General features: G+C 59.4%; 56 protein-coding genes and 3 pseudogenes (1 of these 59 only partly in view). 39 read left to right on the top strand and 20 right to left on the bottom strand.

Annotation, left to right across the window (positions count from 1 at the left end):
* A protein-coding gene (locus U5A82_RS21570; RefSeq protein WP_326293081.1) for a chloride channel protein crosses the window boundary here: on the top strand, positions 1-116 show its final stretch. 1249 nt of this gene lie to the left of the window's left edge; only the last 116 of its 1365 coding nucleotides appear in the window; its start codon lies beyond the left edge, outside the window; its stop codon occupies positions 114-116.
* Entirely contained in the window at positions 113-1903 is a 1791-nt protein-coding gene (locus U5A82_RS21565) for an SLC13 family permease (RefSeq protein ID WP_326293071.1), read from the top strand. Before U5A82_RS21570 ends, U5A82_RS21565 begins: the two co-directional genes overlap by 4 nt.
* A 108-nt stretch (positions 1904-2011) precedes the next feature.
* On the opposite strand, the gene U5A82_RS21560 is transcribed toward U5A82_RS21565, so the two are convergent.
* The 4 genes from U5A82_RS21560 to U5A82_RS21545 form a co-directional block, all read right to left on the bottom strand.
* Positions 2012-3115, bottom strand: a complete 1104-nt coding sequence (locus tag U5A82_RS21560) for a relaxase/mobilization nuclease domain-containing protein (protein WP_326293070.1) — start codon at positions 3113-3115, stop codon at positions 2012-2014.
* On the bottom strand, positions 3115-3720 hold the full coding sequence (locus U5A82_RS21555; protein ID WP_326293069.1) for a hypothetical protein: 606 nt from the start codon (positions 3718-3720) through the stop codon (positions 3115-3117). The genes U5A82_RS21560 and U5A82_RS21555 overlap by 1 nt, the downstream gene beginning before the upstream one ends.
* Before the next feature lie 146 nt (positions 3721-3866).
* Entirely contained in the window at positions 3867-4865 is a 999-nt protein-coding gene (locus U5A82_RS21550) for a ParB/RepB/Spo0J family partition protein (protein ID WP_326293068.1), read from the bottom strand.
* Positions 4865-5605, bottom strand: coding sequence for a ParA family protein (locus U5A82_RS21545; RefSeq protein ID WP_326293067.1), 741 nt, complete (start codon positions 5603-5605; stop codon positions 4865-4867). The genes U5A82_RS21550 and U5A82_RS21545 overlap by 1 nt, the downstream gene beginning before the upstream one ends.
* 296 nt (positions 5606-5901) lie before the next feature.
* Here U5A82_RS21545 and U5A82_RS21540 point away from each other — a divergent pair, with 296 nt between their 5' ends.
* Positions 5902-6102: a YlcI/YnfO family protein gene (locus U5A82_RS21540; RefSeq protein ID WP_326293066.1), complete on the top strand. Its 201-nt coding sequence runs from the start codon at positions 5902-5904 to the stop codon at positions 6100-6102.
* Here the strand turns inward: U5A82_RS21540 and U5A82_RS21535 are convergent.
* From U5A82_RS21535 to U5A82_RS21525, 3 genes are all read right to left on the bottom strand, one after another.
* A complete protein-coding gene (locus U5A82_RS21535; protein ID WP_326293065.1) occupies positions 6099-6419 on the bottom strand; it encodes a single-stranded DNA-binding protein in 321 nt (106 codons plus the stop codon). The two genes, U5A82_RS21540 and U5A82_RS21535, sit on opposite strands and share 4 nt — an antisense overlap.
* Positions 6420-6890: 471 nt before the next feature.
* The gene (locus tag U5A82_RS21530) at positions 6891-7721 is read right to left on the bottom strand and encodes a helix-turn-helix domain-containing protein (RefSeq protein WP_326293064.1); all 831 of its coding nucleotides are present in this window, start codon (positions 7719-7721) and stop codon (positions 6891-6893) included.
* Positions 7722-8170: 449 nt separating this feature from the next.
* Positions 8171-9031 carry a replication initiator protein A gene (locus U5A82_RS21525; RefSeq protein ID WP_326293063.1) on the bottom strand — a complete coding sequence of 287 codons (861 nt, stop codon included), beginning with the start codon at positions 9029-9031 and terminating at the stop codon, positions 8171-8173.
* 311 nt (positions 9032-9342) lie between these two features.
* On the opposite strand from U5A82_RS21525, the gene U5A82_RS21520 reads away from it, so the two are divergent.
* The 12 genes from U5A82_RS21520 to U5A82_RS21465 all read left to right on the top strand — a co-directional run bounded on the left by U5A82_RS21520 (position 9343) and on the right by U5A82_RS21465 (position 24459).
* A complete protein-coding gene (locus tag U5A82_RS21520; RefSeq protein ID WP_326293062.1) occupies positions 9343-9924 on the top strand; it encodes a recombinase family protein in 582 nt (193 codons plus the stop codon).
* A 265-nt stretch (positions 9925-10189) separates the two neighbouring features.
* Positions 10190-10882 (top strand): hypothetical protein, encoded by a 693-nt coding sequence (locus U5A82_RS21515; protein WP_326293061.1) that lies wholly within the window; start codon positions 10190-10192, stop codon positions 10880-10882.
* 1 nt (position 10883) lies between these two features.
* Complete coding sequence (locus U5A82_RS21510) at positions 10884-13208, top strand: ParB N-terminal domain-containing protein (protein ID WP_326293060.1); 2325 nt, start codon at positions 10884-10886, stop codon at positions 13206-13208.
* Between the two features lie 8 nt (positions 13209-13216).
* On the top strand, positions 13217-14356 hold the full coding sequence (locus U5A82_RS21505; protein ID WP_326293059.1) for a cysteine desulfurase family protein: 1140 nt from the start codon (positions 13217-13219) through the stop codon (positions 14354-14356).
* A 44-nt stretch (positions 14357-14400) separates the two neighbouring features.
* On the top strand, positions 14401-15324 hold the full coding sequence (locus tag U5A82_RS21500; RefSeq protein WP_326293058.1) for a DUF4007 family protein: 924 nt from the start codon (positions 14401-14403) through the stop codon (positions 15322-15324).
* Positions 15321-18626: a hypothetical protein gene (locus tag U5A82_RS21495; protein ID WP_326293057.1), complete on the top strand. Its 3306-nt coding sequence runs from the start codon at positions 15321-15323 to the stop codon at positions 18624-18626. The genes U5A82_RS21500 and U5A82_RS21495 overlap by 4 nt, the downstream gene beginning before the upstream one ends.
* Entirely contained in the window at positions 18623-19462 is an 840-nt protein-coding gene (locus U5A82_RS21490) for a phosphoadenosine phosphosulfate reductase family protein (protein ID WP_326293056.1), read from the top strand. The genes U5A82_RS21495 and U5A82_RS21490 overlap by 4 nt, the downstream gene beginning before the upstream one ends.
* A 111-nt stretch (positions 19463-19573) precedes the next feature.
* Complete coding sequence (locus U5A82_RS21485; protein WP_326293080.1) at positions 19574-21826, top strand: DUF262 domain-containing protein; 2253 nt, start codon at positions 19574-19576, stop codon at positions 21824-21826.
* Positions 21827-22079: 253 nt separating this feature from the next.
* Positions 22080-22511 carry a LexA family protein gene (locus tag U5A82_RS21480; protein WP_326293055.1) on the top strand — a complete coding sequence of 144 codons (432 nt, stop codon included), beginning with the start codon at positions 22080-22082 and terminating at the stop codon, positions 22509-22511.
* 4 nt (positions 22512-22515) lie between these two features.
* Positions 22516-23778 (top strand): Y-family DNA polymerase, encoded by a 1263-nt coding sequence (locus tag U5A82_RS21475; protein ID WP_326293054.1) that lies wholly within the window; start codon positions 22516-22518, stop codon positions 23776-23778.
* A gap of 63 nt (positions 23779-23841) precedes the next feature.
* Positions 23842-24180 carry a hypothetical protein gene (locus tag U5A82_RS21470; protein ID WP_326293053.1) on the top strand — a complete coding sequence of 113 codons (339 nt, stop codon included), beginning with the start codon at positions 23842-23844 and terminating at the stop codon, positions 24178-24180.
* 36 nt (positions 24181-24216) lie between these two features.
* Entirely contained in the window at positions 24217-24459 is a 243-nt protein-coding gene (locus U5A82_RS21465) for a hypothetical protein (protein ID WP_326293052.1), read from the top strand.
* 660 nt (positions 24460-25119) lie between these two features.
* Here the strand turns inward: U5A82_RS21465 and U5A82_RS21460 are convergent.
* From U5A82_RS21460 to U5A82_RS21440, 5 genes are all read right to left on the bottom strand, one after another.
* On the bottom strand, positions 25120-25332 hold the full coding sequence (locus U5A82_RS21460; protein WP_326293051.1) for a hypothetical protein: 213 nt from the start codon (positions 25330-25332) through the stop codon (positions 25120-25122).
* A gap of 20 nt (positions 25333-25352) precedes the next feature.
* Entirely contained in the window at positions 25353-26399 is a 1047-nt protein-coding gene (locus U5A82_RS21455; RefSeq protein ID WP_326293050.1) for a Fic/DOC family protein, read from the bottom strand.
* A 2-nt stretch (positions 26400-26401) separates the two neighbouring features.
* Positions 26402-26659, bottom strand: a complete 258-nt coding sequence (locus U5A82_RS21450) for a hypothetical protein (RefSeq protein WP_326293049.1) — start codon at positions 26657-26659, stop codon at positions 26402-26404.
* Positions 26660-26786: 127 nt separating this feature from the next.
* The gene (locus tag U5A82_RS21445; RefSeq protein WP_326293048.1) at positions 26787-27173 is read right to left on the bottom strand and encodes a DUF3768 domain-containing protein; all 387 of its coding nucleotides are present in this window, start codon (positions 27171-27173) and stop codon (positions 26787-26789) included.
* Positions 27174-27425: 252 nt separating this feature from the next.
* Complete coding sequence (locus U5A82_RS21440) at positions 27426-28268, bottom strand: hypothetical protein (protein ID WP_326293047.1); 843 nt, start codon at positions 28266-28268, stop codon at positions 27426-27428.
* A 238-nt stretch (positions 28269-28506) separates the two neighbouring features.
* Between U5A82_RS21440 and U5A82_RS21435 the strand changes: the two genes are divergently transcribed.
* The 3 genes and pseudogenes from U5A82_RS21435 to U5A82_RS21425 all read left to right on the top strand — a co-directional run.
* Positions 28507-28836, top strand: a complete 330-nt coding sequence (locus U5A82_RS21435; RefSeq protein WP_037521976.1) for an ArsR/SmtB family transcription factor — start codon at positions 28507-28509, stop codon at positions 28834-28836.
* Positions 28837-28846: 10 nt separating this feature from the next.
* A complete protein-coding gene (locus U5A82_RS21430; RefSeq protein ID WP_326293046.1) occupies positions 28847-29368 on the top strand; it encodes an arsenate reductase ArsC in 522 nt (173 codons plus the stop codon).
* A pseudogene (locus tag U5A82_RS21425) lies at positions 29365-29580 on the top strand (ArsC/Spx/MgsR family protein); the annotation flags it as partial. The gene U5A82_RS21430 and the pseudogene U5A82_RS21425, both read left to right, overlap by 4 nt.
* Before the next feature lie 69 nt (positions 29581-29649).
* Here U5A82_RS21425 and U5A82_RS21795 read toward each other — a convergent pair.
* The 3 genes and pseudogenes from U5A82_RS21795 to U5A82_RS21410 form a co-directional block, all read right to left on the bottom strand.
* Positions 29650-30129: pseudogene (locus U5A82_RS21795) on the bottom strand (ParB/RepB/Spo0J family partition protein); the annotation flags it as partial.
* A gap of 41 nt (positions 30130-30170) precedes the next feature.
* Positions 30171-30362, bottom strand: coding sequence for a hypothetical protein (locus U5A82_RS21415; RefSeq protein WP_008830625.1), 192 nt, complete (start codon positions 30360-30362; stop codon positions 30171-30173).
* Between the two features lie 469 nt (positions 30363-30831).
* Positions 30832-31236 (bottom strand): MerR family transcriptional regulator, encoded by a 405-nt coding sequence (locus U5A82_RS21410; RefSeq protein ID WP_326293045.1) that lies wholly within the window; start codon positions 31234-31236, stop codon positions 30832-30834.
* 70 nt (positions 31237-31306) lie between these two features.
* Between U5A82_RS21410 and U5A82_RS21405 the strand changes: the two genes are divergently transcribed.
* The 6 genes from U5A82_RS21405 (at position 31307) to U5A82_RS21380 (ending at position 39072) form a co-directional block, all read left to right on the top strand.
* Positions 31307-31948 (top strand): cation diffusion facilitator family transporter, encoded by a 642-nt coding sequence (locus U5A82_RS21405; RefSeq protein ID WP_326293044.1) that lies wholly within the window; start codon positions 31307-31309, stop codon positions 31946-31948.
* Between the two features lie 40 nt (positions 31949-31988).
* The gene (locus U5A82_RS21400; protein ID WP_326293043.1) at positions 31989-32321 is read left to right on the top strand and encodes a hypothetical protein; all 333 of its coding nucleotides are present in this window, start codon (positions 31989-31991) and stop codon (positions 32319-32321) included.
* A 55-nt stretch (positions 32322-32376) separates the two neighbouring features.
* Positions 32377-33666 carry a TolC family protein gene (locus tag U5A82_RS21395; protein ID WP_326293042.1) on the top strand — a complete coding sequence of 430 codons (1290 nt, stop codon included), beginning with the start codon at positions 32377-32379 and terminating at the stop codon, positions 33664-33666.
* Positions 33663-34841, top strand: coding sequence for an efflux RND transporter periplasmic adaptor subunit (locus U5A82_RS21390; protein ID WP_326293041.1), 1179 nt, complete (start codon positions 33663-33665; stop codon positions 34839-34841). The genes U5A82_RS21395 and U5A82_RS21390 overlap by 4 nt, the downstream gene beginning before the upstream one ends.
* Positions 34842-34845: 4 nt before the next feature.
* Positions 34846-38067 carry an efflux RND transporter permease subunit gene (locus U5A82_RS21385; RefSeq protein ID WP_326293079.1) on the top strand — a complete coding sequence of 1074 codons (3222 nt, stop codon included), beginning with the start codon at positions 34846-34848 and terminating at the stop codon, positions 38065-38067.
* 81 nt (positions 38068-38148) lie between these two features.
* The gene (locus tag U5A82_RS21380; RefSeq protein WP_326293040.1) at positions 38149-39072 is read left to right on the top strand and encodes a cation diffusion facilitator family transporter; all 924 of its coding nucleotides are present in this window, start codon (positions 38149-38151) and stop codon (positions 39070-39072) included.
* Between the two features lie 150 nt (positions 39073-39222).
* Here U5A82_RS21380 and U5A82_RS21375 read toward each other — a convergent pair whose 3' ends face one another.
* Positions 39223-40158, bottom strand: a complete 936-nt coding sequence (locus U5A82_RS21375; RefSeq protein ID WP_326293039.1) for an ArdC family protein — start codon at positions 40156-40158, stop codon at positions 39223-39225.
* Positions 40159-40863: 705 nt separating this feature from the next.
* On the opposite strand from U5A82_RS21375, the gene U5A82_RS21370 reads away from it, so the two are divergent.
* Positions 40864-41343, top strand: a complete 480-nt coding sequence (locus U5A82_RS21370) for a helix-turn-helix domain-containing protein (protein ID WP_326293038.1) — start codon at positions 40864-40866, stop codon at positions 41341-41343.
* 1 nt (position 41344) lies between these two features.
* The gene (locus U5A82_RS21365; protein WP_326293037.1) at positions 41345-41761 is read left to right on the top strand and encodes a type II toxin-antitoxin system PemK/MazF family toxin; all 417 of its coding nucleotides are present in this window, start codon (positions 41345-41347) and stop codon (positions 41759-41761) included.
* 358 nt (positions 41762-42119) lie between these two features.
* On the opposite strand, the gene U5A82_RS21360 is transcribed toward U5A82_RS21365, so the two are convergent.
* The 4 genes from U5A82_RS21360 to U5A82_RS21345 form a co-directional block, all read right to left on the bottom strand.
* A complete protein-coding gene (locus tag U5A82_RS21360) occupies positions 42120-42392 on the bottom strand; it encodes a type II toxin-antitoxin system RelB/DinJ family antitoxin (RefSeq protein WP_326293036.1) in 273 nt (90 codons plus the stop codon).
* Positions 42393-42450: 58 nt separating this feature from the next.
* On the bottom strand, positions 42451-42708 hold the full coding sequence (locus U5A82_RS21355; protein WP_326293035.1) for a hypothetical protein: 258 nt from the start codon (positions 42706-42708) through the stop codon (positions 42451-42453).
* Between the two features lie 61 nt (positions 42709-42769).
* Positions 42770-43405 carry a thermonuclease family protein gene (locus U5A82_RS21350; protein WP_326293034.1) on the bottom strand — a complete coding sequence of 212 codons (636 nt, stop codon included), beginning with the start codon at positions 43403-43405 and terminating at the stop codon, positions 42770-42772.
* On the bottom strand, positions 43402-44283 hold the full coding sequence (locus U5A82_RS21345; RefSeq protein WP_326293033.1) for a DUF7146 domain-containing protein: 882 nt from the start codon (positions 44281-44283) through the stop codon (positions 43402-43404). The genes U5A82_RS21350 and U5A82_RS21345 overlap by 4 nt, the downstream gene beginning before the upstream one ends.
* A 91-nt stretch (positions 44284-44374) precedes the next feature.
* Here U5A82_RS21345 and U5A82_RS21340 point away from each other — a divergent pair, with 91 nt between their 5' ends.
* The 13 genes and pseudogenes from U5A82_RS21340 to U5A82_RS21280 form a co-directional block, all read left to right on the top strand.
* A complete protein-coding gene (locus U5A82_RS21340; protein WP_326293032.1) occupies positions 44375-44662 on the top strand; it encodes a hypothetical protein in 288 nt (95 codons plus the stop codon).
* A gap of 112 nt (positions 44663-44774) precedes the next feature.
* Positions 44775-45290, top strand: a pseudogene (locus U5A82_RS21335) (lytic transglycosylase domain-containing protein); the annotation flags it as partial.
* A 304-nt stretch (positions 45291-45594) separates the two neighbouring features.
* On the top strand, positions 45595-45963 hold the full coding sequence (locus tag U5A82_RS21330) for a TrbC/VirB2 family protein (protein ID WP_326293031.1): 369 nt from the start codon (positions 45595-45597) through the stop codon (positions 45961-45963).
* Positions 45964-46023: 60 nt separating this feature from the next.
* Positions 46024-46368, top strand: a complete 345-nt coding sequence (locus tag U5A82_RS21325) for a VirB3 family type IV secretion system protein (protein ID WP_442802228.1) — start codon at positions 46024-46026, stop codon at positions 46366-46368.
* Positions 46361-48751, top strand: coding sequence for a VirB4 family type IV secretion/conjugal transfer ATPase (locus U5A82_RS21320; protein ID WP_326293029.1), 2391 nt, complete (start codon positions 46361-46363; stop codon positions 48749-48751). Before U5A82_RS21325 ends, U5A82_RS21320 begins: the two co-directional genes overlap by 8 nt.
* A gap of 12 nt (positions 48752-48763) precedes the next feature.
* A complete protein-coding gene (locus tag U5A82_RS21315) occupies positions 48764-49480 on the top strand; it encodes a type IV secretion system protein (protein ID WP_326293028.1) in 717 nt (238 codons plus the stop codon).
* The gene (locus U5A82_RS21310) at positions 49480-49797 is read left to right on the top strand and encodes a hypothetical protein (protein ID WP_326293027.1); all 318 of its coding nucleotides are present in this window, start codon (positions 49480-49482) and stop codon (positions 49795-49797) included. Before U5A82_RS21315 ends, U5A82_RS21310 begins: the two co-directional genes overlap by 1 nt.
* Before the next feature lie 39 nt (positions 49798-49836).
* Complete coding sequence (locus U5A82_RS21305) at positions 49837-50844, top strand: type IV secretion system protein (protein ID WP_326293026.1); 1008 nt, start codon at positions 49837-49839, stop codon at positions 50842-50844.
* Positions 50845-51246: 402 nt separating this feature from the next.
* Entirely contained in the window at positions 51247-51939 is a 693-nt protein-coding gene (locus U5A82_RS21300; RefSeq protein ID WP_326293025.1) for a VirB8 family type IV secretion system protein, read from the top strand.
* The gene (locus U5A82_RS21295; RefSeq protein ID WP_326293024.1) at positions 51936-52778 is read left to right on the top strand and encodes a TrbG/VirB9 family P-type conjugative transfer protein; all 843 of its coding nucleotides are present in this window, start codon (positions 51936-51938) and stop codon (positions 52776-52778) included. Before U5A82_RS21300 ends, U5A82_RS21295 begins: the two co-directional genes overlap by 4 nt.
* Before the next feature lies 1 nt (position 52779).
* Entirely contained in the window at positions 52780-53979 is a 1200-nt protein-coding gene (gene virB10, locus U5A82_RS21290) for a type IV secretion system protein VirB10 (protein WP_326293023.1), read from the top strand.
* Positions 53976-54989: a P-type DNA transfer ATPase VirB11 gene (gene virB11, locus U5A82_RS21285; RefSeq protein ID WP_326293022.1), complete on the top strand. Its 1014-nt coding sequence runs from the start codon at positions 53976-53978 to the stop codon at positions 54987-54989. The genes virB10 and virB11 overlap by 4 nt, the downstream gene beginning before the upstream one ends.
* The coding region (locus tag U5A82_RS21280) for a type IV secretory system conjugative DNA transfer family protein (RefSeq protein ID WP_442802227.1) at positions 54961-56490 on the top strand (1530 nt) is incomplete at its 3' end. The genes virB11 and U5A82_RS21280, both read left to right, overlap by 29 nt.

The raw sequence follows: 56490 nt of genomic DNA, 5'->3' as shown, positions 1-56490 counted from the left end.
ACCACGCTCTGTCGCTCTCGTTCCTGCCGCCGCAGGCCGAGACAGATCAAGCCGCCGGATCTTCCCAAACAGCGAAAGATACCAACACGCCCTGGTCGGATCATCCGAACCAATGATCAGCGCCCCACAGCCACATGCCATCGGCGCGATGCTGCTAACGGTCGCAATGTTCTATGGCTTCGTATCCGGACGCGCACGGGTCGAGATTATCTCGCTGTTGACGATCAGCGCGATAGCCTTGGGCCTCTACTGGTTTCCCCTTCCCGGACAGTCCCCGACCGACGGGCTCAAGCTGGCATTTGAAGGCTTCGGCCACTACGCGCTCATCACTATTTGCGCGTTGATGGTGCTGGGGCGGGGTCTGGTAACCACCGGCGCACTCGAACCAGCGTCGCGGCTGCTGACGCGGGTCTGGCGCTACAATCGCCAGGTCGGGCTTCTCGTCACGCTGTTGCTCGCATTCGGCATGAGCATGATGGTCAATGATACGCCGGTACTCGTCCTGATGCTGCCGGTCATGACGGCGATTGCGGCGAACGGCGGCATGCCCGCTTCGCGAACGTTGATCCCGGTCAACAGCGCGGTGCTGATTGGCGGCATGTCGACCACGATCGGCACCTCGACCAATCTCTTAGTCGTGTCGATCGCCAGCGACCTCGGCATGCCGCCGATATCCGTCTTCCATTTCACGCCGATCGTCCTCTTGGCCGCTTTGGTGGCGCTGCCGTTCATCTGGCTCGTCATGCCACGCCTTCTGCCCGACAATTCCGTTGCAGCGGGACACGAGGCGCGCCGGTTCACCGCCATGTTGCGGCTTGGCGATAACTCCTTTGCCCACGGTTTGTCGCGCGATCTGATCGCGGCGAGGCTGCCGGCAGATGTCGAACTGCTCGGCGAGGCGCATGGAGGTGCCCGGATGCTCGTGCGCGCAACGCATGCAGCCCTGGAAGAGACGATGCGCATCCTTGGGGCTACCGCCGCGCCGGCATGGCTGATGGACCGGCTGCGCGGCGGCTACGCACAAACCGGCGAGGATCTTACCGTCGCGGAACTGGCCGTGACCAAAGATTCCGGCGTCGTTGGCAAGGGTGTGGCTACCGCCAACGTTGCAGAACTGTATAATGTCGCGATTCTCGGCCTTCATCGCGCGCAGCGGCCTCGGCTCGCGCAGCCGCTGGTCGACCTCACGACCGACAGCCCATTTGGCGAAGGCGATATCCTACTGGTGGCCGGCGCTTTGGGCAGCATCGAGCGCATGTCACTGGCCGAGAACATGTTGGTTCTCGAAGGTGCCAAGGAACTGCCCCGCACATCCAAGGCGCCGCTCGCTTTGGCGATCATGGCGAGCGCGGTGGTGCCGGCGAGCATCGGGTTAGTGCCGATCGCGATCTCCGCGCTCGGTGGCGCAATCGCGATGCTGGTCACCGGCTGTGTGCGCTTTGATCGGATCGGCCGCGCGCTCTCGGCGAAGGTGGTGGTTTTGGTCGCGGCCAGCATCGCGATCGGCCGCATCGTTCTCGAAAGCGGGGCCGCAGCTTGGCTGAGCGAGCTGATCGCGCTGGGATTGCAGTTCTTGCCGGCGGCGGGAGTGCTCGCAGCTGTGATGCTGTTCGTGACGGTGCTCACCAACTTCGCATCCAACACGACTGCGGCCGCCGTCGGAACGCCTATCGCCTTCAGCTTGGGGCAACAGCTGGGCATACCGGTCGAGCCTCTGGTGCTCGCCGTCCTGTTCGGCTGCAACCTGTGCTACGCCACGCCGGTCGCATACCAGACCAACATGCTGATCATGTCGGCAGGCGATTATCGGTTTGCGGACTACACGCGCACCGGGTTGCCACTCGTAGCGATCATGGTGGTAACCCTCTCGGGATTGCTCGTTCTGCGATACGGCCTCTACTAGTATAGCGCGACGGCGATACGGGCAGGCTGCAATGTCAGCTGTCGCCGGAAGCTGCCGCTCGGTTACTCGATTTTGAACGGCGGCAAAGTCCCAGCTGCCGCTGTAACCTTATCGTTGCCTCGACCGCGGCGGCTCTGTGCCACGTGGCACACCCGGATCAGGGCTGGTCTGCCCCCTCCCGCGCTCTTGTTCAGCCCGGACACGGCGCTCCGCATGCCGCAAAACCTTGTCCGGCACCGTCTCTATTTCCGCGCGGTCGCGAAGGAACTGCCGCACCTCGCGAGCGAGCACGCGATCCTCGTCCTTCCCGCTCTGGTCTAGCCTATCCGCTGCGGCGCTATAGCGAGATTTAATGGTTTCCCACCGCGCGCGCGACTTACCAACAAACGCAGGCTGCTCCGCTTTGCCAAGCGCGATCAACATCGCTTCTCGGGCTTGCCGCATATCCGATTCGGTTGGCTGCCGGGAGACTCCGTTGCGAATGCGATCCCGGAGCTGGGTGAGTGCCATGCTGGTGCCCGCCCTTCCCTGCCCGCGCGTATAGCGGGGCGTTGCTTCCGCCTCGACACCACGGCTGCGCAACGCCTCGGCAAACCCCTCCCGGAAACGAAACAGGTCTTCCCGGCGAGGATCGAACCGCTTGCGGTTAAGACCTTCTGCCTGAACCGTCAGATGGACATGGGGACGCGGCGTATCAGTATGCAATGCCATGAGATAATCATGATTGTCGCCAATGAGCCGTTCCGCAGTTTCGCGCACGGCTTGCTTGACCGTCTCCGGGTCAGTCCCTGCGGGCATCGAAAAGACCATCGATACGGCCGACACGGTTGCACCGCGACGCCAAGCCAATGCCTCCGACCATTCTTCAGCGATCTGTTTCGCTTCTCCCTTGCTCGAAATCATTTCGCCATCGCGTGTTTCGAGCGGGATTTCCCCTTTACGACCGATATAGTCGAGGTGAGCCGCAAGGTGCTCGGCGGCCTTCTTACGGCCCGTGACCTTGACCAGCACTTCCGGCGTGCGGCGCACGACGCGCGCAAGTGTAGCCCTTGCCGAACGGTCGATCGCGCGCAGTGCGGCGGGGATGGCGGCAACGCCGGTTCCCCTGACTAAATTCCGCGCATAACGGGCATTCGGGTCACTTACGAGACGAGGGCGGAAGCGGGGCTTCATCGCCTCCCAAAGTTCTTCCTCATGCTCACCGAAGGGCATCAGTCTGCGACCTTCCAGAAACTGAGGTCGCCGCGCAGGGCATCGCCTAGCAACGCCACCTGGTCATTGATGTCCTCGCGCATGTCAGAAATCCGGCGCAGCTCGCGGTCGATCTGAAGTCCGCTGTCCGCCATCATGGCAGCATTGCCCGCCTTCATGGCCTGGTTGAGATTGCGCCCAATGCGCTGAAGCTGCATTCGAACCGGGGCGACTGCATCACGCAGACCGTCATCGACCGCACCTTTCAATCCCACATGGCGGCGAACCAGCGCCTTGATCCAACCAGCGCGATCTACCCCCCTCTCCGCCGCGCGCTGATCCACAACCGCAGCCTCAGCATCGGTAAGTGTTATCGACACGCGGTTGCCGGCGCTTTGCGCACGCGGCGAAATCTGGGGAGCATCGGCGAGCTGCTTCATCGCCTGCTGCATCAGATTACGCAGGAGAGCACTGCGCCCTCCCCTGCCCTCGGCGACGGCATCGAACGCTGCCAGCAACTCACGATCAATTCGCATCGTGAGCATCGCAGTATCCTTGGTGGGGGATGAATGCTGCGGCATCGAGGACATGACACGGAGGGTAATGTAATACGTTGAACGCAGCAAGACCTATCCTGCCATTAAACATCTCCCACCTAAAACAGCCTTCACGTGTGCCACGTGGCACACCATCAAGCTTCAAAATCGGAATTTCGCGGAAAGGAAAAAATGAGCTTCGGTCAGGCGCGAAAGCCCGCCAAAAGCGGTAGCGCTTACCGCCAGCTCACAATACGGGGGGCGTCTTCACCGTCGAAATGCAGCAACGCCTCAACGACGATCGCGCGATGTCCCTCGATCTCGATGGTAGGGCGCTCCACTCGCTGCTTTGCTGGCTTCGACTTGCCGGAACGTATCGGAGCCGCGGAGGGGGCAGGGGCTTCTACTGTCAGGGGAGGCGCGCTCTCGATCGCGCGCTCGACTTCGGCGGTACGGATCTCGTCCGTCGAAAGAGGGTGTTCGCCCTTCGAAACGTCGGCGGTACCGCGCTCGGTCTCAGCGGGTTCCAACTCGACATTGCCCAAATCAGGTTCGACCAGCTCGGTTGCAGGAGCAGCCGTCTTCTTCGCGCCAATATCGCGCGCAAATCGCTCGCACGCCAGCACGGTCATATCTTCGACCGCCGTGTTCGCGACGAAGGCACGAGCCGCCGTATCATCCTTCTTCGCGGCTTGGGCCAGAGCGACCGCACTCCGCATCGAGATGTCCGAGAACAGCGCGCTGATATAATCCGGCGCTTTCGCCAGACCCTGATACCGCGTCAGCAGGGTGCGGTTTCGTCCGGTCAGTCGCGCGAGTTCCGACAGGTTCCGACCTTCGGCGACCTGACCTGTCACAAACGCGATCATGTCGGCGGTCGATAGATCCTCGCGCTGGTCGTTTTCGATGAACTGGTCGATGCGAACCTGCGATAGATCGTCGCTCTTGCTGACGATCGCGCGCACCTTGATTCCCAGCTTCTGGCAAGCTCGCCAGCGGCGCTCACCAAACAGAATGCGATACCGACCTTCTTCGTCCTTGGGGGCGAGGGTGATCGGCTGAAGCTGACCGCGTTCGCTGATCGTCAAGGCCATCTCGTCGATGGTGGTCTGATCGATCTCGCGACGCACATTGTTGGGATCGGGATAAATTTGATCCGGCTCGATCAGCAGGACGCGATCAGCATCCGCGACCGCAGCTTTTTCCCCAAAGACGTCGAAATTGTCGAAATCCATTATCCCTCGCTCCCGATCCGGGTCATGGCTTCTTCAAGGAAAGCACGCATAGGCGGCAACGAACTGCGCACATCCTTGCCGAACCGCCATACCGGAACATGCTCCTGAATAGCCTGGCTGTAATGCGCGCGCTCGGGCAGATAGTTGGTGAAGAGGTTCTTCCCGACTTTGCTCTTGAGCGCTTCAAGCATCTTCATTTGATGGCTGTCATTCGGCCGCACCCGGTTCGGAACCAGGCCAGCAACATGAATGGGCTTGGTGCGCCGCTGGTTCACTGTTGCGATCGAATCCGACACCTGCTTCGTCGCCGCAGGGCCGAAAGGTCCAAGTTCGACCGGAACAATCAGATGGTCGCAGATCAGCAGCGCGGCGAAGTTGATCCATGACCACGACGGCGGCGTGTCGATGATGCAGAAATCAAAGTGCGGATTGAGTACCGGAAAATTCTTCCGCACGTTGCCAAGTGCCGTCGGATAGGAGGCATCATATTCGCCCCCCATCCGATTGGAGTAAATCGCGAGCCGAGGCAGCTCGACAGGAGCGGCATAGTCCGCTTCAAACAGCGGCTTGCACGAACCCAAGCTTTCGAAATCGCTGAGCGCATCGGTGGCATTGCACTGGCGATCGAGGTCGAGCACAAGAACGCGATGTCCGGCGTCAGCCAGAAGCCAAGCCAGATGGCAGGCGATCGTGGTTTTACCGGCGCCGCCCTTCTCTACGTTAATAGCAATGGTCCGCACGCGTTAGAGGCCCCGATCCGAACGGTTATTATTCCAATGGTCATAGCCACGATAATTGGAATCCGTGCGCGTATTGCGTCGGCCCTCCTCATCGGGGGTGTCACCGCTCCAGGTACGAGCGCCGCGATATTTGCTATCGCTGGAGAGGATAGCCCACGCAATCAGGACAAATAGCCCGATCGTCAGTAGATTGTCCCACATCACTCGTCTCCGTCACACCTTGATAAAAGGCAATCGCTCTAATATACGATACCGCTAATACGGTCAATATGCGGTATCGGTAATTAGGGCATTGGATGACGTCTAGCAAGATCCGATCTGTCGGTCGCCCTCCAATGGAGGATAAGACGATCGCGCGTTTTCCCAAGGGCACACTTGATCGTATCAAGACCATACTGCGCGAGGGTGAAAGCCAGGCCGACTTCATGCGTGAGGCGGTCGAACTGGAGCTGCGCCGTAGGGAAGGGCCGCCAGTAGGCGGCCCTGATCGCACTTAACTTCTCTCGTCGGAACATTTTGCCAGGACTGCGAAACCGTCGGCGATAACCTCCACCGTGTAGCGCCGGCCCTCCGGCGTCTCATAGGAGTTCTGGCGAAGGCGACCGGCGATATGCACCAAGTCGCCTTTTTGTGCTTTGGTGCCGCGCTCGATCATCTTGCCGAATAGCGAAACCTCATTCCAGTGCGTGTCCGTCACCCACTCGCCATTTTCCTGCCGATTGTAGTTGGAGGCGATGCTGATCTTCGTCACCTTGTCATATTCGGTGATCTTGCCAACCCGCCCGATGATCCGAAACTCCGCGATGTTCTGCATGGTCTTGTCCTTCCAATCGATCAGGCTCGTTCCTGATGGGAATTGAAAGGGCGCGCAGCCGCCGCGATCCAGTGAAAAAACGGAGGCTCCGCGTGGCGGAAACCGTAGCGCAGCGGTTATTCACTTGATCGTATGAGGCGGTCAGCGCCCATATGCCCATCAGCTCAGGAACAGCCGAGCGAACCTGGGACCAGAGTGCCATTTCTCGCGGACGATGTAAGTCTAGCGGGTAGGCCCGATGCCATGGGTCGATAGATCGAGGAATGCAGCAATGCACTATTCGTCAAAACAGGCGCTGTGGCTCGACTGAGCACCGATTTTGACGTTTCGCCAAGCACAGCATCGCCGTTCTGGCGCTGCCCAAGCCGCCTGCTCCCGCTGGGAGCATTCGCGACGGCGTAGCTGGCGCGTCCTGAACGTGCGTTACGTGGGACGTTATCGGTGGGGTGTGACCTTTCGGCATGGTCGCCGTCAGGCGTTAGAGCGTTGGCCGACTAGGCCAACTCTTTTGAGCCTATTTAAATATGAATCAGTTAGCGGTTCAGGATCAATTTGAGACTCACGCTCTCGACTATCTATGGCTGCTCCCAGCTTCGCCAGGATCTTGCGCAACGGGCCATCAACGACCGTTTCCGCGAGATCGCGGCACGACAATGATTTAAGCATGAGCTGGGTATCTTCCTGATGGTCAATTCGGCGTTGGATTTCATCCTCTGGCACAGGTGCCGGGCGCAACCAGCGTGGAAGATATGCGAGCACCTTTTCTGGCAACAGCGGCCGATAGGCGTTAGATGTCTGCTCATAACGCGGCCCAGCCCCTTCATTCGCTACGCGATTGAAACGACGCTGCCTGACAACAAAGCCGATTGTCTCTAGGATCGTCAGTGCTCTCGCGACGGTCGCGCGTCCAAGGCCCGTCGCGGCCGATAGATGATCGTAGCTGGGATAGACCCGCCCCTTATTGAGCCGCGCCAACGTTAGGATTTCCTCATAGACACGTACAGCGCTTGCTGTGAGGCGGGATATGAGGCGTTCTGCTGCGGTCAGCTCTCTGGCTCCGCTGCGCGCATCGCGGCGCAAGCGGCGTCCTGCATCCAGCGTTTTGCGGGCCACATGAAGGAGGCGATCTGTCTCCCCCTTTGCGGGAACAGCAAAGAATGTCTCTTCAAACGTGCCCGCTTCGGCGCTGTCACGCCGAACGGGCGCGCCGGTTCGATGCTGCGCGCCCGACCGTGCGGGCTTGTGCGTCGACACCATGCCGCCCAACGCTGACAAGGCAGCGTCGCCTAGTGATAGAGCCATATTCCACCTCCAAATGGAGGCTGGACCAGGCAAAACTCATCCGTGGCGCGAAGCACGCTCCCTTGAACCAAAGCTCAGGAACAGGTATGAGAAGGATGTCTTACGTCCCGATCGATGCCTGCAAGCATCGCTCATCACGTTCCAGGGTGCCCGGCCTTCGTGCCGGGCATTCGTTTTAGGTGGTCACAGCCGATCCCCGCTTCGCCGACGCACAGTGCAATCAGCGCAGCAATATTTGTGGCCGAATAGGGAGCGCGGTTAAACCGTTAGGATTCGTGCTTTCAGTGACCAATCGGCACTAAAATTCGTGCTTTCGATGACCGTTTGCGTCGCCATTCGTGTTTTCGACGACCAGCATTCGTGCTTTCGATGACCATGCTTCGTGCTTTCGGCGACCATTCCGGCGCAGAATTTGAGTCATGATTCGCGGGAGGCAGAAAGGGGCTGGGTTAGGCGCTCTGAAGCAGTAGCTTCGGCGTAATCTTTACGCTGGCCGCCCCAGCGTTCTTACGCGAGCGAGTAGCGCCAGCAGTTTCGGCGCGATCCACCAAGTCGAATAGAAACCCGGGAATGCTGCTCTCGTCAGCTATGCGCTTCAGCTCATAGCGGAAATGCTTGAGCGAGCTTTGATAGCCGGTCTGCAACCGAAGTTCTTCCAGTTCCACTTCGATCGGCCCATGTCCACAAGCGGAGCGAGCCACTTCATATAGGCGTCGTTCGATCGGGCCGAGCTGGAAATAGGTCGGATCATAATCGAGCACGCGCCGATCGCGCAGGATTGCCCGATACAACCAATCGCAGAGGCGGACCTTGATGGCCTTGAGCCGTTTGTCGCCTTTCGAGGTTTTGGTATAGTGAAGCTGGGCATCCGATAGCCACGAGAAGAACCCCGCCTGGCCTTCGCCGCCCGCCTCGATGTTCGTCTTGATCTGAGTACCTTGCAGACGTTCCAACGCATCTGAAAGGCGCGTGTAAGAGCGCGAAGATCCGCTGACGCCCGTTACCCTGAAAAGATCGTGCGCGGTGAAGTAGAAATCTTGGGATACTTGCTCACCAGCATCCAGCTTCGCGACCATGAGGCTCGCGATATATAGCAGAACTTCTTTGTCGTAGATCGTGGCGACGCCCTTGGGCGTGCAGACGATCTCGATCGACACCGCTTCTGTTTTGTATTCGAGCGGCTTCGTCCATTTTGTCTTGCTGAGCGCAAAGAACGGAAACGCCATAAGCGAACGCTCACCGCGCACCTCGGTCAGCAGCGGGCTATCAAAAGCGAACAGGTCGCCTTGAATGGAGGCCTCCTGGCTCATGCGATCGGTTCCAGCACCGATCGGTCGCCAAAAACACGAAGAATAGGGGGGATGGCTTCCGTCTTGCGGCAATCACGGCCCCGTTCGGGGTCAAACTTCGTGCTTTCGATGACCGTTTGCCACATTCCGTCGACAGCGTTCGTGTTTTCGGCGACCGTAGCCCGGAACGACCCATCGGCCTGTCTCGCAAACGATCGTTTTTGAAGCGCCATCATGTGAGAACGTGTAGCAGCCGATAAGCGCGTCTCAAAACACTTTCGCAAAATAAGAGTCTCGTGCTAGGCGTCGCAGATGAGTTTTGAGAGCGAACCATGCTGATTGGCTATGCCCGGGTTTCTACTCCAGAGCAGGATCTCGCACCGCAGCTCGCCGCGTTGTCTGAAGCCGGGTGTGAAAAGGTCTTTTCCGACAAGGCCAGTGGCGCAAAGGCGAACCGGGAGGGTTTGACAGATGCACTTTCCCACGCGCGCATGGGGGACGTCCTTGTCGTATGGAAACTTGATCGTCTTGGCCGGACGATGAAAGGACTCGTCGATCTTGCCGCCGACCTGGCCGAACGCAAAATCGGCCTGCGATCCCTCACGGATGGGATCGATACTGCCGGTACAGCCGGCAAGCTGGTCTTTCATATCATGGCGGCCATGGCCGAAATGGAGCGCGATCTAGTGCGTGAGCGCACGACGGCCGCGCTCATAGTGGCGAAGCGCGAGGGCAGGGTAGGGGGGCGTAAAACGGTGATGACACCAAAGCGCATCGACGCCGCGCGCAAACTACTAGCTTCTGGCATGACGGCACGCGAGATTGCCCCCACCATCGGTGTGTCGGTAGCGACTTTATATAGGCATCTACCTGCGCCAGAGCAGGATGCAATCAACGCAGGGGATGCCAAATGATCAAAATTCTAAAGATAGAATTCGATATATCACCCATACATTCCGCGGTCAGGTGGCTTGCCTACCGCGCGATACCTGCCAGCCCGATCTTAGGCATTAGTCTTTGAAGTGCGCTGATAAATCTGAACAACAAAGCTGGAGCTATCTTGGCCGCTCAACTCGACCTCGCTATGCTGCACAACGATCACTCCTGCGGCTTTCGTCATTGCCAAAGCGAGCGAGGGAAAGGGCCCGGGGGACGGTTACTGCTGATGGTTGGAATACAATGGCACTCGTTCCCTCAAATGGCATTGCCGTGCCCCGCGACATGACAGATCCTATCAAGAAGCATGTTTGGGCTGACATCGTGAATGCGCCCGCACTGCCTGGGGTGTACGCTTGGTACTATAGCCCCGAAATTACGGACTACGACCTTGAGCAAACGATCGTTCGCCTCAAGGAATGTCGTGAGCTCGACCGCTCAGCCGCCGAAGCCCTTGTCAGGGAAACGCTCGATAACCGAGTGTTCCGACATTTCCGGGAAGATCCATATCACGCAGTGATAGAGGGCCCCCTCAAGCCAACATATACCGGAACGCTGGAACATAACTTTCGTGTTTCAGGCGGGCTAGTGCAGCGCATCGTTGATGATCCCGATCGCTTGCGGACGATCAGAAACGTTTTAGACATGTCCGCGCCTATGTTTGCCAGTCCTCTCTATATGGGCATGGCGACCCAACTCCGGACCCGCCTAGCTACCCACAAGTCGCTTATCGAAAGGTATCGACGCCTACATCGACAGGAGGCTGAGCCGGCCCGAAACACTGATGCCGGCTTTGCTTGGCAAATTGCGAAACGGAAAATTCCCCCTGACCGATTAATTGTATTCACATGCACGACTGCCGCTGATGACAAGACAGCAGTTGACATTGAGAACATTCTTAACCGGATATATTACCCCATCTTAGGAAGAAATTGAAATGGCCCTGGGTCTAAGCGTTACATCCGCTCTTAATCTTACGCTTGAAGGGTCAGTCGGTAGCTTCAGCGTCGGCGCCGGTAGCGACACGCAGAAGTCGGTGGAAGTGAAATACTTTCTCACTCATGTTGGACTCGATTTCGAGAATGGCTCAAATGAAGAGGTTCTGAAACACCTCGCCCCCGTTCGAGAAATCTTCCCGACTGTGGATCTCGAATTTGATGAAATCATGCAGCGCGACATCGACGATGCACGCGTTTCATCTGAACTGGTTCCGTATTTGCTCGACCATAAGTCGCGCGATCTCGTGAAGCTCTTTCCGCCGATCATTGTCGTAGTTCTTCCAGTCAAAGCATACGAAAACAAGCCTGCCGATCTCTACCCGACTGTCTCCACCGAGGTAGAAATGATGCCGGAGGGGCATGAAGCCCAAATCATCCGCTCCGGCGCGAAGGGACAGGAGGTTTTCGAGTTTGTGCAACCCCTTCAGAACGGCAAGTTGTACGAGCATGATCTGGTTCGCTTGCGACTGAACACCAACAAGTCTCGCCTTGTAATCGTAGATGGTCAGCATCGGGCCATGGCCCTGCTGGCAGTCTATCGGAACCTAAAGCAAGATTGGAATGACGCCATGAAGGCGCCATATAAAGACTACTATGAGGAGTGGACTACAAATTATATCAGGAAGTTTGAACTGAAAAATATCAGTCTTCCTGTGATGTTTTGTACTTTCCCGCAACTCGATGAGAGTTTCAATGGCGAATACAACGTCAAGATGGCTGCGCGATCAATCTTCTTGACCCTAAATAAAACTGCAAGGCAAGTTTCAGCCTCACGCAATCGGCTGCTCGACGATAATGATCTAATCGCGCTTTTCCTCCGGGACACACTCTCCACGATCAAAAAGGGAGACCTTCATTCGGGTTCAACGCTGGAAATCAGCAATATCGAACTCGATCAAGCTCACGATCGTGTAAAGATCGAAAGTCCAATCGCGATTTCTGGCGTCAACCATATCTACTACCTCATTGAGCACATTGTTCTGAACAAGCTTGAGGATGTGAACGGCGCTAAGCCCCGCGCGGGTAATTATTATCTGCGTACCGATCTGGAGCCTGCGGCCTTTCGTCGTCTAAATGGACGAAACCTCCTTGGTGCAGATCTTGCGGATGCCACTTCGCGTCAGTTCTACACGTCGGCAGCAGGCGACATCCTTACGAAAGAGTTCCGTGAGCGGTTCGGAAACTACGTCGTGTCAGCCTTCCAACAATTTGCGCCATACGCGGCGCATTCGGGTGCGGTGTATTGGCTTAGCGAGCAATTGCGATCTCAGGCTAACACCCGCGTCCGTCCTATCCTTTTCGAAGGGCAGGGGATTGGCCGCACCTTCGCAGCTCACACGGCAAACCTAGCAGCAAAAATTGATTCCCAAGAATTTGGCGCCGATGCGCCAAAGCTCCGGGAAATTCTCGATCGTTTGAACGGCACGCAAAAGCTAGTTGATGAATTGATAAGCAAACTCAAATTTGAGCGAGCTGAACGCTTTTTATCTAAAGTATCGGACAAGAAAGTACTTAAGACCGAAGAGGGCATTATTCACCCTCGCGTTGTCGATTTCGTGAACAAGCTTTATGATAATATTCTGACCACAGTGGCTTTTCAGACGGCTATGATTGCTGGGTTCTTCAGCGAACTTGAACGCGCCAATCTGGAGCGATCCAAGCAGGGCCTTGATGGCGTCGATACGCAAACCGCGTTCGACGGTTTCATCGCAGACATCAACGGGTTTTTCTCTCCCAGCAGCTCGCGCGAGTTCAAGCGCCTAGTCGAGGTGTTCCAAGACGCGCTGGAAGGTGAAATCCGCGAGTGGAAAATCACACCGTCCAATTCAACATTCCGACGTGTTGTCTACCGGGGCGAAATGCAGCCTGCGCAATGGCCGAAATATAAATATCTCATCCTCGAAATCTGGCGTGCTACTGGTACTGAGCTCGAAAGCTCACTGACTGCAGAACGGGAAAAAAGCCGTCGTCAAATATTTGCATCACTTGAACATGAGTATCAAAAAGATTTCTTGACGCGCAATCTTAAGCGCGAAGAGAATTTAACTTCGTCTGATCGAAGTGAAATCACGAACGCCGCCTATGAGGCGTTCAAAAAGTTCCTTCGCAACGTGGGATGGTTGGCTGCCGACGTTCCTAGCAAACGCGCATTGGAAGAAGCACCCGTGGTTGAAGATGCCGCCGAAGCCCCCGTGGTGGAGGACGAAAACGAAACCTGGGAGGCTTCCGAAGAAGCTGACTTTGAACCGGACGAGGGCAAGTAGGGTAAGACGTGGACGAGCCGGCCTATTTTGACGGTTTTGCAACCACCCCCCTCGCCCCAGAGGCACGGGATGCGATGGTGCTTGCTTCATCGCGTCCTGGTAACGCCGGCTCGCCGCATCTGTCTGGCGCCAGAGCCAGTGCCGTCCTCGAAAAGGCAAGGCAGGAGGTGGCATCTCTAATCGGAGCAGATGCAAGTGAACTCGTCTTCACCTCGGGCGCGACGGAATTGGACAACCTTGCCATTCGAGGCGTAGCCTTTAGGGCACTGCAATCTGGCAACCCCCGCCGCAAGATTGTTGTGTCTTCAATCGAGCATAAGGCGGTGCTGGAGGCAGCGGATAGCTTAAGCAACCTTGGCTTCAATATCGTGCGTGCCCCTGTCACATCCGACGGGGTCATCGACCTTGAGGCGGCTCAAAGGGTGATCAATTCTGATACCCTGCTAGTCTCAGCTATGCTGGCAAACAATGAAACAGGCGCAATCCAACCTGTGGCGCGGATTGCCGCGATGGCCAGGGTGCAGGGTGCCTTGATGCATTGCGATGCCGCCCAAGCGGTGGGAAAGATCCCTGTGGACGTGGACGCGCTCGACGTGAATTACATGTCTTTGTCATCACATAAGATGTACGGTCCCATGGGAGTGGGAGCCCTCTATGTCGCGAACGGTGCGCCAAAGCCAAGCCCTGTCCAATTTGGCGGTGGCCAAGAACGGGCGATGCGGCCAGGCACCGAACCAGTATACCTAATTGCTGGTTTTGGCGCTGCCGCAACGCTAGCTTGGCAGCGCCTAGAGAATGACATGGCGCACGGCCACACACTGGCCACCGTTTTCAAATCGGAGCTTAGCGCCCAAGGTATAGGTTTTCGCATAGGTACTGGTAATGCACAAACCCTGCCGGGATCTCTAAGTATTTCAATATCAGGCTGCGCAGCGGATGAAATAGTCTCACGGCTCGCGCCTTATGCGAGTGTATCAACAGGTTCCGCATGTACCTCCGGGCAGGTTATGCCCTCGCATGTTTTGCTGGCAATGGGTAATACGCCCCGCGACGCTGGATCAGTTATCAGGATTTTCTTTGGTAGATATAATACTCCGTATGAAATAGAGAAATTTTTACCCCACTTCATTGCTGCTGTGACTCATTAGCCCGCCCACTGGACGAACTCGCCAGTAGGATGTAATCGGATGGAATGAAGCATGCGCTGTCCGATTCAGACGTCCGTGGCCAATTCGCCGGCCACGAGACATTTCCCCTTCGCCTTCTGTGGCTTAAGAAGGCGTATGATGCCGTTCGGCAGGGTGCACCCTCTGGAACATTCCAGGAACAATCAGCTATCGCACGCTTTGGCGTTGGTCGCAACATGGCTGTGTCCATGCGCTATTGGGGTTTGGCCACTGCATTTTTAGCGGAAGAAGATCGCATTATCCGCCCCAGTAGGCTTGGTGATGCCGTTCTGGCCGACGACGGGTTTGACCCCTATCTTGAAAGGCCCGCAACAGTCTGGCTAGCTCATTGGAACGTGGCGAGTAATCCGGAGTGGACCACTACCGCTTATTTTGCATTCAATGTCCTGTCAGCGATTGAATTTGACACCGGCAACCTGATTGATGAGCTGCTGGCTCTTGTTAAAGCCAGAGGCTGGAGGGCTACTGCCAACACGCTCAAGCGGGACGTTGAGGTTTTCCTGCGCAGTTATGTGCGCCGCGGTGGCGTCGCTGGTGATGATGCTGCTGAACCCCTACTGGCTGAGTTGGGTCTGATCCGCGAGGCTCGGGTCGGGGGCTGGCACGAGTTCGTGCGTGGACCGAAACCGACGTTGCCCGATGGCATATTTGCCTATGCGCTTGCAGAATTCTGGGAAGCTAAAGGCGGCTCGACCGCGATCACCGCTGAGCAGGTTTGTTATGCGCCGGGATCGCCGGGCCGCGTTTTCAAACTCGACGAAGATAGCGTCATCACACGGCTTATGGGAATCGATGACGTGACGGGAGGCGCTTGGCGCTGGACGGATACCGCCGGTCTTCGCCAAATCCAGCGGCTTGATGATGTCGAACCTATGAACCTTATCGCCCATGCTTATGGGTACATGTCTAATGAGCAGATTGCCGCATGAAGCTCCTTTCCCAAACGGTAGAAATCAATCGGCGGTTCGCCAGATCCGCACGCCTAGATGCAGATTTGCAGGGCACGCCGCCATTGGTGGGCTATGTCATGCAAGCGAGTGTCACAAAGGCCCTCGAAACACTGACGGCAAGCCAAATTGACAGTCAGCAAGGGGCTTTCACATGGACGGGGCCATACGGCGGAGGAAAATCAAGCGCTGCGTTGCTTGTCGCCAATCTTGTTGCTGGGCATCCCGAAAACAGGGCAATCGCTAGGGACATTGCCGGCCCCGATCTAACTGCAGAATTTGCCAAGGCGTTTCCCGAAGCGAATGGGCCTTGGGCTATCGTCGCAGTTACCGGCAGCCGCATGGGCTTGCGGCAGACCATTGCGGATGCGGCCTCAGCCGCTCTTCGATGGAGCAAGGCTGTCTATAGCCGAGCTGTATCGAGCGATGCCGCTCTGATTGAAGCCCTAATGACGGCAGCAAGCGCAAAGCGCAGCGGCATTTTCCTAATCCTCGACGAGCTCGGAAAGCTGCTCGAACATGAGGCGTCTGCCGGAGGAGACATCCACCTTCTGCAAGACTTGGCAGAGCTGAGTGCGCGTTCCCAAGGCAGGCTCGTCGTCATTGGAATTCTACACCAAGCCTTCGACCAATATGTCGCGCGGGCAAGCCGCGACGCCCGCCAGGAATGGGCGAAGGTGCAAGGCAGATATCAGGATATTCCCTTTCTGGCCGGCGCTGACGAAACCGTGACGCTGCTGGGCAATGCGATCACCAGCACCCATCGACCGAAATCCGCTAATGAGCAGGCAAATCTTGTTGCCACAGCGATCGCACACCGGAAGCCGACTGACGTAGCGATATTGTCGGCGGCTCTTGCAGCGACGTGGCCCCTAAACCCAGTGACATCACTGCTTTTAGGGCCGGTTTCCCGACAACGCTTCGCGCAGAATGAGCGCAGCGTCTTTGGTTTTCTTAGCTCCGCTGAGCCCCACGGATTTCAAAACTTCTTAGAAACGACGAGCAGCCTCGACGAAACCTATGATCCAGATAGTCTATGGGACTATCTCGCCTCTAATTTCGGGATGGCTCTATCGAATGGAAGTGACGGCAATCGCTTTAGCCTAGCGTTTGAAGCAATAGAGCGAGCTGCCGCTAAAGGTAATTCTCTTCACGTTCGCCTTACAAAAGCGGCGGCAGTTATTGAGTTTTTCCGTAACGGATCAGGTCTCGCGCTTGCCGACGACGTTTTTTCAGCGGCCATACCAAACATAAGTGCAGCTGAACGCGCTGAGGCAATCAGCGATCTAGTTGAATGGGCCGTCTTGATTAGGCAGCCCCGGCTTGGCGGCTATGCTCTGTTTGCGGGCAGCGACTTCGATCTCGAAGACGCTATCGCCCGCGCAACTGCCCCGCTGGATTCAGAGGAGCTTGCGTTGATCCCTGAGCGGGTCGGACTTGGCTTCGCAACAGCGAAGCGGCACTATTTCAAAACTGGTGCCCTCAGAACATTTGAGGTTGTCGTCTATCTTCTCGGCCGCGAACATGCGGCTGTTGACCTGGCGGCACGTTTGACAGCTCGCCGGAGCCGAGGGAGCGGAATGCTCATTCTCGCCCTTAATGACGGCTCGCTGGAGGCTTCCGATGTTGATAGTCGCTGCAAAGCGATCGCGAAGCAGCTTCACAAAGCTGGTGTTGTCGCGGCAATCGCCGGGGCAGCGAATAGCCACACCCTTCGATCGAGCGCATCGGACCTGTTCGCCGTTGAGCGGGTGTTTAGGGACCATCCCCAGCTTGAAGGGGACAGGATTGCCCGGCGTGAAATCGCGGCTCGACGGGCGGGCAGCGTTGACGTTCTGCACCGTGAGTTGGAAGCAGCCTTAAACCGGGCTCGGTGGTGGCTTGCATCTGCTCCCCCGAAATCGCTGCGAGAGCCAGTTTCCATCATTGCTACCGCTCTGGCTGATACGGCGTACTCCCAAGCTCCCGTACTCCATAGTGAGCTTCTTCAGCGCGACCGTCCGTCCTCAAGTGCGATGGCGGCGTTGCGGGAACTTGGCTACGCAATGGTTCGGAACCCTCATGAGCCAAACCTTGGCTTTGAGGGCTTCCCAGCAGAGATGGGCCTGTACCTGACTGTGCTGAAGCCCTTCGGCATCCATTGCGCTGACAAGAAGGGTCACTTTGACTTCCGTGAGCCACAGGCGGATTCGGACGGACCAACGCTCAAGGCAGCCTGGTCCATCCTAGCGGATGCTTCAGAAATCTCTCTGGCTGAAGCCTATGCGGTGTGGGCGCGCCCTCCTTTCGGAATGAAAGCTGGGATCATGCCGGTTCTGGCTCTAGCGATTTTGCTGGCCAACCGAGATCATCTCGCCGTCTATCTGGATGGCGTATTTCAGACCGAATTCGATGACGTTTTTGTAGATAAGCTGCTTCAGAAGCCTGCTGAGATCCGCATAAAGCGGGTTGATCGGTCCACCAAAGAGGCGGCATTCCTGAGCGATTTAGCACGTCACTTTGGCCTTGAAGGAGGCAGCTCGTCCCTCCCCGTGGCACAGGCACTCTTTCAAAGGTTCAAAGGGCTTACCGTCTACGCTCAGCGAACTGACACGGTATCTGCCGACGCAAAGAAGGTGCGTAGCGTGGTGCTGAAAGCCCGTGATCCGGAAGCTCTATTGTTTGAGGCGCTGCCCCAAGCTCTAGGAGAACGCCTCACGTCTCAACTAGTGATAGATGCCCTTGAAGAGGCGGCTCAGGCTTATCCAACGCTCCTAGCACATCTACGGACCACCTTAGCAAAAGCTCTGGCCGTCGATCCTGTCACCTTCCTCGGAGCACAAGAACGGGCCGCGTCGATCAAAGACCTCACAAATGATTATGCATTTGAAGGGTTTGCGATGCGGGCAGCAGCGTTCGAAGGCGGGGAGGGTGACATTGAAGGGGTGGCAAGCGTGCTCGTCCACAAGCCTGCCCACGGGTGGTCTGACCGCGATCGAGAGCAGGCATTGCTGCAGATGGCCCGTTTCGGTCGCCAGTTCCGGGAGTTGGAGGCCCTAGCCGTGGTTCGGGATCGGCGTTCCAATACCGAAGCGCTCGCTTTGGTTGTGGGGGTAGATCCTCGCACGCCCCCCCTTCTTCAGTCTTTCGTTTTGACCGAAGCGGAGAAGGCAGATGCCGCGCTTCTGGCAGAGATCGTTCTGAAGACGCTGCGCAAAAAGGATGGTCTTGATCGGGTACGAATGGCCGCGCTGGCCCGCGCCGTCGCTACGTTGGCGGCCGATCAGGATATGGAGGCTGCATGACGCAAGAACGCCATATCTTGGGTATCTCTGGCGGGCGAGATAGCGCCGCCCTGGCAGTCTACATGCGTCAGCATCGCCCTGATTTGCCCATTGAGTATTTCTTCACGGACACGGGAAAGGAGCTGCCCGAGGTATATTCCTTCCTTGATCGGCTTGAAGGCTTCTTGGGTAAGCCGATCAAGCGGCTCAACCCAGACCGTGACTTTGATTTCTGGCTTGATGAATATGGAAACTTTCTGCCTTCGCCGCGTACAAGGTGGTGCACAAGGCAGCTAAAACTGCGCCCATTGGAGCACTGGATCAGGCCGGCACTGGAGGCCGGGACGACGATTCACTCCTATGTAGCAATCCGTGCAGATGAGCCGTCCCGCGAAGGCTATCAGGCGACACATGAGAACATGCTTGTGCATCTACCACTTCGCGATGCCGGGATTGACCGCGCTGGCGTGATTGAGCTGCTCGAGAACGCTGACGTAGGGGAACCGGAATATTATAGCTGGCGGTCCCGATCGGGATGCACTTTTTGCTTCTTTCAGCAGAAAATTGAATGGGTTAGGCTAGCTAAGCATCATCCAGGCGAGTTTCAAAAAGCTGTTGCTTATGAAAAGACGGCGCTTGAAGGTGGGTCGCCGTTTACTTGGAGCCAGGGCGAAAGTCTTACTGAGCTGATCGAACCGAAAAGGGTCGATGCGATAGAAAAAGATTACGAAAAGCGCCTCGAACGGTTGCGGAAACGGCGTCCGATCAACCCGTTAGCGGGTCCAATGAGTGACACGATTGACGATGTCTATGGGGTCGATGAGGCAGCAAGTGGCTGCGTAATCTGCCACAAGTAGTTGCGGTAGGGGTCAGCCTATAGGCTGGCGCTGATTGATGCCCATCGTTAAGCTCACGGCCTAGGGAGACCAAGGCCGCGTTCTCCCGTGCCAGGAGAGCCTGCGTTGCCGATGAACATCACTCAAATTTTCAACGCAGAATCTCAGAGTGTGTACGATTTTCTGACCATTGAGGGACAAGGATGTTTTGTCCCATCTTATCAACGTGGATATGCCTGGGACAGCGGACATGTCGGCCGACTGCTTGAGGATGCAACACTTGGGCTTGAGCGCCTCGTCGAGGACGCCAGCTCAATCAGGTTCCTCGGTTCAATTATCATTGTTGAAGGCAACACGCTGGTCGCGGCACCTCCACCCTTGGACCGCGAACTACCACGACGTGTAGTCACAATCATCGACGGGCAGCAGCGCCTCTGTACGGTCATCATTCTTAACATCATCTTTCATGAGCGTTTAAGCCAACTCGTCGCCGAAATGGACGGTTCTGACGATCCTGCGGTTCTCGCGATCAAGGACGATGCAGCTGATTTTCTCGATGATCTTGCAAAAACGTTCCAGTTCGAAGGGCGCCGATCCAACGAGCTTAACCGCCTCTACCCCCGCATGGTCCGCGCTATTGAAGACCGATGGTCCAGATATGCCCATAATGCAAAATACAGCTCGCCTATCGCTCAGCTAATCTGGACTTACATACAACACGACCAAAACGCCCAACGTGCAGACGAGGAATACGAGGGCTTTGTCTACGACGGTACCGACGCAGACGGATCAGCAATTGACGGACACGAAGCACTGGTCAACGCGATGACAAATCTGGCCGAGCAGGTCGAGCAGCTCGCCTCCGCTGATCACCCGACACTGTCCGTGCCTACTATCACGCAAATAGTAGACGGCCCACAAACGGTCTTTGCAGAATTGTGGCCCCATCTCCCCGCGCCTCTTGTGAGCGCTTTTTTACTGTATGACGAAGAAAAAGAGTACTATAGTGAGGCCGCAAGCACTATTCGTCTACTTGCTTTGGCAAGATATGTGAATTTTCGTATGGCGGCCACAGTTATCGATGCTAGTAATGAAGATTACGCATTTGATATGTTCGAGTCATTGAACACTACAGGCCAACCATTGACAGCATTTGAAACCTTTAAACCAAAGGTCGTTGAGTTTGAGACATCAGCGAGGTATCTTACTTCTGCATCGAGATCTTCTATTGATAAAGTTCATATTTTTCTTGATCAATTCAAAAACGCCGAACAGCGTTTGGCAGCAACAAGTTCGCTGCTTATACCCTTTGCTTTAGCTGAAAATGGCCATCGTTTAGAAAAGCATTTGAGCCATCAGCGCCGATACCTCAGAGATCAATATGCTGCAGCGCGTACTCGCCCAGCAAAGCTAGCCTTCGTCAAGCATCTCGCTGCCACGGCTGATTTCATCGGTGCCGCGTGGAGGCCCCGACCGCGTCGAAATCCGCAACTACTGTCAGACCCAGCTCGCCGAGACCCGGTAGCCGAGTTTTGCTTTGAAGCGTTACGCACAATCCGACACGATATTGTCCTCGCGCCTCTGTCTCGCTTCCACGCGGCCTTTGAGACTGCTGGCGCAGCTCAAAAGGACGCAGCTGCCAGCGACTTTTTCGCCGCGATTAAGGCAGTTGCCGCCTTCTCCATGCTCTGGCGTGCCGCCAAAGGAGGCACGGCAAACATCGATAGCGTCTATCGTGAACTGATGTCTCGCGGGATTGGTGGGGGCGCCGCATTAGGTCGACAAACAGGGGGGGCCGTTTCGATCCTAAATCTTCGAATGGCGTTGCAAGCTAAGCTGGATGCCGAAGGACTGGACCGTGATACTTGGGTTCGAGACACCAGTGTTACAGCCATTTACAAGACTGGCCAATCGGTAACGCGATTTCTTCTGTTCGCTGCCTCGCATGACGCGGCGCCGGATGATGATGCTCCAGGGTTGATCGCGAAGGCACGCCGCGGGACCAATAATTTACTGACGCGGGATCAATGGGATGACGACGATACTCTGACCGTTGAGCATGTGGCTCCAGACTCGGCTAACAGCCCGGGATGGCCTGTTGATGTTTACGCAGAGCGCCGTACCGTTCAGCGCCTTGGAAATTTTGTCCTGATTCCCTCGGTCGAAAACGACATCTTGGCCAATCGCGGATGGGATCAGAAACGCATTCTCTATCGTATGTTTGGTGCCAATACGGCTGCCAAAGCTAGACGGGCGATCTCCGACGGTCAGGCAATTGGTTTTAATCCCGGGAAAAGAGCGGCCGAGTTGGTAGAAAATCCTCATATCTGCCTATGTGCCAATCAATCAGCGGTTTTACAGGCCCGTGGGATGAAGCGTTCATAGCCACTCGCTCGATACGGCTAGCGGAATTGGCTTGGGACACCATCCACCCGTGGCTAGTTCCCCACGAGCACCAGCTCGTCGCCGCAGGGGATAGGGAGCCAATTAAGTCAGGGGAGGGCAAACTTCCCACCCTCCAGCCCTTGGATTACTGGCTCCGAGCAGACTTCTCATCAGGATAATGGGTCCGCCCGAAATCAAACATTTTCACCTTTTGTTCCATTTCGCGCTATAATAGACGCGAAGGGAATCATACATGCTGCCGACGATGCAGCCGGTCCCGCTTGCCGCTGTGCCGAAGGGAACCGTCCTTCGCATTGTTGGAGCGGCAGGAGCCGGCTTTCCAAGCCCCGCCCAAGACTGGGAGGATGACGCGATAAGCCTGATCGAGCTGCTTCGGCTCGATCGGGCCGCGAGTTTCGTGTTCCGTATCAGCGGCAGCAGCATGATCGACGCCGGCATCAACGATAATGATGTCGTGGTCGTCGATCGGGACACTCGCCCCGTTGAGGGGCATATCGTGATCGCGATCGTCGATGGTGGATTTGTCTGCCGCCAGCTTACTTCCCGCCGCGGCACCATGCTCCTTGAAGCCCGCAATAGCCTGCAATGCTATGAGCCGACGCCAGCAGATGGTGTTGAAATATGGGGTGTCGTGCGAACCGGCGTCCGCGACTACCGGCGATAGGCGCATGTCTTGGGCCATCGTCGATATATCCAACTTCTACGTGAGCGCGGAGCGGCTGTTCGATCCGACGCTACGCGGCGTGCCAGTCATCGTCCTGTCGAACAATGACGGATGTGCCATCGCGCGTAGCGAGGAGGCCAAGGCGCTTCACGTCCGCATGGGCGATCCAGTCTTCAAAATGCGCGACCGGATCAAGCGCCACGGCATCCAGATCCGGTCGAGCAATTACGAACTATATGCAGATCTGAATCGGCGCTTCAACGCAGTGATCGCCGACCATGCTGACGTGATGGAAATCTATTCAATCGACGAAAGCTTTTTCCGCTTGCCTGCACTGCCGAACGGCTTGGGGAACGTGAAGATGGCACACCTGGTTCGTGACGACATCGCCCGTTCCGTAGGCCTCCCAACCCGGATCGGCCTCGGCCCGACGCGCACGCTCTCGAAGGTCGCCAACGCACTCGCGAAGGCTAGCGAAAAAATATGGGGCGGGGTTGTAGACCTTCATGATGTCGAACTACGCAGACGCCTGTTCGAGAACTGGCCAGTCGGGGAAGTATGGGGCGTCGGAGGGGCACTGGAAGCGCGTTTGCGCACGCTGGGTGTTAGAACGACCGCTGACCTGGCCGCGTTGCCACCGGCTGTTGCTCGCGATGTCGGTACGGTGGTGCTGGAACGTCTCGTCCGCGAGCTGGGCGGCGTCGAGTGCGACGATTTCAAGATCGCGCCAGAGCCACTGAAGGCAACGGCCGTCACACGCCAATTCGGCGAACCCATCACCGATCCGGCAGAACTGCGTGAGGCGATGGCGCGCCGCGCCGCCCGCGCCGCCGAAAAGATACGAGCGCAGGGTCTGGCTGCGGGGCGCTTGATCGCCTTTGCGCATGGTTCACGCTATCGGCCTAACCCGCCGTCGGCCTCGCGAACAACTCGCCTCTCACCGCCGACTAACGATCCGCGCGTGATCGTCGGGATCGCGGGGAAGATGATGGATGCGATGTTTCAGCCTGGAGGGGTCTATAACAAGTGCGGCGTGTTGCTTGAGGATCTGACGCCGGAAGGAAAGGGACAGACAGACCTTTTCGCCGTGCCCGACCCCAAGGCTCCCGGACTGTTGGCCGCGATGGATGGGATCAACGCGCGTTTCGGCCGCAACACCATAGTCCTGGCGGCTCAGGGAAGTGGTGCCCGTTCCTTCGATACTAAACGCTCGCAGAAAAGTCCGGCTTGGACGACGAAAATCAAGGAAATCCCGGTCGCTCGATAGCAGGCGAGAAATCAAATCGCTGACATGTCTTGCATCTCAAAACGGACGAACAGAAGAAGAGGTGTGAAGAAAAATCTCAACTCGCCCCAAATCGCTGCATGTCTCGCCGCAGGCGCTGTCGGCGGTGTCTTCGTGCCGATGCTGCTGCCCATAACTGCGATATGGGGTCGGCTTGCCACTATCACTGCCGGCGAATGGCTTCAGGCCGGCGCTGCTGTCATCGGCGTCGCATTGACGGTGTGGGCAACGCTGTGGCTAGAGGACCAAAAACGCAAGCGTGAACAGCAAGAGGAGCAGCGCCTAATTAGAGAAGCCCTGGCACTGCTGAAGAGTGTTTTGCCAGGCGCATCCCAAGCCGTGAACGCCGAATGGGACCTATCCAAGCGTATCCTCATGACTTAAGCCCATTACGAAATGGTGCGTACAGGACTGGAATCTGTGTCTTACGCACGACAAAGCTACCGCATCCGCAGCTATAATCTGTGGAACGCGCTGACTGCGATCGACATCGTACATGCTCCTGCGCGCGCGCGGCTCATCAGCGAGGAAAACATCGTCCGTGGAAATCATGTAACCGACGCTGTTTTGGCAATATGCCGGGAAAAGATAGAGGAGTTCGCAACAGAGCTGACCGCCCCCGTCAATGCTGCTGTGGAGGCACTGGCTCAAGAGCGCGTCTGACGGCGCTTCACCACGCATGGCTCGCACCGACTACCCTACCTCACAGAAAGATACCCCGATGTACTTTGGCGCCAAACCGATGACGACGTTCGCCAGTATATGTATGATCGTACTTCGAGAATTTAGAATTGCTAGCGGTTGCAGCCTTGAATCTCTGTCAGACCGATTGAATATCAAGCCTGAAGATTGGTCTAGCATGGAGACGGGCGGACGCGCCTTACAGTTTGAAGCTTTTGTTAGAGCCTGTCATCAGCTCAACACCAAGCCTGCCCAAGTTATTTATCTCAGCGAACGCTACGCCGGAATATTAGAGGCTCTAGGCTGGGATATTCTTTACAATCGGATCGCAAAACCGGGGAACGACAACCTGTTGGAGAGCGCCAAAAGCTATTGGGCGAGCGCTGGGGGAGAGGCTTCTTACGAGACGTGCCGATATGGCAAGAACCAACGCTCGATTTCAACGGGACTTGGCTGGTTGCCCCCGTTTTCCGCTATGCTTTGTATCCTTGGTACAAAGATTCACAGGACAATCCGCCACCTTTGCACCTTAATCTCACGCCTCTCAGGCTGCCTGACGACCAAACCGATACAGATGCGAACAGCGCAGATTGATCGGACTGCAATGCCGCGCGAAATGCGCTCTCGACGTAATCGCACGAGTCAGCGGCTGCGATCCTTGGTGGTTAGGGCTGGCGAGTGTGCCTCGCCAAGCAGTGTATCCATTGCGCTGCCCGTTCTGATCCGGTCGGCAACGAGCTGGCGGGTGGATTCCCCGATGGAAACGACCATACGTGCGCTTTCTCCGCGCTCGCGGGCAGTCTGCATGGCAGCATCGACGATGCCTTGTGCCGCTGCCAACCGGCTGTCGGCCATATTGCTTTCGGGTGAATTCTTCAGGAACGCGGCGGCAAGCCGTTCCTGCCCGGGCGCGTGGCCGGGGGCAGGATCGGTCGCTCCAGGGCGCGAACCGCACGCTGAAGCTGCACCGGCTGCTGGCCGTTGATCTGTACGCCCAAGGCCGCCCCGATCTCCCGCACGCGCTCCAACGGTGTTTGCTCGGCCGAAATGACCGCATCGACCTGTCGCACCCCCAGATAGGTCAGGAGATGGGATTGATAGACCGGCCCCTTGGCATGCCGGACATAGGCCAGTTCGGTGCGCGCGGCGGCAATCTTCTCTGACGGCGCATCCTGGTCGATTAGCGTTCTCAGACGCTCACCAGCCTGCTGGCGAGCGGGCGGAAGATACCGCTCCAATTCCTCGCGCACCTTGTTCATGGTGATGCGGTAACGCTGGGCTGTCGGGGGCGCGCGCTGGGGGAGCAAGGCGATCCCATGCGCGCCGATGCGCGCTTCCGGCGCGGCGTCGCGCTGAACCGCAGCGGCAGCGAGCACAGACGCCATCGCGCGATGATCTCCCGTCAGAAAGCCATGCCGCGACGCATCCATCCAGAGTGTTTTGTCGATCGAGGCGATACGGATGGGATGGCCTGCCTCACGCGCGACATGGGCGGCATGGTGGCGCATGGTGCGCCCATTGCCTTCGCGGAAAGGGTGAATGGCGTTGAGTTCGTTGATGTGGTTGCCAAGCCGGTCGAAAAACTCGTCGCGCGCGATGCCGCGAAAGCCATTTTTCGCCGCCATGTCGGCGAACAGCTTTTCGAGTTCGCGAGCGATATAGAGGGGGGCGGCAAAGCTCGATCCACCCTTCGCGATGTTGACGCTGCGATCCTCGCCTGCCCAATCATAGAGGTCTTGGAACAGGTGCTTGTGCAGCGTTCGATAGCCATCGGCCGAACTGAGGAACGTCTGGCGGGCGGCCTGTGCGCCGCGCGCCATCGTCAGCCGCCGCTCGGCTTCATTGAGCGTGGCATCGTCGGTAAGTCCAAGCCGGTTCCGCAGGATGTCGGTGCCGGGATAGGTGTAGGGATCGTCGGCCAATGTCAGCCTGCAACAGAGTGCATTCCCGGCTCGTAGAGGCCGAGAATGATCGAGGCCATCAGCGAGGGCGGGACGCCCTCGTCGAGCATTATGGCGAACAAGGCATCATCGTCATCGCTGGGCGTCATGTCTTCGATGACCAGATTGGCGCGCGCATCGGCAACGTCTTCTCGCCAGAATGCGACCTGCTCGGGCGTGCCGCGCTCGAAGTCCATGCCTCGAACGCGCTCGCGAAATGCCTCAAGATCCATCTGCGCCATCCCCAATCATCCTTCCCCGTTAACCCTACTCTGCCTATCGTGATTCCTCAACAAATCACTTGGTTGAGCGGTTGCGCAGCCGGGAAGAAATGTCAGTCCCCCGGCTGCCGATCTGGACGGATAAGTTTCAGTATTCATTCGATAACATGATCGTCAGCACGCGCTTGGTGCGCTGCTCGTCCCACGGTGCATCACTGCCAAAGTCCAGATTTGGCGCATAATAGTCGATCTTCCAAAATACGGTCATCGCAATCGCCTCGTCATCATCGGGCCGATCCTGCGTCCACGCACCCGATGCGAGGCGAAAAATCGCCCCGAAATCATGCTCACCATAAGGGTCATTGTTGTCGTCGAATTTCGAGAACCGCGCGATCAACGCCAATGCGGCGGAACGGTCGGGATCGGAGAGAGTTTGAAACCCGATCGTGACATTGGCGATGGACGTAATGCCGGGATTAGCGCGCGCCGCATCGTTCAAGCGGCGGATGGCATCGGTTTGCTCGGGGGTTTGCATCACTCGTTCCTTTCATCTGGCATGGGCTGCAAGGCCACGGGCCGGGCAACCCTGCCGTTCCGGCGAGGAACGGGATGGGGAGGGAGGGCGAGAATCTGCCGCTGGCGCGGGCGGGCCGTCATAGCGCGGCCGAAATCCCGCAGGGCTTCGGGTGCCGCGCTTGGCGGATTACACGGGCGGCCGATTGTCGTTCGGGAACGAAAGGGCAGCGCCCTTGGCGTTCCCCGCGACACGCCGATATGGGCGTGTCGCCTAGCGCATATCCTCGTAGCGCAGGCGCTTCCTCACCAACGGGATGTCCTGCAAATTCTTGACCACCCGATTGTTGCCGCCCAGCGCACGCCATTTCTTCTCGCGGGCGCGCGCAGCGACCAGCGAAAACTCCATGATATGGGCCACGGCCATCGCCGACTTGCCCATATCGAACAGCCGGTAACAGATTTCGACGCCGCGCGGGGTCAGGCAGCCGCTATGGTGGCGGTTGTCTGGCCAACGCGGGTCGAACATGCCGACCAGTTCGCTGTCCTCAAGCGATAGTTCGGAATTAACCGCTGCAATCGCATCGATCCGCTTGCGAACGAGTTTGCGGATACGGCGGTCGAGGCGCTTCAGATCGTCGCGCAGCGCGCGCTCGGTTGCCTCAAACAACAAGCCACGCATGCTTATCACGCCGACATAATGTTTGGCGATCTTCCGCTGCTCCAGCAGCAGCCGCATGGCCTTGAGGCGGTCCAGCGCCTCATAGTCGTATTGCTGCCGATCCGGCATGAAGGCGAGATGATCGCGAACCCAGGAATCCGGATTGAGATCGGCCGTCACCTGATCCAGATGGTGAGCGATGCTGTTTCGCCGGCCGATCAGTTTGACCATTTCGCGGCGTTCATCGGCCGTCAGCACGCCTTCCTTGACCAGGTAGTCGAAGGCCCGCTGCACTTTCTTGCGCTCGGGTACTTCCGGCGCAGGTTCGGTCGCCTCGTCATCATTGCGCGAGAGCTTCCAGCGCTTTTGCGTATCAACGGTTTCAACGACGCTGCGCTTCAATTCCTCGGCGTGATAGATGACCAAGATCATTTCCAAAGCGCGGTGGCGGATCATGCAGCGCTCCAGTTCCGGCAACCGACCGCGATATGGGTCGGTGAAATGGCGCTTCCGGCCCTCCCATTGCGGTGTTTCAGTATTCTTCATGGTTCAACCATGCGGCAAAACTGGATGTGCGGCGAGCGCGGCCATTCCGATAAAACTACAAACGTATCTCGCCATTGCGGGCGCAGGAATCCATCGGCAATTTGCGATACGTATTGACCACTTAAAACCCATCGGTTATTTGCGTTGTATGGAAACCGACTCTTCTCTCGCGATATTGGCAGCCCTGGGGCACCCCACTCGTCTCGATGCCTTTCGTCTGCTCGTTCGACATGAACCTGACGGGCTATCGACGGGCCAGCTCGTGGAAGCGTCGGGGCTGACACAAAGCACGTTCTCGACACATCTCGCTGTGCTTGTGAAAGCCGGTCTGGTCCTGCCTGAGAAACGCGGGCGCCAACAAATCCAGCGCGCGAACATCAAGGCCCTGAAGGATCTCATGCTGTTTCTGGCGAAGGACTGCTGCCAGGGCCGTCCCGAGCTTTGCGAACCGCTGGTTGCCGAACTCACCTGCTGCTGAAGGATTTACCGTGACTGATAAGGTCTACAATGTGCTGTTCCTGTGCACCGGGAACAGCGCCCGCTCGATCCTGGGCGAAGCCCTCATGAACAAGCTCGGAGAAGGGCGTTTCCAGGCCTACAGCGCCGGGAGCCAGCCCAGGGGCGATGTGCATCCCATGGCGCTGTCGGTGCTGACCGGCCTCGGCTTCGACACTGCGGGGATGCGGTCGAAAAGTTGGGACGAATTTTCCGCACCCGACGCCCCGAAATTCGATTTCATCTTTACCGTGTGCGACAACGCCACCGGTGAAACTTGCCCGGTCTGGATCGGGCATCCGCTTACCGCGCATTGGGGCATCGAAGACCCGGCCGCCGTAGAGGGCGAAGGCCAGCGCGAGGCATTCCTACAGGCGCTGCGCTTCCTTCAGAACCGGATTTCGCTGTTTCTCGCCCTGCCGATCGCCAGCCTCGACGAGATCGCGATGCGCAGCCAACTCAAGGAAATCGGGCAGGCCGAAGGGGCCAGCGCCAAAGCGGGAGCCATCAAGTGACCACCGACATCATCATCTATCACAACCCCGAATGCGGCACGTCGCGCAATGCGCTCGCCATGATCCGCAACGCTGGCACCGAACCGCACGTGATCGAATACCTCAAGACGCCGCCAACACGCGCTTTGCTGGTCGAACTGATCGACCGCGCCGGCATGGCACCGCGCGATCTCTTGCGCGAGAAGGGCACCCCCTATGCAGAGCTGGGCCTGACCGTTTGCGGCCTTGCACACCTTCACTTGGAAGTCGTGATCGTCGGTGAGGGTGAGCGCGCGGGCCGCTTCAAGGGTCAACTGGTCCTTGGCGATCAGGTCGATGAGCACCGGGGCCAACGCGGAAAGGCGCAGCATCTTATAGACGAAGCTGACAGCCTGACCGAACCGGGCCGCGATTTCCTCGGCGTCCATGCCGGTATCGCGCAGGGCTGCGAAGGCGCGGATGCTGTCCGCAGGGTGCATGTCCTCGCGCTGGAAGTTCTCTGCCAGCGACAGTTCGATAGCCTCTTCCTTGCTGCGCACCTCGACGGGGAAAAGATCGCTGTTCCTGACCTTCTTGCGCTTCACCAGTTCCTTGAGGCCGCGATAGCGCCGCCCGCCCGCGAACACCCACAACAGCCCGTCTTCCTCATAGGCGACAAGGTTCTGCAACAGGCCGTGCGCCTGAATGTCGTCGGCCATGGACTCCATTGCCGATGGCTTGACGCGGCGCTGGTTGAGCGGGGAGAGACGAAGCTGCGACAGCTTGGCGGTGATGATAGCCATGATGATTGCTCCTGATCTGTGATGTTGATGATGGGGGGAGGTCAGCCTTCGAGGGCTGCGAGTTCGTCAAATTCGGCGGAAGCGCGCGCAGCGGCATCGCCTGCGTAGGTCGCCCCGGTGCGCGGATAGAAGAACACGCGCTCGCCCTTGCGGTAGGGGCTGCCGTCCGCGCTGGTCCCGTCCACCTTGGCCCGCTTCCAGTAGGGATCGCCCTTGTATCGTGTGTAAGCCATTGTCCTTGTTCTCCTTCCTTCGGGGCTGAAAGCCGCTTGCTCTGCGGCATGCGGCTCTGCCTCTCCGGCGAGGAGCGGGATGGGGAGGGAGGAGGAAAATCGATGGCCTGGCGCGGGCAGGCCGCCCTAGCGCGGCCGACGCCCATCGGGGCGTCGGGTGCCGCGCTTGGCGGACCACACGGGGCTGTCGATTTTGCTTCGGGAACGAAAGGGCAGCAGCCCTTGGTGTTCCCCTCAAGCGTGCGGGCCTCCGGGGGAGGGCCGTGAGCGTCCTACGAAGGCAACACCGCGCCGTAGCGCGGCAATAAGGGGTGTGCCATGTGGCACACCCCCCGCGCGAGGATCGTCACCCGAATGGGCTGAGACGCCGGCACGGTGGCTTAGTCGGCGCTCGCGCCGATAGAGCCGTGCCCGGCAGGGTCGCGCCCGAAACTGTGGTCTTCAAAAAACCACCGACCAGGGCATCGGATCATGCTCGTCCCGGCGCACCTGACGACAGGGCATCGATCACCTTGCATTCTGCAATCGTGGTCGCTTCGCAGCCACCACCCCATCGCACAACCTCACGGCGCAAGGCTGTAAGGTCAGCAAGTTTCCGGTCGATCTCCTCGATATGGAGAGCGACGATGTCGTCCACACCCTCGCACGACCCGCGAGGATCATCAGCCAATCGGAGCAAATCGCGCACCTGATCCAGAGTGAGCCCCAGATCGCGTGATCGTTTGATGAAAGACAGTCGATCAAGCTGGGATCGGTCATATACGCGATAATTGCCATCGCTGCGGGCAGGGGCAGCAATCAGCCCTTCCGCCTCGTAGAAGCGAATGGTTTCGATCTTCAGCCCGGTTTGCCTGGCAATGACACCGATCTTCATCTGCGGTCCTTGACCCTCTAGTAGGATGAGGGTTCATATAGGGTACTCGACACGCGAATCGAGGTATCAAATGGCGGACGACTGCTGTTCCAAAAAGAGCGACACGATCGCTGAACTGGGCCGCAAAGCCGACCAACGCCGTGTTCTCATAACGGTCATGGCTATCAACTTCGTCATGTTCGTCGCCGAGTTCAGCGGGGGCGTTTTCGCGCGCTCGTCGGCGCTGATGGCGGACTCTGTCGATATGCTCGGCGACGCCTTCGTATATGCGCTGAGCCTTTATGCCTTGAGCCGAGGGCCACGATGGGAAGCAGGCGCAGCGCTAGCCAAGGGCGGCATCATCCTCGTCTTCGGCATCGCGGTCGTGGTTGAGATTGCGGACAAGCTGGTGAACGGCGTGCCGCCTTCATCGACCCTGATGCTCGCCTTCGGCAGCATTGCGCTCATCGCCAACCTCCTATGCCTTTCGCTGCTTTGGCAGTTTCGATCGCAGAACGTGAATATGTCGAGTACATTCGAATGCTCGCGCAACGATGTCTTCGCCAATATCGGCGTGCTGATCGCGGCAGTGCTGGTAGGCGCGACCGGATCGGCTTGGCCGGATATTCTGGTCGGCGGCGTGATCGCCCTCATTTTTCTACGCTCGGCCTGGCGTGTGCTGCGCGAGGCGACCCGCGCATGGCGCGCCGCCAAGCCGTTGTCTGCGAACTAATACGATGACACTCGGCGGCATCTCGACTAGATCACCCGGCATGCTGCGCAAGCTCTGCTCACTGCTGCTGGTCATGATCGCGTCGTCGCTGGTGCTGACGGCGACGGTTCATGCGCGCGAAGTTTCCGGGCAGCTCATGGTGGATTGCGCCGGCGTCGTGCATGAAGATGGCGATGCCGATCAATCGCAGGGCGACAGCGACAAGGCCGTGCCGCATCATCACAGCACCTGTCATGGTCCAACGCTGAACATTGCGGACGTGAGCGATCTTTATTCGGTGGGCCCAGCAAGTGGCCTGCACCCGTTTCCTGTGCCGCAAAGCGCACTTGCGTCCTATCGGGCTGGCCCTGCATTGAGGCCTCCCGCCCTCTGACAAGGCCGCCGGTCAGCCTCGCTGACCAGACGTATTTTGTCAGGATCACCAGAAAATGAAAAAGATGTTCGTGGCCTTCATGGCCGCGGCGTCCTGCGCATCAATGGCGCAGGCGCAGCAAGCGCCGATGGCGGGAGCGGCACAGCCGCTTCCCGTTTATACCCTCGATCAGGCTGTTTTAGCCGCAGGTGGAACGGCACCGGCTGCCGATGCCGCAACCGCTGCAATCGAGGCGGCCAGGGCTGGTCGCACAGTGGCGGGCTTACGGCCTAATCCCGTCGTCCAGGGGCAGGTCGAGAACGTGGCCGGCTCTGGTCCCTACAAGGGGCTGCAAAGCGCCGAGACGACCTTCGGTGTCGCAATCCCGATCGAGCTTGGTGGCAAGCGCGGCGCCCGCGTTGCAGTTGCCAGCGCACAGCTATCACGTGCCGAACTGCAGGCGGCTGTCGCCGCAAGCGACATTCGCCTGCAAGTCACGCAGCTTTACGTCGAGGCCATCGCGGCTGAACGCAGGCTCGTGACGGCGCGCGATCAGGCACGGATCGCCGCCGAAGTGCTTCGCGGCGCCGGGGTACGGGTCCAGGCGGGCCGTGCCTCGCCGCTCGAACAACAGCGCGCCGATGTCACCAGGATCAATGCCGATGCCAATGTCGAAAGGCTGGCGCGGCTTGCGGACGCCGCGCGGGCCAATCTGGCGCGCCGGATCGGCCGACCGATCGATGGCACACTCGACGCCGGGCTGCTCGATCGACTGCCAGCATCGACCTTTGGCCCGTTGCCACCACCGCAGACCGAAGGGACATTGGCGCTAGCGGCAGCGGACGCCGATCTTGCCATTGCCGATGCCGGCATACGGCTTGCGCGTGCCAATCGGGTGCCAGATCTCAATGTCGGGCCTGCCTTGCGACGGCTAGAAGCCACCAACGATACCGCTGCGGTATTCGCCATTTCCATTCCGATACCGCTGTTCAACAATGGCCGCGCCGCCATCGCGCAGGCGAGCGCGGAGCGCACGCAGGCCGAAGCAATGCGGCGCGTCACCGCGCTCGATGTCGAGCAGGCGATCACCGATGCGCAGGCAGAGGCCGCAAATGCAGCGACCACCGCACGCGCGGCCGCGGGGCCAGCGCTGGCGGCGGCACAGGAAGCCGCCAGAATCGCAAGGATCGGCTACCGCGAAGGCAAGTTCGGCCAGCTCGATCTCCTCGATGCCGAACGCACCCTTGCCGAAACGCGCGTCGCCGCGATCGACGCGCTCGCCAACTATCAAAACGCCCGTGCGCGATTGGAGCGGCTGACAGCCGCCGCGCCGACGACAATGATTCAGGGGGACACCAACCGATGAAGACCATTCTTATGGGCGGCGCACTGCCGCTCGCCGTTGCCCTGTCCCTTTCCGCCTGTGGCGGCAGCGCGGAGCGCGGCGATGCCGCCACGGCCAACGAAGCTGGCGCCGAAGCGCAAGGTGCTGGAAAGAAAGACGCACACGCCGATGAAGGCGCGATTACGCTTTCAGCCGAACAGATCACCGCTGCTGGCGTTCAGATCGGTCGCGCGATGACGGGCGGAGCTGGCACGATCGAATTGCCTGCGACAATCGAGGGCGACCCGCAAGGAACACAGGTCGTCTCGGCCGCGATCGGCGGCCGTGTCGTCGCATTGACCCGCAACCTGGGGCAGTCGGTCGGCAGGGGAGAGACCGTTGCGGTGATCGAAAGCCGCGAGGCAGCCCAGCTCAAGGGCGAAGTCGAGGCGTCGCGTGCCCGTCTCGCGCTGGCCAATTCCAACCTCGCGCGTGAACAGCGGCTGTTCGCGCAGCGGGTCTCGCCCGAACAGGATCTGATTGCCGCGCGCACGGCGGCAACCGAAGCGCGTATCGCTTACGCGCAGGCGCAAAGCCAGGTTTCGGCCGCTGGCGGCGGCGGGGGCGGGGGTGGACTAAACCGTCTTGGCATTACCGCCCCGATCGCTGGGCAGATCATCGCGCGTCCGGTGGTGCTGGGACAGACCGTTACAGCCGATGCCGAACTCTACCGCATCGCCAATCTTAGCCGGGTGTCGCTTGCGCTCAACCTCAAGCCCGAAGACGCGGGCAGGGTGAAGCCTGGCAATGTCGTCACAGTGAAGGCGCCGGGTCGACAAGGCACCGCCCGCATCAGCTTTGTGTCGCCTGCGCTCGATCCGCAGACGCGGCAGGTTCCGGTGATCGCGACACTCGACAATGGGGCCAGCCAATGGCGCGTCGGCGAGCCGGTCACGGCCGCCGTGCAGCTTAGTGGCAGCGGTGGCAGCAATGCAATCCGCGTACCAACCACGGCCGTCCAGACTGTCGAAGGAAAGTCGGTCGTGTTCGTCCGCACCCCCAAGGGGTTCCAGGCGACCCCTGTGACGCTGGGTGACGCTGCCGGCGATACCGTCATCGTCCGCTCTGGTCTTACGGGTCGCGAACAGATCGCCACCACTGGCAGCTTCACGCTCAAAGCCGAACTCGGCAAGGGCGAAGCGGCGCACGAGGATTGATGTCATGATCGCACCCATAGTCACTTGGGCTGTCGAGAAACGCTGGCTCGTCCTGCTGCTCACCGCCGTTGCCACCATCATCGGTGCCTTTTCGCTCTATCGGCTTCCGATCGACGCGGTGCCCGACATCACCAACAACCAGGTCCAGATCAACGTTCGCGCGCCTGCGCTCTCGCCCGAGCTGGTCGAGAAGCAGGTATCGTTCCCGATCGAAACCGCGCTCGCCGGGATTCCCGGTCTTGAAAATACGCGCTCGCTCAGCCGCAACGGTTTCGCGCAGATAACGGCGGTCTTCGACGAGTCCACCGACATCTATTTCGCCCGCCAACAGGTCGGCGAACGCTTGCAAGGCGTCGGCGAAAACCTGCCTGCGGGCGTGAACCCGGAAATGGGACCGATCGCGACAGGCCTGGGCGAAGTCTATATGTGGACCGTTCGCCTCGATCATCGCCAGGATGACAAGCACCGGCCCGGCGAACCCGGACAGCAGCCCGATGGCAGCTACATCACGCCGGAAGGCGAGCGGCTGACCAGCGAGCAAGACAAAGCGACCTATCTTCGTACCGCTCAGGACTGGATCGTTACCCCACTCCTGAAAAACACCCCCGGGCTTGCCGGCGTCGATTCCATCGGCGGCTATGCAAAGCAGTATCTGGTCATCCCCGATGTCCAGAAGCTGGCATCGCTCAAGATCACGTTGACCGAACTTGGCACTGCGCTTGAGAAGAACAACACCAGCGTAGGTGGCGGCTTTGTCGATCGCAACGGCGAGGGCCTGGCCGTGCGCTCCGACGCACTGGTGCGGAATGCCACCGAACTGTCGCGTACCGTAATCGCCACGCGCGAAGGCGTGCCGATCACGCTCGATCAGGTGGCGACTGTGCGCAATGGTCAGGCGATCCGCATGGGGTCGGCTTCCGAGAACGGGACGGAAGTGGTCGTCGGCACCGCAGTGATGCGGATCGGCGAAAATAGCCGCAATGTCGCGACTGCGGTTGCCGACCGACTGAAGGAGATCAATGCCTCGCTGCCGCCAGATGTGGTGGTGCAGCCGGTGCTGGACCGTACCGCGCTGGTCAACTCGACGATCAAGACGGTGGCGAAAAATCTTGGCGAAGGGGCCTTGCTCGTCATCGTGGTGCTGTTTTTGCTGCTCGGCAACTTTCGCGCCGCGCTGATCGCCGCTGCCGTGATCCCGGTGACGATGATGCTGACGGGCTTTGGCATGCTGCGCCTGGGCGTCTCGGCAAATCTGATGAGCCTTGGGGCACTCGACTTCGGCCTGATCGTCGATGGCGCCGTCATCATCGTCGAGAACGCATTGCGCCGTCTTGCCGAGCAACAGCATCATGAAGGCCGACTGCTGAGTGTAAAGGAGCGTTTGGAGGCGGTTGCGACTGCTGCGCGCGAGATGATCCGGCCCTCGGTCTATGGGCAGGCGATCATCATCCTCGTTTATGTCCCACTGCTCACCCTGACCGGCGTAGAGGGCAAAACCTTCGTCCCGATGGCGCTGACCGTGATCATCGCGCTGCTGTTCGCCTTTGCCTTGTCGCTGACGTTCGTTCCTGCCGCCATTGCCATCTGGCTTTCCAGGCGTGTCGAAGAGAAGGATGGCCGCATCATCTCATGGCTGAAAGCCCGGTACGAACCGGGTCTTGAGAAGGCCATGAAGCGCCCATCTCTCACGATCGGCGCCAGCGTGGTCAGCCTCGTTGTGGCGGCCCTGGCCTTCACCACACTGGGCCAGGTCTTCCTTCCCCAGCTCGACGAAGGCGATCTGCTCATCCAGGCCCTGCGCATCCCGGCGACCTCCGTGCAACAGAGCCAGGCCATGCAGGTGCCGCTCGAAAAGCTCGTGGCGAAGCAGCCCGAAGTGCGCTTCGTCTTTTCCAAGACAGGTACGGCCGAACTGGCGTCGGACCCGATGCCACCCAACGCGACGGATATGTTCGTCATTCTCAAGCCGCGTGATCAATGGCCTGATCCGAAGCTTCCCAAGGCGGAACTGGTCGAGCGTCTGGAAGGCCAGCTCGGCAAGATTCCCGGCAATGCCTATGAGATCACGCAGCCAATCCAGATGCGGTTCAATGAACTGATTGCCGGTGTGCGCGGCGACATCGCGGTCAAAGTGTTCGGTGACGACTTCACGAGCATGAACCGCACCGCCGAACAGATCGCCACCGCTCTGCGCAAGACACAAGGCGCGGCCGACGTGAAGGTCGAGCAGACGACCGGGCTTCCCATGCTGGACATCAGAGTCAATCGCGATGCGATGGCGCGGGTCGGCGTGACTGCCCAGGACGTGCAGGACACGATCACCGCGACGATCGGCGGCCGCGAGGCTGGGATGATCTTCGAGGGTGATCGTCGCTTCCCGGTGGTGATACGCTTGTCGGACGCGCAGCGCGCTGACCTGCGCCAACTCGAACAGGTACAGGTGCCGGTCGCCGGAGGCGGCTATGTGCCACTATCCAGCGTCGCGAGCATCGGCGTTGTGGACGGGCCGAACCAGATCAGCCGGGAGAATGGCAAACGCCGGGTCGTCGTCCAAGCCAATGTGCGGGGACGCGATGTCGGCAGCGTGGTTGCCGATGCGCAGGCGGCTGTAGCCAATGGCGTGCGCCTGCCTGCCGGCAGCTATCTGGAATGGGGCGGCCAGTTTGAAAATCTGGAGTCCGCCAGCCAGCGGCTTCAGCTTGTCATCCCAGCGTGCTTCGTGCTCATCATGCTGCTGCTTTACGGGGCGCTCGGCTCGGCCCGCGACGCGGCGATTGTGTTCACCGGCGTTCCCTTCGCACTGGTCGGCGGCGTCCTGCTGCTGTTCGTCCGGGGCATGGATTTCTCCATCTCGGCGGCGGTGGGCTTCATCGCACTCTCGGGGATCGCGGTCCTCAATGGTCTCGTCATGGTCAGCTCGGTGCAGGATCTAATCCGCTCCGGCATGGACCGGGCAGAAGCGGCGAGGACGGGGGCGATCCAACGGCTTCGTCCTGTGGTGATGACGGCATTGGTTGCAAGCCTTGGCTTCGTCCCGATGGCGTTCGCGACGGGCGCAGGGGCAGAGGTGCAAAAGCCGCTGGCAACGGTCGTCATTGGCGGGCTGATCTCGGCGACCCTCCTGACCCTGTTTGTACTGCCGACGCTCTATGCGCGGTTCGGACAGCGTCTCGTCACCACGAACCAGAACGCCGAAACGGAACCGACTGTTGGCAACGCGCGCTAGGAGAGAAGATATGCAGGGACTTCAGATACCAGCGCTGTTGCCGCTCGGGGGCACAGCGTTTGCTTCACAGGGAGCCGACCAATGAGTGCGGGCCATGCACACGGGGCCGAAGGCCATAGTCATGACCATACCGCAGGCGCCAACGCGAAGATGCTGGGTTGGGCGCTGGCGCTGACAGCGACCTACCTCGTTGCGGAAGTGATCGGTGGGTTTGTGTTCAACAGCCTGGCGCTGCTATCGGACGCTGCGCACATGATGACCGATGTCGCGGCGCTGGTGATCGCGCTCATGGCGATCAAGGTCGGAAGCAAGTCGGCCGACGACAAGCGGACGTTCGGCTATCGGCGTTTCGAGATCCTGGCGGCGGCATTCAATGCGGTGCTGCTGTTCGCGATTGCCATCTATGTGCTGGTCGAGGCGATCAAGCGGTTCAATTCGCCCCAGGAGGTTCAATCCTGGGGCATGATGATCGTCGCCGCGATCGGCCTAGCGGTGAACCTTCTTTCGATGCGTCTGCTGACTGCCGGCAAGGACGCCAGCTTCAATGTGAAGGGCGCCTATCTGGAGGTATGGGCTGACATGATCGGCTCGGTCGGCGTCATTCTGGGCGCCGTCGTGATCCGGTTTACGGGTTGGACGTGGATAGATCCGATCGTTGCGGTCGCGATCGGCTTATGGGTTCTGCCCCGAACATGGGTGCTGCTTAAGGACACCACCAATGTCCTGCTCGAAGGCGTTCCTGGTGGGCTGAAACTCGGCGAACTGCGCATGGCGATCGCCAAAGTTCCAGGAGTGGCCGACCTCCATGATCTTCACGTCTGGTCGATGAGCAACGATGACGTGAGCTGCACTGTGCATGTGGTTCTGGAGGATGGTGCAGATGTCGATGGGACGCGCAGTGCGGTTCAAGCGGTCTTGCGCACCAAATATGAGATCGAACACAGCACGATCCAGACCGAAGGACCGCAGCAGCAATGCGAGGCCGACGAGCACCTTCACCCCTGAATCCGTCATAACCTTGGAAGGTGTGCCATATGCCACACCTCCTTCCCTTGAGGCTCGTCATCCTGTTTGCGCCGCCCGGTCGCTTGCGGGTGGGCGGCGCAAGATTTTCGGGCGCGCCCCGGCCCTGACGGGCCGGGACTGTTTCAGCCGTCAGGCCACCTCCTCAAGAGGTGCACTGCTTTCCGCTCCCATGTGGCGGAGCAGCCAGTCGGCCGCATCCTGTGCTTGGCGCGCAGCGGTGAAGATGCACCGCTTATCGTTGCGAAGGGCAGACAGCCAGTTTGCCAGATAGGCTGCATGATCCTCGCGGTCGTGGAGTTTGATGCCGATCGCGCCGCTGACGAACGCGGCCCCCAGCTCGGCCACCAGTTCTTCACGCGCATAGTCTTCGCGCTTCGTGGAAATGAGGGTGGGCCGGGCAAGCCGATCCACATGGCCGCTGGCGTGACAAAGTTCGTGCGCAAGGGTCGAATAATAATCGTCGCTGGTATGGAAGTCGGCGAATGCTGGCATGACGACATGATCGCCGGTCGGCTGATAATAGGGCTGCGAACCATGATGGCGAATGGTGACGGGCACCCGGCCAAAGAACGTATCAAGCTCCGCGTCCCGGTCATGGGGATTGGTGGCGGTGATGATCGGTTCGGGCATGGGATACTGCGTTTCGATGCCGTCGATCTGCTCCGAATTGAAAACCGTGTAGCGTTTCAGGAACGCGACCTGCCGCCTGCCGTCCTCGCCCTGTTCGCTGCTCACTTCGCGGCCTTTGCCGTCGCCCACCACGATCTTGTTGGCATAGACCACGGTTGATCCCTTTTCGCCCTTGCGGACACAACCGCCCAGCGCGAGCGCCTGTTTGAAGGTCAACCAATGGGGGGAGGCATAGCCCTTGGTCATTGAGGCCACCCACAAGGTCAGGACGTTGATGCCGCGATACGGAACCCCGGTCGAGCGCAGCGGGATGTTGGGGGCGGTGCTGCCGTTCCATGATTTGGACCAAGGCCGGGTGCCAGCCTCGATCATGGCAATCATCTGGTCGGTGATCTCCTGATAGACGTCGGTCCGATTGTCGGTGATGCGTCCCATGATTTCGTCCTTTCCTCTTGAGGCTGAAAGCCGCTTGCTCTGCGGCATGCGGCTCTGCCTTTCCGGCGAGGAACGGGATGGGGAGGGAGGGCGAGAATCTTGGCTCCTGGCGCGGGCGAGCCGCCCTAGCGTGGCCGATGCCTTCAGCGCATCGGGCGCCGCGCTTGGCGGATTACACGGGGGCAAGATTGTCGTTCGGGGACGAAAGGGCAGTAGCCCTTAGTGTTCCCCTAAGCGTGCGGGCCTCCGGGGGAGGGCCGGAAGCGCCCTGTGAAGGCAACACCGCGCCACGGCGCGGCAACAGGGGTGCGCCACGTGGCACACCCCTTGCGCGAGGATCGTCACCCGAATGGGCTGAGACGCCGGCAAGGTGGCTCGGTCGGCGCTAGCGCCGATAGAGCCGTGTCCGGCAGGGCCGCGCCCGAACCCGCAACCGAAATTGACGAAAATGGCGACCCCCGGGGGGGCATATGCGCCTCCCCCTCCCGGTTACTCGGTATCATACGAGCCGGAATATGCGATGAATACGGGATGTGCATGGGGGACTGTATGCTTTGTAGGCCCTGGGCGGCTCCCGGACCAAGGCTTTGGCGCCCTGGGAGGGGAGGCCATCAAGGCCCTGGGGGAGGGCGCTAGAGGCTCCGGGGCAAACTTGAACAACAGCCCATTTCAAGCCATATCTGCTTGCAAGAAAGGAATAGTCTCATGGCGGCCAAGAAGCAAACAGATAGCAGTGCCGAGTTACGGACGAATGAAAAAAAGTGGACCAAGCCGCTGATGGATGCGGGATGGACTGCTTTGCCTAGCGTCATCATCGAAAACCAGCGCCAGCTTGGTCTTGAGCCGCTCGATCTCAACATTGTCCTGTATCTCGCAAGCAAATGGTGGACTGCGGAAGGCAAGCCCTATCCGTCCAAAAATACGATGGCAGCGGCAATGAACGTGCATCCCCGCACGATCCAGAAGCACATCGCATCGCTCGAAGCGGCGAACTACATCCGCCGTGAAGAGCGGCGCACCGAGGCAGGAAGCCGGACGAACATCTACCATCTCGATGGACTGATCGCGGCGGCGCGTCCGTTCGCCGATGAAAAGCTGCTGGAGATCAAGGAAAAGACGGAAATCCGCAAAATCCGTCAGGCCCGCAAGGGTGCCCCGAAGCTGAAGCTGGTGAAGGACGATTAAAATGAACGCGCATGTTCAGGAGCCGCCGCCCAGCGTGCCGCCACGGGTGACGTCTGCGCCGAGCATCCGTCAGCTTTACTGGTGTGACTTTCCAAAGGATGCGCAGCTTCCGGAGTTCTGGAAGCGGCGTCCGGTCATCATCCTGTCCTTCAAGAACACGCTCCATGGCGCGGTGACGGTCGTTCCCTGCTCGACGGCCGCGCAGCCGGGCAACAAGTGGGCGTTTCCGTTGCAAACCACGATCGACGGGCGCGCCGCCTATGCGATCTGCGACAAGATCACTACGGTTGCCGTCAGTCGCCTGGTTCCCGACAAGGGGGGCGTCCTTCGTATGCCCGTGGGGGAGTTCGATGATATGCTACGCCTTGTGCTGGCATGGCTCCCCAAGCCGTCAGCACCTCCCACCCCGGCGGAATAGGGCGCCCCCCAGGGGGACAACTTTTATTTGAATCTTCATGAATGGACGCCTATATGGGGAGCACTCGCGGCCTCCCCCTGGGGAGTGTCCGTTTCCCGAGAGGGAACTAAAAGGCCAAGGCCGTCCGCAAGGGCGGCCTTTGGTTTTTCTGCGGTTAGCGTTTCCGCCTTTGCTGAATCCACATACAAAATTTAAGGGAAAACCGCGATTTTTCGAGGCGCAAGTGCCGTTGCGCTTCATTTCCTGTCATCCAGGCTACCCCAGGCTTCTGACCAGCTTGGGAAAGCGCGAATCACGATTTTCCGAGTCTGCCGTCCCAACTGATCGCAGTAGATCGCGCCTGTTTAGCGCAAATATCCTAACTCTCGGCATCGTCCTTATTCAGCGCGCTCATCAGGTCTGCAACGGTAGCGAATTGCTCTAACTGCTCTTCGGACGCATTGCGCATCGCGGCCTGGGTGGTGACATTGGGCACACGAATGTCGAAGGGCAAATTCTTGTCGGAAACCACGCGCACCAGCATCAGCCGGATAGCATCGGAAACAGACAGGCCCATCACCGCAAGAACTGCGCTGGCTTCCCTCTTGAGGTCGGAATCAATCCGAACACGTACTACTTCGGTCGCTGCCACCTCACTCACCCCGTTAGATTATCTGAGCTGCATTGTAGCGACAGGCTGGCGCCCCCGGTCATAGCCAACGCCCATCCAGCGAGGGAGAAAAAGCATTGCCGATGGCGATCGAGCCGGAAAGGGCGGCCATCACCACGAACAGGATCAGCCTCGTCCGTGCGCGAAAATACCCCCGCGTAATGCTGACTGCAAACCATATCGCAACGGCCAGAAGCAGACCCGGCCCCAACTCATAGAGGAGCAGGCCGGGCAGGCGGTTGGGGAGCAGGTATGGCATGTCGCGGATGACGCGCCCAAGCAGGACCACGCCAACCACCAGAGAGCTGGCTCCCCCCAGCGACCAACCACGGCGGCAACGGGAGAGCCGGGTTCGATCATTACCGCGTCGAGCGTGCGCCGGCGACTGGTCCCGGCTCCTTTTTGATCGTGCCCACGTCGCACCCTTGCGGCACTTGCGCACGCTGCACGGCAAGCTGCCGCATCCCTTCGTAATCGACACCCCACAAACCTACGCGCTGCGCTGCCGCCTTGCGCATCAGGTCGACATAGGCGCCGCCCGAATAGACGCGGTAATCGACGGCATAGCCTTGAGCGACCATGGTGGCACCAACGCTCGCCTTGTTGCTTGGGAAGCGGCAAGACAGATTCAATCGCCCATAGCTCTTGGCTGTGGTGCGGCACTGCTCTTCGCGGCGCAGGGCATAGTCGAACAGCGACGCCGAGCACGTCAGCCCGCCATCGCGGGCCGCCAGTTCGCGCAGCGCCTCACTCGCCAGCGCCTTGAGCTGCGGCCGATCTTCGTCAGGAGCATCGATCCCGACAATCCGCACGCGACCGTTTGAGAAATCGACGGTATCGCCATCGATAATCCGCGGAGAAGGAGAGGATAGCTGGGTCTGCGATGCTTCGATCAGCGATGCCTTGTTCTGCGCGATGGAATAGACCGCCACGACAACGAAGGTCGCCCCCATCATCCAGCGCTGATAGGGCGGGACGCCGGGAAACAGCTTCATGCTGCCCGGATCTCGCGCAGGAGATCGTTCCAGTCGCCGCTATGCGGCGGCAGCTTGGTGAGAAGCCTGCGGCCATTATCGGTCAGGTGAGGGGTGGCCCGTTCCACAGCGCGCGCCGCTTCGACACCGTGCTGACTATAGAGGATGACGGTGTGGATGCTTTCCGGGATCGCAATGCCCTGATAGCGCTCAATGCCCAGCACCGGCCAAACGAAGTGACCAGGTTCGAGCAGGTTCATCACGCTTGCGGCATCCTCGACGCCTTCCGCGAGACGCAGCACGCCATCGGTTGGGATACCGCCCCAGCGCACCGCGCCCGTGCCGGGATTGCCAAGCATACGCTTGGGTTCAGGCATATCGGCTTTCCAACGGCCATCAGGCGTCAGGAAAGTGCGGTGGATCGCAACGACGCCGGCGTCTTCCTCGATCGGCACGATCAGCGCCGGGGCAAACGCCTTGGCGGCGCCCGCACCGCACTGGCAACGCGGATCGAAGCGAGCGTTGATCCCTTCGGGCACGATCGCACGGGTGCGCAGGTAGCGATCGGCGAGCGTGCCGACATAGGGGGCAGCGTGACGCCAGACTGCAAGGGCGACTTTGTTGAGATCGGTCTTGCTCTCCTGACGCTGCCCCGGATCATGATCGGGCGGCGCGAGGATCTTGCCGGACCGAAGCGCCGCCATGATCGCTTCGGCAGTGCAGCCGGCGAAACAGTGGAACAGCACGGCGCGGTCGCCGACCCGAACGGAAAGGCTTGCCTTGCTGTCGGAATGGGCAGGGCATCGGCACATGGCAAAATCGCCCGTCCATCGCCCTCCGAGCTGACGAACAATTCGGTCGGCCTGTTCCTCAATCGTGGCGATATGCCGTCGGGCCATTTAAGACACCTCCGTTGAAGCGCTTTGTCATGCTATCGCAGCGCGATATAGGACACCAGCGAAAACCATATAAATCGCTTGTAGGGTAAGAATGGAATTAGAGCTACTACTGGAACGCGAGCTTACGACGCATCGCCCTCCTGGCGGGACAATTACAGACGTTCACGTGTGCCAGCACGACTCCGGCAAGTGGCACATCAATATCCGTGTGAGCTGGCGTGGAACCGCGATGTTCCATGTGGGCCTTTACGACAAGAAGCGCATCCGCCTGTATAAGAAGGCATCTTCGGCCATACGTCACATTATTCTGGGTTATGGTTACGAAGGCGTTATCAGTTTGCACCCCTATCCGGGCATGAGGGACGAAACGACATTTTAGCGGGGTAAGTCGTTCTCATTATCAGGAACGCGTGTCGCTTTGGGGGTAGCGTTCACAGATTTCTTAACATAGCCTGTCTTCACAACTGGAGTGAAAACATGGCAAATCGCTTATGTTCATTCCCGGTGTGCGTCGCGCAAAATGCCGCGCTGATCGCATCGGTTTCGGCCCGAACCGCCGACATTACCATTTCTGCCGGTCATGGTATGACGACGGCGCTTTTGCCTTATGTCCCAGACACGCAAGGCTGCGGGCGGTGACGTTTCCCGCCGCAGTCGTCATGGGCCTCGCCGCACAATGCGCGCCGGATGTGGCTCCAGAGACAATCGCGGCGATCGTGAAAACGGAAAGCCAGGGCTACGAATTGGCGATCAACGTCAACGGATTGAGCCGCAAGGTTGCCCAGCCAACTACACTGGCGCAGGCGATCAGCATCTCGCGCGCCTATGTCGCCAAAGGCTATTCCGTTGATCTTGGCCTGGGACAGATCAACTCCCGGAACATGAAGGCGCTCGGCCTGACATGGGAGACGGTGTTCGAACCCTGCACGAACATCGCCGCTGCCGGGGCGGTTCTGGCCGGAAATTATCGTCAGGTAAGAAACGGCCTGCATCCGCAACGCGCGCTGCGCATCGCGCTCTCCATGTACAATACCGGATCGCAGTCACGTGGCTTTGCCAACGGCTATGTGGGGCGGGTGGTCAGCAATGCCGGCATTGCCGACGCCGCCCAGCCTGCGGCGGTCCCGTCGACCGCAATTGCTGGCACATCTGACACCGCGAGCGCGGCGACGGTGCTGGCCGCTCTGGTCGAGGAAAATACGTCCGACCCGGGGCGCCGCGCGCGGCCCCACCCCCCCCGCCGCCATCGTGGGACGTGTTTGCGAAGGCGGAATTTGAGCGAGCCACGCTCGCCGGAGAAGGAGACAACCGATGAACCTTGTGTCGCTCGGCGTGCCGACGCTCACCCTTCGATCCCGCGTCACCGCCCGCATCGACGCACTATCGCAGCGCCGTCGGAAGCTGGGGCGCCTCCTGTCGATGTTCGGCCTGGTGGCGCTGGCCTCGCTGCTTTCCGCCGAACCCGCGCTTGCGCAAACCAATCTCGAAAGTTTCGGCCAATCCGTGCTGAACCTTCTCAGCAACGGCCTGCTGCGTACCGTCGCCATTCTCGCGATCATCGCCGCAGGATTTGGCTGGCTGACGGGCCGCGTCAACACCGGCGCTCTCGTCACCGTCATCATCGGTATCGCCCTGATCTTTTCCGCTCCGTGGATCGTCGACCAGCTCAACGCCGGCTGATCTTTGCAAGGCGGGGCGAGGACCGCCCCGCCATCACCGCACAATGCCGAAGGTTCGAACATGGAGAATGATCGGGAAATCATGGCGCGCAATCCGCTATTCCTGGCGGTGACGCGCCCTGCGCTCTTCGCCGGTATCCCGATCGAAGCGGCCGTGGTCATCCTGCTGTCCTCGGTGATTGTGCTGATCGGGTTCAACAACCCCGTATATGCAGCGGTCATCGCGGCGGTGATGTTCAGTATTTCGCGGCTGATCGTCCGCCATGACGTGAACGCCTTCCGCCTCATCTTCCTATGGGGACGCACCAAGGCGGCCAACCGCAACCGGGCATTCTGGGGTGGCTCCAGCTACACCCCGCTGCCTCTCAAGGGGATCAAGCGCAAGGGGTTCGGTCGCAATGGCTAAACCGAACCGCCTGTCCGACCAGGTGCCGATGAAGGTGGCGCTCAAGGAGGTGCTACCGACCAAGTTCCTGCCTTACGCACGCCATGTCACCGACGAAGTGGTGGCGCTGGATTCCGGCGCCATCATGTTGTCCTTCGAGTTGCAGAGCCGTGCATTCGAGACGGCCGACGTGCGTGATCTCAATGACTGGCACGCCAAGCTCAACGGTATGCTGCGCAACCTGCACGACGATCGCCTGTCGATCTGGACGCATCTCGTGCGTGCGCGCGTCGAGCAATATCCTGGCGGCAATTTCCGATCGCGGTTCGCGCGCGACCTCGATGCCGCCTACTTCGCACGAATGAACAAGGAGCGGATGTTCATCAACCGCTTCTTCGTGACGCTGGTTCTGCGTCCCGCGATCCATGGCGCCGACAAGCTGGTCCAGCTCTTCAAGAGCAAGGCCCGGGCTGGCGCGGAGGCGGACGCCATCGATGCCGATCTCCTCGAAGCCCTGGAGGACAAGGCTCGCGATTTTGAAAAGCTGATGGACCGCTGCGCGCCGCGCCGATTGGCGATCTACGGGCACAATGGTCTGAAATTTTCCGAGACCATGGAAGTCGCGGAAATGGTGATGACCGGCAGGCATCGCCGCGTCCCTATCATTCGCGGCCACCTCGGCAGCGCGCTGTATCGCCAACGGGTGATCTTCGGCGGTGAGACGGTCGAGGTCCGCGACGCCGATCGCAGCGCGTTCGGGGGCATCTTCGGCATTCGGGAATATCCGGCGTTTACGACGCCGCGCCAGTTCGAGTCCCTGCTCGCGGTCGATTTCGGCTTCGTGCTCACCCAGTCCTTCACCTTCCTCGGACGCGCTGCGGCTTCAGAACGGTTCCGCCTGCGGCAAAAGCAGATGGAGAATGCGGACGATCGCGCCGTCAGCCAGATGCTCGATCTCGAAGATGCGGCTGACGATCTGATGTCCAATCGCTTCGTCCTGGGCGACCACCATTTCACGCTGGCAGTTTATTCCGACAGCCTGAAGGGGCTGCGCGATAATATGTCGATCGCGCGCGCGGCGCTGGCCGACACCGGCATGGTTGCCGCCCGCGAGGGGGCCGCGCTCGAAGCGGCCTATTGGAGCCAGCTCGTCGGCAATTTCCAATGGCGGGCGAGGCCAGCGCCTATCACATCCCTCAATTTCGCGGCGTTCTCGCCGTTCCACACATACCCTGCCGGCCTTGCCACCGGCAATCATTGGGGCGACGCCATCGCGCTGATGAAGACGAGTGCCCGGAGCCCGTATTTCTTCAGCTTCCACAAGCGCGACCTGGGCCATACGCTGGTTATCGGGCCTTCCGGGGGCGGCAAGACCGTCATCGTCAACTTCCTGATGGCGCAAGCCGAGAAGACGGGCGCGCGCCAGATTTTCATCGACAAGGACCGCGGCGCACAGATTTTCGTGCTGGCTTCAGGCGGCACCTATCTCGCTTTGGGGAATGGCACGCCCACGGGCTTTGCCCCTCTCAAGGCGCTGGAAAATACTGCGGAGGATCGGGCCTGGCTGTCGCTCTTCGTGCGCCAGCTCGTCCGCACCGAGAGCCGTCCGATCTCGGTTCAGGAAGAACGGATGATCGACGAGGGCATTGCCGCAGTGATGCGGCTGCCACGTGATGACCGTTCGCTCGACGCCCTGCGCTCGATGCTGGGCATGTCGGATGCGGGCGGCATCGGCGCCCGTCTGGAGAAATGGACATCGCGCGGCTCGATGGGGTGGGTGTTCGACAATCCGGCTGACGAAATGACGCTCGATACCCGCTTCATCGGTTTCGACATGACGGATTTCCTCGACAATGGCGAGATCCGCGCGCCGGTGATGCTGTACCTGTTCCACCGGATCGACAAGCTACTGACCGGCGAACGCACCATCATCGCGGTCGACGAGTTCTGGAAGGCGCTGGGCGACGAGGCATTTCGCAGCTTCGCGCAGGACGGCTTGAAGACCTACCGCAAGCGCAACGCGCTGATGGTGTTCGCCACGCAGTCGCCGGCGGATGCTCTCAAAAGCGACATCGCCCATTCTATTCTTGAGCAGGTCGCGACCCAGGTGATGCTCCCCAACCCCAAAGGCGCGCGCCGTGATTATGTTGACGGCTTCTCACTGACCGATGCCGAATTTCAACTGATCCGCGAGGAGCTTTCGCCGGAATCCCGCAAGTTTCTGGTGAAGCAGGGCCATGACAGCGTGGTGGTCGAACTGGATCTGACCGGCCTCGATGATGAACTGGCCGTCCTGTCGGGACGCGCGGAAACCACGGCCATCGCCGTCGAAGCGGCTGCCGAATTTGGGCCGGACCCGGCGACCTGGCTCCCGATCTTCCACCAACGTCGTCGTCCGAGCTGAAGGAGTAATGGCATGCGTCGCTTGAAAGCTGTTTCCATCGCGCTGGCAGGGTCAGCGCTCTTGTGCGCCGGGACGGCGCAAGCCCAACTGGGCACGGGCATCGTGTTCGATCCCCGTGCCTTCGCGCAGCAGATCAAGCAACTGGAGCAGGCGAGACAGGCCATTCTCCAGGGCAAGCAGCAGATTGAGCAGGCGCAGTCGTTGTATCGCGACCTCAACAAGGCGACGGACATCAGCAATGTCGCCAACCAACTCAAGAGCGACATGCTGCGCACCAGTGACGTGTCCTCGTCCAGCCTGGACGGCTACACAAGCGGCAACGTCGATGTGGTCGGCGGTCTGCGCGGCAAGGCGAATGACGTCTATCAGGATCTCATAGGCCGGTCGTCGCAAGCGGCCACGGAGAGCGAGCGTGCCGCATACGAGCAGGGAGCGCGTGAAGCGGCCGTCACTACCGGCCTTGCCAGCAACGTCGGCGATGCGGTGACAAGCCGTCGCGAAGGGCTGGATGAGCTTCGGGGGCGTCTCGGCAACGCGACCTCAGCCGCCGAGCGAGCCGATATGTCTGCCCGCCTACAGCTCGAACAGGCGCAGATGATGAATGACCAGATGGCGTTGCAGGCGGTTGAGCTTCAGCGCCGTGCGAAAGCTGAGGCGGACTATCAGCGATACGTCGCCCTTCAGCAGTCCGATCGCGCGAGCTTCAAGGCCGGCATGGGATTAGATTGATGACCACCACATTGCAAAAATACCTCGGCGTCGTCTCGGCTCTCACGTTCATCAGTGGTTGCTCCCCATCTGAAAATGATCAGACCGGCGATCACCTGAGATCGGACATGCCCCTTCGCGATGTGGCATTCTACACGGAAAATGAGCCTCAGCGCCAAGAGATGGAAGCAGTCTGTGCGGACTGGAAATCATCACAGCGTCCGCCCGCTAGTTGGCCTTCAATCGTCGTCTCTACCTGCAACAACGTTGATACCGCCAACGAGCTGCTGAGATCCCGGAAGGACCGCGACGAATTTAAGAAGGGCATGGGTGTGTGATGCCATCGCCCTGCTCACGATCAAGCAAGGGGTAGGACAGTGGGAAACCTCTTCCAGACCATGTTTGCCTATCTCAATGACGCTTTGGCCGGTGTAATCTCAGCCTACGCTGGCGTCGTGGGCTGGATTTCAGGCCCTCTTCGCGTGGGCGTGACCATCTATATAATCCTCCTCGGCATCGCGATCCTTCGCGGAGCAGTTGAATATCCATTCCGGGAATTTGTGTTTCGTGGAATGAAATTGGCCGCGCTCGTGTTCGCGGTGACAACACTCTATGGAGCGTATGTCAGCCTCTTTACCATGGACGGCCTTCCTCGTGATGTAGCGACGGCGGTAGGCGGGCCAAGCGTCACCGGACTAGGCGATTTCTTCGACCAAATTGTGAGAGGCGCATCGAATACGGTGGTGAAAATCACCGAAATTCAAGATGCTCGGACCGCTGCCGCTGGTAAAAATCTAGTGGGTCTGCCGAATAACATCGTCGAGATATTTTTCACGGGTATTTACTGCCTAATCCTGATGGTCTTAGCCATTCTATCAGCGGCTTTGGGCTTCACCATCTGCGCCTTTGCGCTTTTTTCATTAGCTCTGCTTGCCGCTGTTGGCCCTATTTTCGTCGCGGCATTGCTCTTTGAGTTTACACGGTCGTTCTTCTTTTCGTGGCTTGGCTCAGTCATCAATTATGTGATGCTGGTCGCATTTGCGCTGCTGCTGACAATCTTCATTCGCAACACCGGCGAAGATTTCATGGGTCAAGCCTTCACCGGAGACACCAACATTCCGGTCATCGCAATCCGGGCCATCGCCTTTTACGTGCTGGGGTTCTTCTTTTTCCTACAAATTCCGGGTCTCGCCGCTGGCCTAGGCGGAGGCGGCGCGTCCCTCGCAACACAGTTCGCGAACGCTGCAACCGGCAACGTCGCGCCCATGCTGGGCCGCGCCATGTCGAATGCGCCCTCTGCTGCTGCGGCGCGCGCGTGGCGCGCCGCTCGCCGTGGCGGGGGCGGAAGCCGCGCCACTGGCGGCACTCTCAGTCGTACCAACTAGCCCGGAGAGATGGAATGACGATCAGATCAGCCATTGCCGTCCTTGCTCTCGTGTCGCTCGTGCCATCAACGCCTGCGACCGCCGCAAAGGACGAGAAACTGGCGCGCTGCAACGGCAAGCAAAAGCGCCCAGCAAATCCATATGGCACCGTGCTGCCGACCGTGCCTGAGCGATCCGCAGCGGCGACAACAAGCCGAACTGTGCCACGTGGCACACCCGATGGGCAGGCGACGCCGGACGCTTCAGCGCCTCCTGCGACCAATCTATTCCCTTCTGACGCGCAATCTACTGCGCCCCAAGCGGCCGACACATCGCATGCCGAGAAGGTGCCGGCGATCGGCGCGGTGACAACTTCCTCAAGCGCCAGCGCGGCGCTTCTACCTAGATTTGCGAGCTGCTGACATGGCGATCGGCGTGAGAGACCAAGACGAAGATCTCAAGGCATATTTCGCGGAAGCGGAAAGCTGGGATCGAGACAGGTTTGTTGTTGCCGCGCGTTCACGCCGACTGGCGTGGATCGTTGCAGGCGTCGCGACAACGTTGGCGGTAGTCAGCGTCGGCTCGGTGATGGCCTTGTCCCCGTTGAAGACCGTGGTGCCCTATGTCGTCACCGTTGATCGATCGACGGGGGCTACGGACGTCACGCAAGAACTGCGCGGCGACAAGGCGATCACCTATGATGAGGCGGTTCGCAAATATTTCCTCGCCGACTATGTGCGCAACCGTGAAGGATGGATTCCACAGGCACGGGAAGAGTTCTTCCGTAAAGTGCTCGCCCTTTCCAATCGGGAGGAGCAGACGCGCTGGACAACCTTCTATCGGAAGGACAACCCGGACTCCCCGCAGAACCAGTTCACTGTCAATGACGCCGTGTTTGTGGCGATCCGCTCCGTTGCTTTCATCTCACCGACTGTCGCCCAGGTCCGGTTCGTCAAGCGGCTTGAGCGCGACCAGCAAGCAATCGAGACGCCTGCCATCGCAACGATCACATTCGATGTGCTGTCGAAACCGGAAACAGAATCTGGTCGATACGCTAACCCGCTCGGGTTTCAGGTGCGGTCCTACCGAGCAGACGCGGAGGTTCCGACGCGATGAAACCCACACTTCTCATGGCCACCGCCATCCTCACTCTCGCGCCTGTACCGGCACTGGCAGAACAGACCCCCCGCCAGCTTGGCCCGGATGTTCGGATCAGGGAGGTCAACTACACCGACGGTAATGTCATCTCGGTTCGCAGCGCTTTCCGCACCGCGACGCAGATTGAGTTTGCTCCTGGCGAGGTCATCAAATTCGTTGCCATGGGCGACACCGTTTCCTGGGAAGTGGCGCCCGCGGAAAATTCATTGTTCGTCAAACCTCGCGAGCGTGCCGGCGCGACCAACCTGATCGTCGTCACGGACTTTCAGGGCACGAAGCGAAATTACACCTTCGAACTGGCAGCCGTTGCAAGTGCGCGATCGGGGGGTACGTTCTTCAAGGTTCGTCTTCGCTATCCCGAATATGAGGCGCAGCAAGCCCAACTGGCCGCCCAGCGCGCGAAACTGAATGAAGCTCTCGCGCTACAGAATGGGGCGGTCAAAACGGCCCTCGATATTGGGGTGCTCGAAGGGAAGCGGAACCTGGCATATCAGGTTCAAGGTGCATCGGATCTCCAGCCCTCCGAGATCAGCGACAACGGGCAATTCACGGTCCTTCGTTTCCCAAACCAGCGCGAGATACCGGCCCTTTTCACCGTTAATCCTGACGGCAGCGAGGCAACGGCCCCCTTTGATGTGCGGGACGAGTTTGTCGTGATCCACGGCGTCTACAAGGAAATGCGCCTTCGCAGGGGCAAGGTTGTCCTGTGCATCTACAACGAAAACCCCAGCTTCTATGGCCGCGATCCCAAAACGGACACGGCCTCGGAAGTGGTTGAGCGCACGACGGAGAACTGACGTGTCCGATAAGCGATTTGACGTCGATGCCACGCCTGACGTGAATGAGATCGACCGCACACCGGCAGCGGACCGGGCCAACAAGATCCCTTCGCTCAACGCCGTCCAGTGGGATAATAAGAAGATGATCGCCGGCGCCGCGCTTGGCGGCGCAGCAATCTTCACAATCCTTACCCTCGTCACAGGCTCGGGGGGCAACAAACAGATTCCAGATGCGAAGCGAAAGGCTCCGCCGCCAGCGGTGGAAGCTCCATACGATCCCAATACAGTCATTGCGCCGACGCTTGCTACTGCACCACGCGATCCCAATGCGCCGGTCGCCCTCGCGGGTGAACAGGTGCCTGCGATCGGCCCCGACGGTCAACCGATCACACCATACGGAGCAGGCGGCCAACAACAAAGCAGGCAGGCTGGTGAAGCCGAACGCCGAGCCAACGAGGCTAGGCAGCTAAGCGATAGCGCCCGCCGGTCGACTCTGATCGCTTACAACGGCAATCAAAGCATGGGTCATGCTGCGGACGACGGCGCGAATGGCGCCCCATCGGCACCAGATAATACCGGCAGTGGTCGAGCACCTTCGACCAAACTCGACGGCTTGAAGCAAACCTCCGCAATCGGCACTGCATCGGCGCGCATGATCGGGGATCGAAACTATCTTGTGACTGCCGGCGCAATCCTTCCCTGCACCCTGCAAACAGCGATGGACAGCACCGTGCCGGGATACACGACCTGCATCATTCCTCGCGACATCTATTCGGATAACGGGAGAGTGGTGCTGCTCGAAAAAGGCACTCGCGTCTTCGGCGAATATCAGGGCGGTTTGCAGCGAGGGCAAAATAGGCTGTTTGCGATGTGGACGCGCGCCGTCACACCGCGCGGTGTTGCTATCGACATCGGCTCCCCAGCGTCCGACACGCTCGGACGCGCTGGCGTCACGGGCAAGATCGACCGTTTCTTCTGGCAGCGCTTCGGTGCCGCCATGCTCTTCAGTGTGCTCGATGCTGGCGGCCAGATCGCGGGTCAGGCGGTCAGTCCGGCAGGCTCGACAGTGTTTCGCACCCCAGGAGATACTACATCGCAGGTGTTGCAGGACACGCAGCAGATCCGCCCTATTGTCAGGGTAAACCAAGGAACCGAACTGGCCATTACCGTCGCCAAGGATTTCGACTTTTCGCAAGTCTATGGACTGGCCCTGAAATGAGCACCGTGGGGTTTCGCAACACGGCGGTCCTCGATCATGCGGTACGCCCGTTGCGCCGCTACCTCGATGATGCCGATGTCACGGAAGTTGTCATCAACGAACCTGAGATCATCGGCATCGAGCGGCGCGGAGGATGGACTTGGGAACGCGAGGAAGCCCTTACGCTAGACTCGCTCAACCAGCTCGCAACCGCCGCTGCGGCCTACACATCGCAGGACGTTTCCCGCGAGACACCGATCTGTTCGACGATGTTCCCGACCGGCGAGCGAGTCCAGCTCGTCCTTCCGCCGGTAGTGCCTGACGGGACCGTTTCCATCACGGTGCGCAAACCATCGACGAAAACGCTTTCGATGAAGGATTTCGAAGCCAGCGGATTGTTCGCGGAAACGAAGGTGGCAAGCAAGCGGGTCAGCAGCATGGAAGAGCGCCTTCAGGGCCTTCTTCATGCAGGGCGCCATATCGAGTTTTTCGAGCTGGCGGTTCAGAGCCGGCTCAATATCTTGATCTCAGGCGCGACGGGTTCCGGCAAAACAACCTTCTCCAAGGGTCTGATCCAGCTAATCCCGGAGAACGAACGACTTTTGACGATTGAGGATACTCGCGAGCTGGTCGTTCCGCATAAAAACGTCGTCCAGATGATCTACAGCAAGGATGGCACCGGCACAGCCAAGGTCACGGCCAAAGAGCTGCTGGAAAGCGCGCTGCGTATGAGGCCTGACCGCATCTTGCTTCAGGAATTGAGGGATGGAACCGCCTTCTTCTATCTCCGCAACGTCAACAGTGGTCATCCAGGATCGATCACTACAATCCATGCGGACTCGGCCGAGTTGGCATTCGAGCAATTGACGCTGCTCGTGAAGGAAAGCGAAGGCGGCGCTGATCTCGCCCGCGATGACATCCGTTCGCTCTTAAAAATCCTTGTCGATGTCGTCGTCCAGATGAAAAAAATCGACGGTGAGTTCCGCATAACCGAGATCTACTATGATCCGGCAGCCCGCCATGCCGCCTAAGAGGGGCACCATCCTCGCTGCCGGGATTTCGATCGCGCTCGTATTGGCCTTTGCGATCGCATCGGTCGTGGCTTGGCTCTACCTTGATCTGCCGAGCGCAAAATTTGATCCGTTCAAGATGCCGGCATTCTTCTGGTATTATCGGCATGATCCGGTGGTGCTGAAGGCGCTAGGTGCTGGTCTGGTCGTCGGACTCGTCTTGGCCGGGATCATGCTGTGGTGGCTCGCTAAGCGCCAACCGCCGTTGCATGGCGCAGCCCGTTTCGCGAAAGAGCGCGAAATCCGTCAAGCAGGCTTTCGCGCTGGTAAGGGGATCGTCCTCGGAATGCGCGGGCGCAAATTTTTGCTTTTTGGCCGACGCAAGTTTTTGACCTTTGGCGGAAGCGAACATGTGATCGTCGAAGCCCCTACCCGGTCCGGCAAAGGCGTTGGGGTCGTTATCCCCAATCTGCTGTCGTGGCAGGATTCCGTGGTAGTCCTCGATGTAAAGCGGGAGAATTGGGATGCGACCGCAGGGTTCAGGCAGAAGCATGGCCAAGCCGTGTTCCTGTTCAACCCCACCGACCCAGAGGGCCGTTCGGCGCGCTATAATCCGCTGGGCTATATCGATCGCAATGACCCCGATCAGGTCGTGATCGAACTTCAGAAGATCGCGACCATGCTCTTCGTTCCGCCTGAGCGCGGCGAGCCGTTCTGGACGGATTCCGCGCGGACGGCTTTTGTGGGCGTTGGGGCATACCTCGCAGTTGCCGATCAGCCGTTCACGATCGGAGCAATCTACCGATTGATGACGACGGGCGACACACGCGGCTTCTTCCGCCGCGTTTTGGAGGACCGATCGCTTTCGCTGTCGCAGGGATGCCGGAATGCGCTGGCGGACTTCACCTCCGGCGCCGACAATACATTCGCCGGTATTGTCCAGACCGTAACGTCCAAACTGAGCCTGTGGCTCAATCCCCGCGTGGACGCCGCGACAGAAGATAGCGATTTCGACCTGCGCGCTCTGCGCACCAAGCCGATGTCGATCTATCTTGGTGTGTCACCGGACGAACTGGATCGGGTTGCCCCTCTCTACAATCTTTTGTTCCAGCAGCTCATTGATCTCAATGTTCGCGCCTTGCCGGATGCAACCACGCCGCACCAGGTTCTGGTCATTCTCGACGAGTTTGCGCGGATAGGCCGTGCCCAGGTCATCGCCAGTGCCTTCTCATATGTGGCAGGCTACGGCATCCGCCTGCTTCCGGTTATTCAGTCCCGGTCTCAGCTCCGCGCTGTCTATGGCGAGCATGTCGCGAACGAAATCGTGTCCAATTGCGGTGTCGAGGTCGCGTTTACGCCGAAGGAATTGCGGGTCGCCAACGAATTGTCAGAGCGGGTTGGCTATGTCGGACAGGAGGCCATCACCAAGTCGCTCACAATACACGGCATATTGGCAAACCGCTCCAAGTCGATGTCGGACCAGCGGCGCGCGCTGCTTCTTCCCCAGGAGCTGATGCAGTTC

Source organism: Sphingobium sp. CR2-8, assembly GCF_035818615.1.
GTDB lineage: Bacteria > Pseudomonadota > Alphaproteobacteria > Sphingomonadales > Sphingomonadaceae > Sphingobium.
The sequence above is the reverse complement of the archived record's forward strand: the minus strand, read 5'-3'. Positions and strand labels throughout refer to the sequence as shown.

What these genes read in the sequence shown, in the direction of transcription:
- U5A82_RS21340 (WP_326293032.1), top strand. Translation starts at nt 44,375, where the DNA reads ATGGAATTAGAGCTACTACTGGAACGCGAGCTTACGACGCATCGCCCT.
- U5A82_RS21330 (WP_326293031.1), top strand. Translation starts at nt 45,595, where the DNA reads ATGAACCTTGTGTCGCTCGGCGTGCCGACGCTCACCCTTCGATCCCGC.
- U5A82_RS21530 (WP_326293064.1), bottom strand. Translation starts at nt 7,721, where the DNA reads ATGGCTCTATCACTAGGCGACGCTGCCTTGTCAGCGTTGGGCGGCATG.
- U5A82_RS21365 (WP_326293037.1), top strand. Translation starts at nt 41,345, where the DNA reads ATGAACGCGCATGTTCAGGAGCCGCCGCCCAGCGTGCCGCCACGGGTG.
- U5A82_RS21475 (WP_326293054.1), top strand. Translation starts at nt 22,516, where the DNA reads ATGTCTTGGGCCATCGTCGATATATCCAACTTCTACGTGAGCGCGGAG.
- U5A82_RS21375 (WP_326293039.1), bottom strand. Translation starts at nt 40,158, where the DNA reads ATGGGACGCATCACCGACAATCGGACCGACGTCTATCAGGAGATCACC.
- U5A82_RS21445 (WP_326293048.1), bottom strand. Translation starts at nt 27,173, where the DNA reads ATGCAAACCCCCGAGCAAACCGATGCCATCCGCCGCTTGAACGATGCG.
- U5A82_RS21350 (WP_326293034.1), bottom strand. Translation starts at nt 43,405, where the DNA reads ATGAAGCTGTTTCCCGGCGTCCCGCCCTATCAGCGCTGGATGATGGGG.
- U5A82_RS21410 (WP_326293045.1), bottom strand. Translation starts at nt 31,236, where the DNA reads ATGAAGATCGGTGTCATTGCCAGGCAAACCGGGCTGAAGATCGAAACC.
- U5A82_RS21450 (WP_326293049.1), bottom strand. Translation starts at nt 26,659, where the DNA reads ATGGCGCAGATGGATCTTGAGGCATTTCGCGAGCGCGTTCGAGGCATG.
- U5A82_RS21390 (WP_326293041.1), top strand. Translation starts at nt 33,663, where the DNA reads ATGAAGACCATTCTTATGGGCGGCGCACTGCCGCTCGCCGTTGCCCTG.
- U5A82_RS21510 (WP_326293060.1), top strand. Translation starts at nt 10,884, where the DNA reads ATGGCCCTGGGTCTAAGCGTTACATCCGCTCTTAATCTTACGCTTGAA.
- U5A82_RS21535 (WP_326293065.1), bottom strand. Translation starts at nt 6,419, where the DNA reads ATGCAGAACATCGCGGAGTTTCGGATCATCGGGCGGGTTGGCAAGATC.
- U5A82_RS21380 (WP_326293040.1), top strand. Translation starts at nt 38,149, where the DNA reads ATGAGTGCGGGCCATGCACACGGGGCCGAAGGCCATAGTCATGACCAT.
- U5A82_RS21560 (WP_326293070.1), bottom strand. Translation starts at nt 3,115, where the DNA reads ATGCCCTTCGGTGAGCATGAGGAAGAACTTTGGGAGGCGATGAAGCCC.
- U5A82_RS21480 (WP_326293055.1), top strand. Translation starts at nt 22,080, where the DNA reads ATGCTGCCGACGATGCAGCCGGTCCCGCTTGCCGCTGTGCCGAAGGGA.
- U5A82_RS21370 (WP_326293038.1), top strand. Translation starts at nt 40,864, where the DNA reads ATGGCGGCCAAGAAGCAAACAGATAGCAGTGCCGAGTTACGGACGAAT.
- U5A82_RS21320 (WP_326293029.1), top strand. Translation starts at nt 46,361, where the DNA reads ATGGCTAAACCGAACCGCCTGTCCGACCAGGTGCCGATGAAGGTGGCG.
- U5A82_RS21295 (WP_326293024.1), top strand. Translation starts at nt 51,936, where the DNA reads ATGAAACCCACACTTCTCATGGCCACCGCCATCCTCACTCTCGCGCCT.
- U5A82_RS21460 (WP_326293051.1), bottom strand. Translation starts at nt 25,332, where the DNA reads ATGGCCGACAGCCGGTTGGCAGCGGCACAAGGCATCGTCGATGCTGCC.
- U5A82_RS21345 (WP_326293033.1), bottom strand. Translation starts at nt 44,283, where the DNA reads ATGGCCCGACGGCATATCGCCACGATTGAGGAACAGGCCGACCGAATT.
- U5A82_RS21525 (WP_326293063.1), bottom strand. Translation starts at nt 9,031, where the DNA reads ATGAGCCAGGAGGCCTCCATTCAAGGCGACCTGTTCGCTTTTGATAGC.
- U5A82_RS21400 (WP_326293043.1), top strand. Translation starts at nt 31,989, where the DNA reads ATGCTGCGCAAGCTCTGCTCACTGCTGCTGGTCATGATCGCGTCGTCG.
- U5A82_RS21325 (WP_442802228.1), top strand. Translation starts at nt 46,024, where the DNA reads ATGGAGAATGATCGGGAAATCATGGCGCGCAATCCGCTATTCCTGGCG.
- U5A82_RS21540 (WP_326293066.1), top strand. Translation starts at nt 5,902, where the DNA reads ATGACGTCTAGCAAGATCCGATCTGTCGGTCGCCCTCCAATGGAGGAT.
- U5A82_RS21520 (WP_326293062.1), top strand. Translation starts at nt 9,343, where the DNA reads ATGCTGATTGGCTATGCCCGGGTTTCTACTCCAGAGCAGGATCTCGCA.
- U5A82_RS21440 (WP_326293047.1), bottom strand. Translation starts at nt 28,268, where the DNA reads ATGATCCGCCACCGCGCTTTGGAAATGATCTTGGTCATCTATCACGCC.
- U5A82_RS21495 (WP_326293057.1), top strand. Translation starts at nt 15,321, where the DNA reads ATGAAGCTCCTTTCCCAAACGGTAGAAATCAATCGGCGGTTCGCCAGA.
- U5A82_RS21415 (WP_008830625.1), bottom strand. Translation starts at nt 30,362, where the DNA reads ATGGCTTACACACGATACAAGGGCGATCCCTACTGGAAGCGGGCCAAG.
- U5A82_RS21310 (WP_326293027.1), top strand. Translation starts at nt 49,480, where the DNA reads ATGACCACCACATTGCAAAAATACCTCGGCGTCGTCTCGGCTCTCACG.
- virB11 (WP_326293022.1), top strand. Translation starts at nt 53,976, where the DNA reads ATGAGCACCGTGGGGTTTCGCAACACGGCGGTCCTCGATCATGCGGTA.
- U5A82_RS21435 (WP_037521976.1), top strand. Translation starts at nt 28,507, where the DNA reads ATGGAAACCGACTCTTCTCTCGCGATATTGGCAGCCCTGGGGCACCCC.
- U5A82_RS21395 (WP_326293042.1), top strand. Translation starts at nt 32,377, where the DNA reads ATGAAAAAGATGTTCGTGGCCTTCATGGCCGCGGCGTCCTGCGCATCA.
- U5A82_RS21565 (WP_326293071.1), top strand. Translation starts at nt 113, where the DNA reads ATGATCAGCGCCCCACAGCCACATGCCATCGGCGCGATGCTGCTAACG.
- U5A82_RS21405 (WP_326293044.1), top strand. Translation starts at nt 31,307, where the DNA reads ATGGCGGACGACTGCTGTTCCAAAAAGAGCGACACGATCGCTGAACTG.
- U5A82_RS21385 (WP_326293079.1), top strand. Translation starts at nt 34,846, where the DNA reads ATGATCGCACCCATAGTCACTTGGGCTGTCGAGAAACGCTGGCTCGTC.
- U5A82_RS21300 (WP_326293025.1), top strand. Translation starts at nt 51,247, where the DNA reads ATGGCGATCGGCGTGAGAGACCAAGACGAAGATCTCAAGGCATATTTC.
- U5A82_RS21550 (WP_326293068.1), bottom strand. Translation starts at nt 4,865, where the DNA reads ATGGATTTCGACAATTTCGACGTCTTTGGGGAAAAAGCTGCGGTCGCG.
- U5A82_RS21485 (WP_326293080.1), top strand. Translation starts at nt 19,574, where the DNA reads ATGAACATCACTCAAATTTTCAACGCAGAATCTCAGAGTGTGTACGAT.
- U5A82_RS21490 (WP_326293056.1), top strand. Translation starts at nt 18,623, where the DNA reads ATGACGCAAGAACGCCATATCTTGGGTATCTCTGGCGGGCGAGATAGC.
- U5A82_RS21315 (WP_326293028.1), top strand. Translation starts at nt 48,764, where the DNA reads ATGCGTCGCTTGAAAGCTGTTTCCATCGCGCTGGCAGGGTCAGCGCTC.
- U5A82_RS21515 (WP_326293061.1), top strand. Translation starts at nt 10,190, where the DNA reads ATGGCACTCGTTCCCTCAAATGGCATTGCCGTGCCCCGCGACATGACA.
- U5A82_RS21500 (WP_326293058.1), top strand. Translation starts at nt 14,401, where the DNA reads ATGAAGCATGCGCTGTCCGATTCAGACGTCCGTGGCCAATTCGCCGGC.